This is a genomic window from Acetobacter malorum, from assembly GCF_002153605.1.
Lineage (GTDB): Bacteria > Pseudomonadota > Alphaproteobacteria > Acetobacterales > Acetobacteraceae > Acetobacter > Acetobacter malorum_A.
In genome coordinates this window covers 1-55,834 of sequence record NZ_JOPG01000002.1, presented here as the reverse complement: position 1 = coordinate 55,834, position 55,834 = coordinate 1, and the positions used below count along the sequence as shown (strand labels likewise).

Annotated in this window: 55 protein-coding genes and 3 tRNA genes; 19 read left to right on the top strand and 39 right to left on the bottom strand. The window is 58.0% G+C overall.

Annotated features, from left to right (window positions below):
- Positions 1–148: 148 nt before the first annotated feature.
- The 12 genes from HK23_RS01415 to HK23_RS01360 form a co-directional block, all read right to left on the bottom strand.
- Positions 149–886, bottom strand: a complete 738-nt coding sequence (locus HK23_RS01415; RefSeq protein WP_086652605.1) for a M48 family metallopeptidase — start codon at positions 884–886, stop codon at positions 149–151.
- Between the two features lies 1 nt (position 887).
- On the bottom strand, positions 888–4,184 hold the full coding sequence (locus HK23_RS01410; RefSeq protein ID WP_086652604.1) for a type I restriction endonuclease subunit R: 3,297 nt from the start codon (positions 4,182–4,184) through the stop codon (positions 888–890).
- A gap of 31 nt (positions 4,185–4,215) precedes the next feature.
- Positions 4,216–5,433, bottom strand: a complete 1,218-nt coding sequence (locus HK23_RS01405; protein WP_086652603.1) for a restriction endonuclease subunit S — start codon at positions 5,431–5,433, stop codon at positions 4,216–4,218.
- Positions 5,423–6,949 carry a type I restriction-modification system subunit M gene (locus HK23_RS01400; protein ID WP_086652602.1) on the bottom strand — a complete coding sequence of 509 codons (1,527 nt, stop codon included), beginning with the start codon at positions 6,947–6,949 and terminating at the stop codon, positions 5,423–5,425. Before HK23_RS01400 ends, HK23_RS01405 begins: the two co-directional genes overlap by 11 nt.
- A 20-nt stretch (positions 6,950–6,969) precedes the next feature.
- Positions 6,970–7,566, bottom strand: coding sequence for a restriction endonuclease subunit S domain-containing protein (locus HK23_RS01395; protein ID WP_086652601.1), 597 nt, complete (start codon positions 7,564–7,566; stop codon positions 6,970–6,972).
- Positions 7,567–7,688: 122 nt separating this feature from the next.
- Positions 7,689–9,317 (bottom strand): tyrosine-type recombinase/integrase, encoded by a 1,629-nt coding sequence (locus tag HK23_RS01390; RefSeq protein ID WP_143217462.1) that lies wholly within the window; start codon positions 9,315–9,317, stop codon positions 7,689–7,691.
- 87 nt (positions 9,318–9,404) lie between these two features.
- A tRNA-Leu gene (locus HK23_RS01385) sits at positions 9,405–9,490 on the bottom strand.
- 107 nt (positions 9,491–9,597) lie between these two features.
- The gene (locus HK23_RS01380; RefSeq protein ID WP_086652599.1) at positions 9,598–10,299 is read right to left on the bottom strand and encodes a M48 family metallopeptidase; all 702 of its coding nucleotides are present in this window, start codon (positions 10,297–10,299) and stop codon (positions 9,598–9,600) included.
- 55 nt (positions 10,300–10,354) lie between these two features.
- Positions 10,355–10,879: a YcgN family cysteine cluster protein gene (locus HK23_RS01375; RefSeq protein ID WP_086652598.1), complete on the bottom strand. Its 525-nt coding sequence runs from the start codon at positions 10,877–10,879 to the stop codon at positions 10,355–10,357.
- A gap of 28 nt (positions 10,880–10,907) precedes the next feature.
- A complete protein-coding gene (locus tag HK23_RS01370) occupies positions 10,908–11,369 on the bottom strand; it encodes a hypothetical protein (protein ID WP_143217461.1) in 462 nt (153 codons plus the stop codon).
- On the bottom strand, positions 11,366–12,286 hold the full coding sequence (locus tag HK23_RS01365; RefSeq protein ID WP_179193759.1) for an extracellular solute-binding protein: 921 nt from the start codon (positions 12,284–12,286) through the stop codon (positions 11,366–11,368). The genes HK23_RS01370 and HK23_RS01365 overlap by 4 nt, the downstream gene beginning before the upstream one ends.
- Positions 12,287–12,506: 220 nt before the next feature.
- Complete coding sequence (locus tag HK23_RS01360) at positions 12,507–13,628, bottom strand: ABC transporter ATP-binding protein (protein WP_086652595.1); 1,122 nt, start codon at positions 13,626–13,628, stop codon at positions 12,507–12,509.
- A 67-nt stretch (positions 13,629–13,695) separates the two neighbouring features.
- Here HK23_RS01360 and HK23_RS01355 point away from each other — a divergent pair, with 67 nt between their 5' ends.
- The 7 genes from HK23_RS01355 to HK23_RS01325 all read left to right on the top strand — a co-directional run bounded on the left by HK23_RS01355 (position 13,696) and on the right by HK23_RS01325 (position 18,084).
- Complete coding sequence (locus HK23_RS01355) at positions 13,696–13,998, top strand: hypothetical protein (RefSeq protein ID WP_043551376.1); 303 nt, start codon at positions 13,696–13,698, stop codon at positions 13,996–13,998.
- Between the two features lie 38 nt (positions 13,999–14,036).
- Positions 14,037–14,462, top strand: a complete 426-nt coding sequence (locus HK23_RS01350) for a hypothetical protein (protein WP_043551375.1) — start codon at positions 14,037–14,039, stop codon at positions 14,460–14,462.
- 135 nt (positions 14,463–14,597) lie between these two features.
- Positions 14,598–15,092, top strand: a complete 495-nt coding sequence (locus HK23_RS01345; protein ID WP_063907719.1) for a MarR family winged helix-turn-helix transcriptional regulator — start codon at positions 14,598–14,600, stop codon at positions 15,090–15,092.
- A 22-nt stretch (positions 15,093–15,114) separates the two neighbouring features.
- The gene (locus tag HK23_RS01340; RefSeq protein ID WP_025826372.1) at positions 15,115–15,309 is read left to right on the top strand and encodes a DUF1656 domain-containing protein; all 195 of its coding nucleotides are present in this window, start codon (positions 15,115–15,117) and stop codon (positions 15,307–15,309) included.
- A 28-nt stretch (positions 15,310–15,337) separates the two neighbouring features.
- Entirely contained in the window at positions 15,338–16,249 is a 912-nt protein-coding gene (locus HK23_RS01335; protein WP_025826370.1) for an HlyD family secretion protein, read from the top strand.
- Positions 16,250–16,268: 19 nt separating this feature from the next.
- Positions 16,269–17,783, top strand: coding sequence for an efflux transporter outer membrane subunit (locus tag HK23_RS01330; RefSeq protein ID WP_373270299.1), 1,515 nt, complete (start codon positions 16,269–16,271; stop codon positions 17,781–17,783).
- A gap of 16 nt (positions 17,784–17,799) precedes the next feature.
- Positions 17,800–18,084 (top strand): hypothetical protein, encoded by a 285-nt coding sequence (locus HK23_RS01325; protein WP_043551373.1) that lies wholly within the window; start codon positions 17,800–17,802, stop codon positions 18,082–18,084.
- A 47-nt stretch (positions 18,085–18,131) separates the two neighbouring features.
- On the opposite strand, the gene HK23_RS01320 is transcribed toward HK23_RS01325, so the two are convergent.
- From HK23_RS01320 to HK23_RS01300, 5 genes are all read right to left on the bottom strand, one after another.
- Positions 18,132–18,941, bottom strand: coding sequence for an alpha/beta fold hydrolase (locus HK23_RS01320; protein ID WP_086652593.1), 810 nt, complete (start codon positions 18,939–18,941; stop codon positions 18,132–18,134).
- Between the two features lie 186 nt (positions 18,942–19,127).
- Positions 19,128–19,637, bottom strand: coding sequence for a RidA family protein (locus HK23_RS01315; RefSeq protein WP_086652592.1), 510 nt, complete (start codon positions 19,635–19,637; stop codon positions 19,128–19,130).
- Position 19,638: 1 nt separating this feature from the next.
- A complete protein-coding gene (locus tag HK23_RS01310; RefSeq protein ID WP_086652615.1) occupies positions 19,639–20,073 on the bottom strand; it encodes a c-type cytochrome in 435 nt (144 codons plus the stop codon).
- On the bottom strand, positions 20,073–21,674 hold the full coding sequence (locus HK23_RS01305; RefSeq protein WP_086652614.1) for a flavin monoamine oxidase family protein: 1,602 nt from the start codon (positions 21,672–21,674) through the stop codon (positions 20,073–20,075). The genes HK23_RS01310 and HK23_RS01305 overlap by 1 nt, the downstream gene beginning before the upstream one ends.
- Positions 21,675–21,848: 174 nt before the next feature.
- Complete coding sequence (locus HK23_RS01300; RefSeq protein ID WP_086652591.1) at positions 21,849–24,227, bottom strand: phosphoketolase family protein; 2,379 nt, start codon at positions 24,225–24,227, stop codon at positions 21,849–21,851.
- 372 nt (positions 24,228–24,599) lie between these two features.
- Between HK23_RS01300 and HK23_RS01295 the strand changes: the two genes are divergently transcribed.
- The 3 genes from HK23_RS01295 (at position 24,600) to HK23_RS01285 (ending at position 29,335) form a co-directional block, all read left to right on the top strand.
- A complete protein-coding gene (locus tag HK23_RS01295; protein WP_086652590.1) occupies positions 24,600–27,242 on the top strand; it encodes a TonB-dependent receptor plug domain-containing protein in 2,643 nt (880 codons plus the stop codon).
- A gap of 69 nt (positions 27,243–27,311) precedes the next feature.
- The gene (locus HK23_RS01290; RefSeq protein ID WP_256940005.1) at positions 27,312–28,916 is read left to right on the top strand and encodes a flavin monoamine oxidase family protein; all 1,605 of its coding nucleotides are present in this window, start codon (positions 27,312–27,314) and stop codon (positions 28,914–28,916) included.
- Positions 28,913–29,335 (top strand): c-type cytochrome, encoded by a 423-nt coding sequence (locus tag HK23_RS01285; RefSeq protein WP_179193758.1) that lies wholly within the window; start codon positions 28,913–28,915, stop codon positions 29,333–29,335. The genes HK23_RS01290 and HK23_RS01285 overlap by 4 nt, the downstream gene beginning before the upstream one ends.
- A 91-nt stretch (positions 29,336–29,426) precedes the next feature.
- On the opposite strand, the gene HK23_RS01280 is transcribed toward HK23_RS01285, so the two are convergent.
- From HK23_RS01280 to hpnA, 7 genes are all read right to left on the bottom strand, one after another.
- Positions 29,427–30,131 (bottom strand): phosphorylase family protein, encoded by a 705-nt coding sequence (locus HK23_RS01280; RefSeq protein WP_086652589.1) that lies wholly within the window; start codon positions 30,129–30,131, stop codon positions 29,427–29,429.
- 3 nt (positions 30,132–30,134) lie between these two features.
- The gene (gene shc / locus HK23_RS01275; RefSeq protein ID WP_086652588.1) at positions 30,135–32,105 is read right to left on the bottom strand and encodes a squalene--hopene cyclase; all 1,971 of its coding nucleotides are present in this window, start codon (positions 32,103–32,105) and stop codon (positions 30,135–30,137) included.
- A gap of 33 nt (positions 32,106–32,138) precedes the next feature.
- Positions 32,139–33,434 carry a hydroxysqualene dehydroxylase HpnE gene (hpnE, locus tag HK23_RS01270; protein ID WP_086652587.1) on the bottom strand — a complete coding sequence of 432 codons (1,296 nt, stop codon included), beginning with the start codon at positions 33,432–33,434 and terminating at the stop codon, positions 32,139–32,141.
- Between the two features lie 20 nt (positions 33,435–33,454).
- Entirely contained in the window at positions 33,455–34,348 is an 894-nt protein-coding gene (gene hpnD, locus HK23_RS01265) for a presqualene diphosphate synthase HpnD (RefSeq protein WP_063907714.1), read from the bottom strand.
- 73 nt (positions 34,349–34,421) lie between these two features.
- Positions 34,422–35,282, bottom strand: a complete 861-nt coding sequence (gene hpnC, locus HK23_RS01260; protein WP_086652586.1) for a squalene synthase HpnC — start codon at positions 35,280–35,282, stop codon at positions 34,422–34,424.
- Between the two features lie 123 nt (positions 35,283–35,405).
- On the bottom strand, positions 35,406–36,644 hold the full coding sequence (locus HK23_RS01255; protein ID WP_086652611.1) for a glycosyltransferase: 1,239 nt from the start codon (positions 36,642–36,644) through the stop codon (positions 35,406–35,408).
- 11 nt (positions 36,645–36,655) lie between these two features.
- Entirely contained in the window at positions 36,656–37,651 is a 996-nt protein-coding gene (gene hpnA / locus HK23_RS01250; RefSeq protein ID WP_063907712.1) for a hopanoid-associated sugar epimerase, read from the bottom strand.
- A 213-nt stretch (positions 37,652–37,864) separates the two neighbouring features.
- Here hpnA and HK23_RS01245 point away from each other — a divergent pair, with 213 nt between their 5' ends.
- Positions 37,865–38,920: a lysylphosphatidylglycerol synthase domain-containing protein gene (locus tag HK23_RS01245; protein WP_063907711.1), complete on the top strand. Its 1,056-nt coding sequence runs from the start codon at positions 37,865–37,867 to the stop codon at positions 38,918–38,920.
- A gap of 44 nt (positions 38,921–38,964) precedes the next feature.
- Positions 38,965–39,870 (top strand): prephenate/arogenate dehydrogenase family protein, encoded by a 906-nt coding sequence (locus tag HK23_RS01240; protein WP_086652610.1) that lies wholly within the window; start codon positions 38,965–38,967, stop codon positions 39,868–39,870.
- Between the two features lie 9 nt (positions 39,871–39,879).
- On the opposite strand, the gene HK23_RS01235 is transcribed toward HK23_RS01240, so the two are convergent.
- From HK23_RS01235 to HK23_RS01225, 3 genes are all read right to left on the bottom strand, one after another.
- Positions 39,880–40,626, bottom strand: a complete 747-nt coding sequence (locus tag HK23_RS01235; RefSeq protein WP_086652585.1) for a tetratricopeptide repeat protein — start codon at positions 40,624–40,626, stop codon at positions 39,880–39,882.
- Between the two features lie 3 nt (positions 40,627–40,629).
- Positions 40,630–40,755, bottom strand: a complete 126-nt coding sequence (gene ykgO / locus HK23_RS01230; protein ID WP_003625637.1) for a type B 50S ribosomal protein L36 — start codon at positions 40,753–40,755, stop codon at positions 40,630–40,632.
- A gap of 148 nt (positions 40,756–40,903) precedes the next feature.
- A complete protein-coding gene (locus HK23_RS01225; protein WP_063907709.1) occupies positions 40,904–41,857 on the bottom strand; it encodes a hydrogen peroxide-inducible genes activator in 954 nt (317 codons plus the stop codon).
- A 208-nt stretch (positions 41,858–42,065) separates the two neighbouring features.
- On the opposite strand from HK23_RS01225, the gene HK23_RS01220 reads away from it, so the two are divergent.
- Both HK23_RS01220 and ahpD read left to right on the top strand, forming a co-directional pair.
- A complete protein-coding gene (locus HK23_RS01220) occupies positions 42,066–42,608 on the top strand; it encodes a peroxiredoxin (protein ID WP_063907708.1) in 543 nt (180 codons plus the stop codon).
- Positions 42,609–42,724: 116 nt separating this feature from the next.
- Positions 42,725–43,252, top strand: coding sequence for an alkylhydroperoxidase, AhpD family (gene ahpD, locus HK23_RS01215; RefSeq protein ID WP_063907707.1), 528 nt, complete (start codon positions 42,725–42,727; stop codon positions 43,250–43,252).
- Positions 43,253–43,417: 165 nt separating this feature from the next.
- Here ahpD and HK23_RS01210 read toward each other — a convergent pair.
- The 4 genes from HK23_RS01210 to ppa form a co-directional block, all read right to left on the bottom strand.
- Positions 43,418–43,494: transfer RNA gene (locus HK23_RS01210), tRNA-Asp, on the bottom strand.
- A 255-nt stretch (positions 43,495–43,749) separates the two neighbouring features.
- Positions 43,750–44,358, bottom strand: a complete 609-nt coding sequence (locus HK23_RS01205) for a YceI family protein (RefSeq protein WP_063907706.1) — start codon at positions 44,356–44,358, stop codon at positions 43,750–43,752.
- 97 nt (positions 44,359–44,455) lie between these two features.
- Entirely contained in the window at positions 44,456–45,286 is an 831-nt protein-coding gene (locus HK23_RS01200; RefSeq protein ID WP_086652584.1) for a DODA-type extradiol aromatic ring-opening family dioxygenase, read from the bottom strand.
- A gap of 227 nt (positions 45,287–45,513) precedes the next feature.
- Entirely contained in the window at positions 45,514–46,038 is a 525-nt protein-coding gene (ppa, locus tag HK23_RS01195) for an inorganic diphosphatase (RefSeq protein WP_063907705.1), read from the bottom strand.
- Positions 46,039–46,193: 155 nt separating this feature from the next.
- Between ppa and HK23_RS01190 the strand changes: the two genes are divergently transcribed.
- Together HK23_RS01190 and ettA are read left to right on the top strand one after the other, a co-directional pair.
- A tRNA-Ile gene (locus HK23_RS01190) sits at positions 46,194–46,267 on the top strand.
- Between the two features lie 68 nt (positions 46,268–46,335).
- On the top strand, positions 46,336–48,015 hold the full coding sequence (gene ettA / locus HK23_RS01185; protein WP_063907704.1) for an energy-dependent translational throttle protein EttA: 1,680 nt from the start codon (positions 46,336–46,338) through the stop codon (positions 48,013–48,015).
- Here the strand turns inward: ettA and HK23_RS14470 are convergent, their stop codons facing one another.
- Positions 48,016–48,174: a hypothetical protein gene (locus HK23_RS14470; protein WP_179193757.1), complete on the bottom strand. Its 159-nt coding sequence runs from the start codon at positions 48,172–48,174 to the stop codon at positions 48,016–48,018. It abuts the gene before it with no gap.
- Here HK23_RS14470 and HK23_RS01180 point away from each other — a divergent pair.
- Complete coding sequence (locus tag HK23_RS01180) at positions 48,140–48,637, top strand: GNAT family N-acetyltransferase (RefSeq protein WP_086652609.1); 498 nt, start codon at positions 48,140–48,142, stop codon at positions 48,635–48,637. The two genes, HK23_RS14470 and HK23_RS01180, sit on opposite strands and share 35 nt — an antisense overlap.
- An 80-nt stretch (positions 48,638–48,717) precedes the next feature.
- On the opposite strand, the gene HK23_RS01175 is transcribed toward HK23_RS01180, so the two are convergent.
- From HK23_RS01175 to queA, 7 genes are all read right to left on the bottom strand, one after another.
- A complete protein-coding gene (locus HK23_RS01175) occupies positions 48,718–49,344 on the bottom strand; it encodes an MlaC/ttg2D family ABC transporter substrate-binding protein (protein WP_086652583.1) in 627 nt (208 codons plus the stop codon).
- 22 nt (positions 49,345–49,366) lie between these two features.
- Entirely contained in the window at positions 49,367–50,215 is an 849-nt protein-coding gene (locus HK23_RS01170) for an MlaA family lipoprotein (RefSeq protein ID WP_063907702.1), read from the bottom strand.
- A gap of 220 nt (positions 50,216–50,435) precedes the next feature.
- The gene (locus HK23_RS01165; protein ID WP_086652582.1) at positions 50,436–51,263 is read right to left on the bottom strand and encodes a TerB family tellurite resistance protein; all 828 of its coding nucleotides are present in this window, start codon (positions 51,261–51,263) and stop codon (positions 50,436–50,438) included.
- Positions 51,264–51,466: 203 nt separating this feature from the next.
- Positions 51,467–51,715, bottom strand: a complete 249-nt coding sequence (locus HK23_RS01160; protein WP_063907701.1) for a ribbon-helix-helix domain-containing protein — start codon at positions 51,713–51,715, stop codon at positions 51,467–51,469.
- Complete coding sequence (gene queG / locus HK23_RS01155; RefSeq protein WP_086652581.1) at positions 51,712–52,830, bottom strand: tRNA epoxyqueuosine(34) reductase QueG; 1,119 nt, start codon at positions 52,828–52,830, stop codon at positions 51,712–51,714. The genes HK23_RS01160 and queG overlap by 4 nt, the downstream gene beginning before the upstream one ends.
- An 11-nt stretch (positions 52,831–52,841) precedes the next feature.
- Entirely contained in the window at positions 52,842–54,002 is a 1,161-nt protein-coding gene (tgt, locus tag HK23_RS01150) for a tRNA guanosine(34) transglycosylase Tgt (protein WP_086652580.1), read from the bottom strand.
- Positions 53,999–55,078, bottom strand: a complete 1,080-nt coding sequence (gene queA / locus HK23_RS01145; RefSeq protein ID WP_086652579.1) for a tRNA preQ1(34) S-adenosylmethionine ribosyltransferase-isomerase QueA — start codon at positions 55,076–55,078, stop codon at positions 53,999–54,001. Before queA ends, tgt begins: the two co-directional genes overlap by 4 nt.
- A gap of 186 nt (positions 55,079–55,264) precedes the next feature.
- On the opposite strand from queA, the gene HK23_RS01140 reads away from it, so the two are divergent.
- Positions 55,265–55,483 (top strand): hypothetical protein, encoded by a 219-nt coding sequence (locus HK23_RS01140; protein WP_043551339.1) that lies wholly within the window; start codon positions 55,265–55,267, stop codon positions 55,481–55,483.
- A 13-nt stretch (positions 55,484–55,496) separates the two neighbouring features.
- Positions 55,497–55,834, top strand: a 338-nt coding sequence (locus HK23_RS01135) for a YbhB/YbcL family Raf kinase inhibitor-like protein (protein ID WP_086652608.1), incomplete at its 3' end; no start/stop codon positions are given.

Here is a 55,834-nt window from a genome sequence, read left to right as displayed (position 1 = left end):
GCTGCCGGTCCGCACTTGGGAGCTCACAATTGGACGCTAAACGAATGGGATGGATCGGTAAGCTCCATGAACCTGAGTGCTGCGAATGACTGCTTTCGGCTATTGCTTCCCGATATCAGACATTCCGTTCGCCCCCATAGCTGCCACATCAGCAGGAAAGGACCAGCTCTGCCATCCCGTCCAGTCGAGCCTTATGGCGTTCCCAGTCCGGCATGACACGTTCCATAAGTCCCCAGAATACCGGGCCATGATTGTGCTCCTTCAGGTGGCACAGCTCATGCAGGATGACATAATCAATGCAGTCACGCGGAGCTTTGACCAGATGCGGGTTCAGCGTGATGGTCCCACCCGGTGAGCAGTTGCCCCACTGGATCTGCATCACCTGAAGCTTCAGAGCGGGGGGCTTTGTCACCCACAGTGTTGTGGGGAGAAGGGCGGACAAGCGGTGGCGAAACACCTCCTGCGCCCGCGTAAAATACCAGAGTTCCAGCATCTTTTGGATCCGCAGGGCGTGACGTTCCTGCACGGACACCTCCAGCCGCCCCCGCAGCATCCGCACGGTCTCAGGCGTATCCGGCTGATGGTGCACTTTCAACAAATGCCGCCGCCCCAGATAGAAGTGGCTTTCTCCGCTGACATACGTGCGAGGCGTGGCATGTTCCTGCACCGCCCGGAAGTCCCGCAGCTTCTGCCAGATCCAGCGGGTTTTCTGGTGTAGAGCCTTGTCCAGATCAGCCTCTGTTGTGCCCTTGGGAATAACCACCTGCACAGTCAGGTCAGGATGCACCTTGATACGCAATGTCGTGCTGGGGTGGGGGCGGGGGATCAGGTTCACGCGGATCTGCTCACCCCCATAGGTCAGAATGCGAGAAAGGCTTTCTTCCATTTCAGCCCCGTAGAGTATCAGCAGGACCAGCCCGCATGATCTGGATGACCTGCTCAATGATCTCCTGCGCCTTGTCCACGCCAAAGCCTGCTTTCTGGCCCGTGCTGAACAGCAGCGGCAGCAGTTCTTTCCTGACCGCCTTTTCCATATCCGGGCGGCTGAGCGAGTTCTCCCGTACAGCCTTGTCCACGATGCTGTCGATCTCGAACGCCAGATCAACCCAGCGCTGGTTCTCCTCTTCCGTCTGCTTATGGTTGAAGATAGCCGCGAGCGTTTTCAGGAACACGCCATAATAGGCCTGGGCATGGCGATGGCCGTCAAAAACAGACGGAATATTGTTGAGTTTGCGCTTCGCTACCTGCTCATCAAACTCCTGAAACAGCATGAACTGCTTGAGGGGATGGTCGAACAGGCTCTCGGCTTCCTCAATCACTTTCCGCAACAACGCCGAGAAGGCCTCCTTCGCATACGGATCATCCTGCATCTCATGGTCAATAACCTTTGTAATGCGGGTGCGGATCAGGTCCGTCTCGTTGCGGGTTTTCTCCTCGCTCCAGGTCTCCGGCTGGTTGTCTTCGGGCTTCTGACCCATTTTGCCCACGGCATAGAGCCCCTGGGAGTCATGGACTTTCACCCCCGCCACATGCCGGTCCAGCAGCTTCTTCACCTGCTCGGCATACTGGTCAAAGTCCACGGTTTCACCGGTATCCTGCATGACCATCTGGCGCAGGCTGGTCATCTGCTTCAGCGTCTCCTTGTAGGTGGCGCGGTCTTTTTCCGTAAAGCTGGTATCTTCAAAGAAGGCCACGGATTGCAGGGCCACCTTCAGGCAGGCGGCAAACTTCGTCAGCGCTTCATAGAAATCATCCCGGCGCTTGAGGTTCACGTCCACCATCTGGCCGTGTTCCTCCACCATGCGCGGCATGAGCACGGCGCGAAGCTGCTGGAGGTCACTCCTGTTCTTCACACCCTCAAAAATGGCCCAAAGCGCTTTGTGCAGGGCAGGGAGTTCCCGGTATTCCGTGCTCATCTGGCTATACAGACCGGCAATATCTTTTGGGTCATATCCGCCGACATTCTCGGCGGCCAGCTCGTCATAGCGGGCCAGTGTGGTGTCCAGCTCCGCCAGAATGCCCCGATAATCAATCAGTAGCCCGTGCTTTTTCTGGTCATGCAGGCGGTTCACACGCGCAATGGCCTGCAACAGATTGTGCTGCTTCAGCGGCTTGTCGATATACAGCACCGCATTCTTGGGTTCATCAAAGCCGGTCAGCAGCTTGTCGACCACGATGATCAGCCTGAGGTCCGGGTCTTTCTCAAATCGCTCAATGACGCCGCGTGTGTAATCCTCCTCGCTCTGGCTGCCGACATTGTTCTTCCACCAGTCCTGAATTTCCGGCTGCCTGCGCTCATCCACTTCTGTATGGCCTTCCCGCGTATCGGGCGGACTCATGACAATGGCACTCTCGAACAGACCGACCTCATCCAGATACTGCTTGTAGCGGATGGCAGACAGCTTGCTGTCACAGGCCAGCATGCCTTTGAGGCCGCTGTCGATATTGCTGTCAAAATGTGTTGCCAGATCCATGGCGATCAGCCGGATGCGGTCGTCCGCCTTGTAAACCTGATTGGCGCGGGCAAAGCGCTTCTTGAGGTCCGTGACCTGTTCTTCGGTCAGCCCCTGCGTGATGCGCTCGAACCAGGCGTCAATGGCGCGGTCATTCACATCCAGATCGGGCTTACGTTCTTCATAGAGCAGAGGCGTAACCGTCTTGTCCGCCACGGCCTGCTGCATGGTGTAGGAGTGGATGATCCTGCCGAACCGGCTGGTCGTCTCACTCCCCTTGAGCAGCGGCGTGCCGGTAAAGGCAATGAAGGCGGCATTGGGGAGCGCGTGCTTCATGCGGGCATGGTTCTCACCGCCCTGACTGCGATGGCCTTCATCCACCAGCACGATGATATCCGCGCTGTCGTTATGGCATTCGGGCAGAGTGGTCGCTGTGTGGAACTTGTTGATGAGCGAGAAGATGATGCGCTCCTGCCCATGCCCGATCTGCTGCGCCAGACGGCGACCTGATGTGGCCAGCGCCTCTTCCTTGTCCTTCTTGTCCGCCAGTTCGCCGCCGGTGGAGAAGGTCGTGCTCAACTGGCGTTCCAGATCCTTGCGGTCTGTCACCACCAGAATGCGGCACTGTTTGAGATCCTCATCCAGAATGAGCGCCCGACTGAGAAACACCATCGTAAACGACTTGCCCGACCCGGTGGTGTGCCAGACCACGCCGCCTTCTCGCCCGCCATCGGCGCGGCGGGATTTGATACGCTCCAACAGACGCTTGATCCCAAAGACCTGCTGATAGCGGGCGACGATCTTGCCATTCTTCCTGTCGAACAGCGTGAAGAACCGCGCCATGTCCAGCAGGCGCTCAGGCGAGAGCAGGCCGATCAGCAGACGGTCCTGATCCGTGACATGCAGCGGGCGGGAGGCCCAGTCCTCGAACCATACCCGGTCAGACGGTTTCCGTTCCGCAAACAACGCGTCTTTCTGGGAACCAGAAAGCGGCGTGTTCTTGAGCGCCTCCATCCGGCTTTCGGGAATGTCCTCTTCCTTCCAGCTGGCCCAGAATTTTTTGGGCGTGCCGCAGGTGCCATAGCGCCCGTCATGCCCGGTGATGGAGAGCAGAAGCTGGCTGTAGGCAAAAAGCTGGGGGATTTCATCCTTGTTCTGGTTGCGGATGCTCTGGGAAATCCCGGCCTCTACTGTCGGGCCTTTGCCCGGCTGGCCATCGGGGCGCTTGGCTTCGATCACAGCCAGCGGAATGCCGTTGACGAAACACACAATATCCGGCCTGCGCGTTTGTGTCAGATCCGTGCGGAGGACGCTGAATTCTTCGGTAAAGGTAAAGCTGTTGTTTTCCGGGTTCTGCCAGTCGATGAGGGCGATGGTCGGGTTCGCCTTGCGCCCGTTGATGAACTCGGTAATGGCGATGCCGAACAGCAGATGCGTTGTCATCTTCTCATTGGCGTCACGCAGGCCGGAGACGAAGTCCGGGTGCGTAACGTGAGAGACAAGCCGCTCAATAGCCTGATCGGACAGACTGTGCTCCTGTCCTTCAAACGTAAAACGGCGTTTTTTCAGTTCTGCCCGCAGGAGTGTGTCCAGCACCACGGCACTCTGCTTGCCGCCCCGCAGGGCCAGCGCTTCGGATGGGGGCAGAAACCGCCAGCCGAGGGTGCTGAGCAGGGCCAGTGCGGGCAGTTTGGCGCTGTATTCTTCCTGAAATTTCGGGGCGGGAGCCATAGTTTTCAAATATCCTGCGGACTGAAATAACTTAATCGACCGTCACGCGGCGCTTGCCCGTGAGAAGCTGCTGCATCAGGGCTTTCTTTTCCTGACGCAGGCGGGAAAGGTCGGATTCAAGGGCGGTGATTTCTTCGTCCGCTGTGGTCAGGACGGCAGCGATAGCTTTCTGTTCGGAGAGAGGGGGAATTTGAATCTTCATGCTTCTAATATCATTAAGGCTGATATTAAGTTGCGCTGCACCAGCGGCTTTATCTTCAATTTCCTTTTGTATTTTTTCTGATAAATACAAATAAGATATAAATTCCTGATCTCCTGTTTTTTTCGATCTAATTCGTCCAACGCGCTGATTGAGGTAGCAAGGTAAATTACTTTTCTTTACCCAAGCAAAATTGGAGAGGCTCCCAGACATTCCAAAGATAAAATCTTTTTCTTTCAAAGAGAATTTCTCTAAGCCTGACAGACTGTTTAAATGTAGTCTTTTGCAGTTTTCTAAATGGAGTGTCCCCTCTTTAAGGTCGCTCATTCTGACTATAGGCATATCGTTAGCATTATCAGTGAATTCTGAGCTTTTGAACGCAAATCCTGTGTCAATATGAGCAATCTCTGATAGCGTTCCTATTTTCCACTCCCCCGAGAACCCCGGCAGGCGTTTTTTACCTGTGAGGAGTTGCTGCATGAGGGCTTTTTTCTGCTGCTGGCTGTTGGCCAGAAGCTTCTCAGTCCCCTCAATCGCACGATCCCACGTCGAGAGGATCGCCGCGATCTTCTTCTGTTCGGATAGTGGGGGGACTAACAAAACAATTTGCTCTAGGTGTGAGGGACCAAAATTTGGTTGAGCTCCTCCAGTAATAAGAGTGTCTATTTGTGATTTTAAGAAGGAAGATTTCAGATATTGATTTAAAAACCCATATGATGTCCCAGAATGAGGCTTGAATCTTATGACACTTGTATTCATCACAAGAGGAAGGTCTTCAGATTTGATAATCCCATGCTTGCAATAAGAGTTGCCAGAGCTTGCTATTACAATATCGTTTTCATCACACAAAAAATGCTTGTATTTAGAATCCACTTCTTCCCATGAAATGTATCTGTTTGTCTTTTCTTTGTTTATTTTTCCGTATTCTATATTGGTTATATTTAGGACTTTGCAGCCATGATCTTGGAACTGCCATTTTCTGAGGCCTGGACCTTCTTGGTACCATGCAATTTCAGGAAGTTTTGTTTTTCTCCACCCTTCAGGAAGCATAACCCAGCTCCTTCAGATAAACATCCATCTGGGCTTCCAGCTTGGCCAGTTCCGCCTTGATCTCCGCCCGTTCGGCCCGCACGGCGTTCAGGTCGATTTCCTCTTCTTCCTCAAACGTATCGACATAACGCGGAATGTTCAGGTTGTAGTCATTCTCCCTGATCTCGTCCGGCATGGCGAGATGGGCGTATTTGTCCACATCCTTGCGGGCACGGTAAGTGTCCACAATCTTGGTGATGTTCTCTTCGGTCAGCACGTTCTGGTTCTTGCCCGCCCTGAACTCGCGGCTGGCGTCAATGAAGAGAACGTCTTTTGTCTTGCGGTCCTTGCGGAAGATCAGGATGGCGGCTGGAATTCCTGTGCCGAAGAACAGCTTTTCCGGTAGGCCGATCACGGCATCCAATAAGTTTTCGTCAATCAGCTTCTGGCGGATTTTGCCTTCCGAACTGCCCCGGAACAGCACGCCATGCGGCACCACAACCCCCATGCGGCCCGTGCGGTCTTTCAAGGTGCTGATCATGTGCAGGATAAAGGCGTAATCGCCTTTGGTCTTGGGCGGCACGCCACGGGCGAAGCGGTGATGCACGTCGTCCGCTGCGTCTTCATGCCCCCATTTGTCGAGGCTGAAGGGCGGGTTGGCCGTCACCACGTCAAAGCGCATCAGGTGGTTTTTATCATCCAGCAGCTTGGGGTTGCGGATGGTGTCACCCCATTCAATGCGATGATTGTCCTCGCCATGCAGGAACATGTTCATCTTGGCAAACGACCAGGTGGAGCCAATGGCTTCTTGCCCATACAGGGCGTAATCCCGGCTGCCCTTGTGGTTCTGCGTCACCTGCCGACCGCACTTCATGAGCAGGGATGCCGAGCCACAGGCCGGGTCACAGATGCTCTCGCCCGGCTGCGGATTCAGAATACGGGCCAGCAGCTCACTGACTTCCGGCGGGGTATAGAACTCGCCCGCTTTCTGCCCCCCACTGGCGGCAAAGTTCTTGATCAGAAATTCGTAGCCATTGCCGATCACATCCAGATTGCCCACGCGGGAAGGGCGCAGGTTCAGGTCCGGCTTGTGAAAATCTTCCAGAAGATGCCGCAGAATGGTGTTCTTCTGCTTTTCATCGCCCAGCTTGTCGGAATTGAAGCTGATGTCCTGGAAGACGCTCTTGCCTGCGTCCTTGAGTTTGGTGCCGTTGGCTTCTTCAATGGCGTGCAGGGCTTTATCAATCCGCTCACCGTTTCCGGGGGCGTTGCGCTCTTTATAGAGCGTATAGAAGTCCGCGCCCTTGGGTAGAATAAAGCGTTCCTGCGCCATCATGGCTTCGATCAGGGTGGGGTTGTCACCATACTCTTTTTTGTAGCTGTCATAATGGTCCTGCCACACATCGGAGATGTATTTCAGGAACAGCATGGTCAGCACGTAATCGCGGTAGGTGTCGGGGCTGACGGTGCCACGAAAGGTATCGCAGGCGTTCCACAGCGCCTTGTTGATGGTGTCCTGTGAAATCTGCTCAGTCATCATTGTCGTCCTGTTTCAAGTCAGCGTGCCAGAAGGTCTCTGGCTAGTCCGGTCATAATCTGTTGATTGCTTTGGCGAAGCTGTATCAGAAGGGTTTCTTCTCGGTGCATAGCCAACGCCAGTTCTGCAAGTGTTTGCTGTTGCGTAAGAGAGGGCACAGCGAGTGGCGTAGTTTCCAGCACAGTGCGGGCAATATTCCGCACAAGGGTGGAACTCTGGGCATTCTGTGCCAGATGGCGCTGTGCCGGTTCCTGATTAAGCCACCATGCCAAATATGCAGGGATCAGGTTTGCTGTTTTTATACGAAGGAGAAAGAAGTGCGGGGCGGCAACAGCCTTAAGGGGGCCAATCTGCTCATCAATCAAAACGGCGCGTGACACATTGCCACGAGCGGGGAAGAGAATATCCCCCGGTTGCAACCAGTCTGGCTCACGTCGCCCCGGCACGTTGGTGCGAACGCAAGACGTCCAGTTGACCCCCTCGGGAGAGGTGTCACGCATTTGCACAACCACTGTCTCAACGTCTGCAACGGCTTCAATGCGGCCTCTGAAGGGGTGGCCTGCTATGAGTGTGACGTGTGTTGAAAGGGTTGTTTTTTTCACACCATTGTCTTTCATACGGTATGAGTGCGTGAACAAAGTGTCGTTGTCAATGAATTTTTTTCGGCACCACTCTCTTTGGTGTATTTTGAGGGGGTGAGCTGCTTTCGTCCTATTGGCCCCATGTGTCAGTGTTAAGCTTATTCAGGCAGGGGGATATGGAAGGTCGGGTAGTCCAGAGCCTCCACGACCTGTTGCAGGTTCTGCACGGCAATGCTGCTTGTGTAGGTTGTAGTGCCCTGAGACCGATGGCTGGCCTCATGACCCAGCAAGGTATCAATCCAGAGTTCTCGAATGTTCCCGCCCTGATTCCGCAATTTGGTCGACACTGTGTGTCGGAATGAATGGAAGGTCACAGTTTCCGGTAGCCCAAGCCGTTTTTTGAATTTTGAAAAGGCTTGCGCAAAGTCCGTACCGCGTCCTCGGGCGGAGGGGTTCAGGTCTGGAAAGAGGTAATGCTCTCCCTCCTGCACAAGGTTGAGCACACCCCATTGCAAAAGGTGACTATGAAGAGGAATGAGCCGCGTTCCGGCTGCTGTTTTCGGTGACCAGTTATCCTCAGGGTGAGGGCGGACATGGAAGCAGCGAATACCGTTGACGGTCACAATGTCCTGCGTGCGCAGGTTACAGAGTTCACCAAGGCGCATTCCTGTATACAGGGCGATGGTAATGAGGCCGACATAACTGCGTAAAGAGGTTGTTGTGCTTGTCCACCGGGCAGTGGAAAGCTGGGCCAGTTCGCGGTCTGTCCAGTCGCGACGGTCAATCTTCTGGGTGACATCATACGTCCACCCTGCCCATGGGTTACGGGCCACGATTTCGCGCTGGACAAGATGTCCCCAGAGAGCCGAGAGGCGGGAGAAATGGTTTTTAACCGTCTTGCCGCTCAGTGTTTCCAGCCCTTGCTCCCTGGCACGCAAAATCGCGTCATGAATGCCAGGGGAGTTCTTATGTTTACCGTGCGTAGAGGGCAGGGCAAACAGCATGTCCCGAAATTCCCCAGCCACCCCGCCGGTAATCTGGTCCACAGGCTTGTCGCCAAAGGCTTCAACGAAGAGGCCGATGGTCTTGCCAGTATCACGAATGATGCCGGGGCTTCGGGTTTTATCGCGATAAATGAACTGGTCCGCCATTTCTGTAATGGTCGGAGCTGTTTTTTTCCTGGGGCTTGAAGGGGGCTTTCTGGGTGCTGTGCTCACAGGGGCGTCTTCTGCCTGCACAGGTGTAAAAGCGGCCTGAGTTTCCTGAGCGGCACTTTTGATAGACACCACGATGTTGCTCAGGTTGGCAATCTGTTCCCGCAACATGGCTTTTTCTGTGGCGTTGCGAAGTTGGTCTTTGGTGGCAGTCGCGTGCAGCTTCTTGAAGCCAGCCATTAGCCTGTCCATGCCATCATTGGATATCTTAATGAATTCTTGCAGCTGCTTCAGGCTCTGTATCTTGTCGAAGTAGAACCGTGCCTGCTCGTAGGTTCGTTCGGCCTTCACCCTTTCGTCCTCAATTTTAATCATGCGGTCTGTGTCGCGCATGATGTCTTCATAGAGGGCAATCAGCTTTCTCAGTTCTTCGGGCGAGGCATCTTCGTACATGACTTTGGCTTTACTAAAGAACTGTCCGGTTCTGGCATAAAGCCCGGCTGCGCGTTCGCGTGCAACCCGTTTGCTATTGGTCTGAAGAGAAAGAGAGATTTCCGTGCGGCCCAGCAGGGGGCGAAGCGCGTGGGGAATTGTGCGGCGAAAGTGGTAGTGTGAGCCAAGCAGACGGAGCATGTCGGTTCCCATTATGGGAAGGTGAACGGGACACGGTCCTTTTGTCCAGCTACAGGGACACTTTATTCAATCATTTCAAGTGGTTAGTGGTGCGAACTGCGGGACTCGAACCCGCACGCCCTTACGGGCTGGAGATTTTAAGTCTCCTGCGTCTACCATTCCGCCAAGTTCGCATAAGGTGGGCTGTTTTTGTCAGCCTTACAGGGCGTTTTACTGTGTTATGGCGGGTTTTAGCATGTTGGGGCGTGGCGGCAAGTGTCTGTGTCTGCTGTCTGTGCGTTTAGTGTGCGCCCAACAGCGCTGAGCCGTGTTGTTTCAGCCATGCTTCGGCATGGTGTCGGTGTGGAGTCAGCTGGTCTACTAGAGTCCAAAATGCCGGAGCGTGGTTCATGTGGCGCAAATGGGCCAGTTCATGCGCAATCAGATAATGTCTGACTGGCGCCGGGGCCATCACCAGACGCCAGGACAGCATGATGCGGCCGGAGGAGGAGCAACTGCCCCAGCGGCTGGATGTGTCCCGGATATCAAGGCGTGTGGGGTGCAGGCCGGAAGTCTGGGCCTGTGCGCGGAGTTCCTGCCCTAAAATCTGGCGAGCGCGATTTTTCAAAAAATCTGTAATACGTCGGCTGATAAATTCTTCTGCACCGCTCACAAAAATCTGGTCAGCCTCGATCCAGACGCCACCACGCGCTGTGGGGCGATGCACAATGGTGTGCGGCTTGCCCTCAACGGGAATGGTTCGTCCCGGCAGGAAGGCTGGTGCCTGTTGCAGCGCCGTGAGGCGTTTTGTGATCCAGTGTTTCTGGATTTTGAGAAACTGCACGGCCTGCGCAGTGGAAAGCCCGGACGGGAGTGTGACTGCAACGGCGTGTCTGCGTGGGTCAATGCGGAGGGAGAGCCGTCGGGCTCGGCTGGAGGGTTTCCAGATAACAGGCACGTGGCAATCATGCGCCAGTTCAATCAGATCTGGCGTAGAACTCATAAGATTGGTGCGGGGGGCTATGGTTGCTCCCCGGTCAGAACGTGCAACTGATTTTTTAGGGCGTTTTGGCACGGATGTGGCGGACAGGAGGCCGCTTGTGTGCGCTGGGCTGTTTAGGTTTTCGGGCAGGCTGGCCGGGCCATGCGACGAGATAGTCTTCCAGTGCTCCAGCCTGTCGTTCACTAATGCAACGGCCCGCAGCAGAAGCTCCGGCTTCAATCACGCTTTCCGGGGTTCCGGTAATAAGCGGGTGCCATGCCGGCAGAGAGCGCCCCTCTGATAAGCGACGATAAGCGCAATCGGGCGGAAGCCAGTCCAGCTCGGACACCATCGCCGGGGTCAGGGTGATGCAGTCCTGCACTTTTCTGTGGCGCTGCGGGTAGTCCGTGCAGCGACAGTCGGAGACATCCAGAAGACGGCAGGCGACGGAGGTATAGTGAATTTCGTCCGTGTCTTCGTCACGCAGCTTATGCAGGCAGCAACGGCCACAGCCATCACACAGGGATTCCCACTCAGCGGTGGTCATCTCTTGGAGCGGGGTGGTTTCCCAGAACGGAGCGGTGGATGAGGGGGAAGTCATGCCGCGCAGGATAAACCGGCAGGAGGCCTCAGGAAAGAGGGGCTTTGCTGATTCCCAGAGCGGCGAGCAGGCTGAGTGCAAGTGCCAGACACACGCTGCCAGCCAGTGGCCGACCCAGAAGCGGGAGCCAGAGCAGACGGACACGGGTCATGGTCGTTGCTCCCAGTTCCTGCGCTGTATATCCCCAAGCTGACGGAGCATCTTTCAGACGGTAGAGCGGCGCAAGAGAAATGGCTGGTCCGATCAAAACGCCCTGCAGAAAGGGCAGGAGCAGAGACATGCGGTCAAGCGGCAGTAGCAACGGCAGCGTGAGAGCTGCTGCGGTGGCCGGCAGCAGAACCAGCAGGAGCAGCGTGTAAAGCCGGCCGCCCTGCCGGGTAGACAGTGCTGCGCTGAGCACAAGGGCCGCCAGACAGATGCCCGTTACGGCCGAGGACAGCGTGTGGGTGATGAGAAAAGGCACAAAGCTGGACGTAGTAGGAAGGCTCACCGGTCTTCGGCCCAGCGCTCAAAACGTGCAGACAAGGTAGAGAGATGCGAACTCCAGAACGCGTCATTCACTGCGATGGGGGGCAGGATATGGCGGCTGTCCGGAGAGCCGGCATTGATTTCCGCTAGAGACGGCAGAGACGGCCACGCATTGGCAAAGGCCTGCTTCTGGGTGGGGTGTTCCAGCCATGCTGTCAGAGCCAGCGCCGTATTTTCTTCGGCAGATGTTTTTGGTACGCCCCAGGCGTAATTGACCTGCAGGCGCTGGGGCCAGTAGAGGCCAAAACGATCCCGGTCAGCCTGTGCGGCGCTGAGAATTTCTCCGGTTGGCACGCTGCCCATCAGCGCGCCCCCACTTTTAAGGATGCGCGCAGCTTCCTCCGGCGTGGACCACCAGACAATATAAGGGCGTAACTGGTCGAGCTTGCGGAAAGCCCGTTCCACGCCGTCCTGCGTGTTCAGGACACGGTAGAGGGCGTCAGGCGAGACGCCATCGGCCAGCAGGGCAATTTCCAGCGTGGTGCGGGGGTCGCGGCGCAGGCTGCGGCGACCGGGATGGCGGGCGACGTCCCAGAAGTCGGACCAGTCGGGCGGGGTATCAAAGCGGGAGCGGTCCCACGCCATGGCAAAGTCGATCGAAGCGGAAGACTGACCGCAGCCGTTAGGGGAGGGGTCCGCTGGGTCTCGCACCAGCAGGCCCAGCGAGCAACTGATTTGCAGAGAGCTGGTTTCCATCATCACGGCGGCCCAGCGGTGTGGAGACTGGGCTTCCTGCTTACGAAGAGACTCGATCCCCCCATCCCACGGGGTGGGAGCCAGCGGATGCTTGATAAGCTGCGCATAAGGCGAGAACAGCACTTTCTGCTGAGTGGCTGTAATGGCCCCCCCGAAAGTCAAAATTCGTACCGGTTGCACCACGGTCCGATGAATCCGGCGTATCGAGCGCGCATCAGCCTGCGAAAAAGCAGGCAGCACCATGCTCCCCAGAACGAGCGCCGTCAGCCCATGCCAAAGCAACGCTGGCAGGGGAGAGAGGCGTTGCGCCTTGGGGCGACGGGGCCTTTCGAAGGATGCGTTGCGAAACGAAAGAAGGGACAGGGGTAGCCTCACGCGGTTGCTGCTTAGGTCAGATGCAATTCTAGCCTGATTTCTGGTCCATCGGAAAGGCAGTGGCGTTTGCTGTTTGCCAGGCAAGCAGTGCGACGCGCCCCGGTTCCAGGTCCCGCATGGTATGAACAGGGGGACGGTGGGCAATAATTTCCCCGCCGTCCTGCATGCGAAAGCGCATGTGAATGGCCGTGCCCACATGCCTGGCGGAGACCAGCGTGCAGAGCAACATATCATTTTCTTCAGGCGTCGCGCTGATCTGGCGGGGGAACATGACGGAGAGCCGATCTGGCGCGATGCAGATATTGGCGAGGTCCTGCTCCTCCAGCCCCGGTGCGGCCATGGCCTCCACGGTCTCTCCGGTGGGGAGGCGGAGTTCGGCCATATCGTCTTCGGCATAAAGCACTTTGCCGGTCAGGATATTGGCTTCACCAAACGCAATAGCGACCTGTTCATGCGCAGGGCGTGTGAGCAGCTCAGGCGGTGTGGCAAGCTGGAGCAGGATACCGTTTTCCAGAATGCCGATGGTGTCCCCAGCCATCAGGGCTTCCGTGCGGTCCCGCGTGAGCAGCAGGGAGCTGAGGCCAATGGCGCGTTGCAGCTTTTCCAGCAAAGCCATCATGCGTCTTGTGGCGGTATGGTCCAGAGTGCTGAAGGGGCGATTAAGGACAAGAACTTCAGGCCGCATGACGAGGGCGCGGGCCAGCTGGCCTCGCAGGTTTTGTTCTGGTGTCAGGCTGGCGGGTTTAAGCGCGCGGCGTCCATCCAGCCCGACGAGGGAGAGTGTTTCCGTTGTGCGGCGTTCGCTTTCCGCCGCGGAGACCTGCCCGGAGGCCCTGAGCGGGAACAGAATGTTGTCCGCCAGCGTCAGGTGCGGGAAAAGCGGCGCATGCGCCCCGATGGTGGCCAGACCGCGCTGGCCTGTCGGGCGGTGGGTGACATCCTCTCCGCCCACCAGGATCTGCCCGCCATAGCTGGGGGCATGTCCGGCCAGAACGTCCGTCAGGCGGGACAGGTCATCATGCTCGATGCCGATTCCCAGCAGGGCCACGCACTGGCCTTTCTCCACGCTCAGGCTGAGGCCGGGGAGCGGAGGGAGGAAAGCGAGATTGTGAAGGGCTAGCGGCGGGGGCGAGCTATGCGCCGTATGCATGCAACCTTATCCTTAGCGATCAGTTAAAAGGGTGTTGTCAATAAATCTAACGCGAATAGGGTGTTCCATGTCTTCTGATAAACTCAAGGATGTAAAGGCTGCTGGTGAGTCTGCTGCTGAGACAGCCCGTGATGAAATTGAAGCCGTAAAGGCGCATCTGGAACGGCTGATCACCAAGCATGTGGTGCCCGCGCTGACGAATGCTGGCGGCAAAGCCAGTGATTTGACTGAAGAAGCAGTTGCCAATGCGCGTGAACTGGCCAATCATGCGCGCAGCGATATTTCCAAGCAGACGCGTGCGCAGTCGTCATGGGTGTCCATCGCCATTTCCGGCGTTGTGGGCTTTATCCTCGGTCGGATGTCACGCTGAAGCCTCACGTGATCTGAACGAAGGTAGTCCCTGAGTCCATGCGTATTTTTGAACTTGGCAGGTCCGCCCTGCATGCACAGTCCCATCTCATGCAGCAGATGGCGGTCCGGTTAGGAAAACAGGCAGCATTTCTTGTTGCCGCCGCGGTATTCGGGTTCTTTGCCCTGATATCCGGCCATGGACTCCTGTGGGCCCTGTTCCTGTTTACCTTCCACTGGGGTCCGGTGACGGCAGCGTTCGGCGTCTTTGCGCTGGATGTGATTTTTGCCCTGATCTGCGTTCTGTTTGGCCGCCGTTCCTACCTGACGACAGCTGAAGTGGAAGCTCGCATTGCCCGTAACCGCTGTGCGACACAGATGAGAGAATCCGTCACTCTGGCCGCAGTCACGGCCACGGTGGCAGGTTCTCTTGGCCGCAGCGGCACCCGCAAGGTGTGGGACGTGGTGCGCCGCAAGAAGAACTAATTTCTTTCCATCCGCCTTTGCCCATAGGTTCCATTCCAATTTTGCATTGGCAGGGGCGGATTTTTTCTGGGAATGATTGCCCTACGATTTTGTGAGCGTGCGAACAGTTTGTATGCTTGCTAGTATGGGCACATAATGGAACCTCCGCGTTATCCTGATAAAAGCATCGAAACCCGCCGGTCCTTCGGGCACCGGCTGGCGCGCCTTGCGGCCATCTGGCGGCGCGAGATTGATGCGGATCTGCGCCGGTTCAGCCTGACGGACGCAACCTGGCGGCCCATCTATTATCTCAATTTTTCTGAGCAGCCTGTCAGACAGACAGATCTTGCCCGTTCTCTTTCCCTGGAGGCGCCGTCTCTCGTGCGGCTGCTGGATGTGCTGGAAAAGCGCGGCTTTATTGTCCGGGAAATTGATGAGGAAGACCGCCGTTCCAAGCTTGTCAGCATTACGGAAGAAGGCCGGAAAATCGCTGCACTTGTCAGCCATGCGGCAGACGATGTGGCAACGCGCCTGACCGAACATGTAACCCCGCAGGAACTGGAGCAGTGCTGCGGGATTCTTGACCGGGTCGAACAGGCCGCGTCCGGACAGAAAGATCTGGCCGGATCAGAGCGGGCACACGCACGATGAGAGTTGCTACGAGAATGGCGTCATGCTGACGGAATTCAATCTCTTTGGTGTCTTCATGGCGCCAATCGTCGTTTACGCACTGGCGGCGCTGCCCCTTACCATGTGTGTTCGTTTTGTGTTGTGGTGGAGCGGCCTGCTTGGCTGGTTCTGGCACATCGCTCTGTTCGAAGTTTCGCTCTACGTTTGTATCCTCTGCCTGCTCATTTTGTACGTCTGATCCCTGAAAAGGCTTTTGAGTCTCCGCAATGCCCCTTCTGCGCACCCTGATACGAGTTATTCTGACCCTGGCGGTTGTCTCTCTGGCCATTGTGCTGGGGGTGACCCTCTGGAACGTCTACATGATCGCCCCATGGACCCGTGATGGCCGCGTGCGCGTGTATGTTGTGGACGTCGCTCCTGAAGTCTCGGGCACGGTGGTGCAGATCCCCGTGGTGGATAACCAGTTTGTGCATAAGGGAGACCCGCTGTTTGTGCTGGACCCCGTGCGTTTCCGTCTGGCGATCCGTGAGGCACAGGCCCGGCTGGACGGCGCGCTGGAAGATTTGAAGCTCAAGCGCAATGATGCCCGCCGCCGTATGGGGCTGGGTGGCATTGTCTCGGCGGAAGAACAGGAAGTCTTCAACTCCAATGTGGCAACCCAGATTGCCGCCGTGGATGCTGCTCGCGCCGCGCTGGACGTGGCCAAGCTGAACCTTCAGCGTTCCGTGCTGTATTCGCCGGTTAATGGGTACGTGACTAACCTTAATCTGCGGGTGGGGGATTATGCCTCCTCCGGGCAGGCGCGTCTGGCCGTGATTGATGCCGATTCCTACTGGGTTTACGGCTATTTTGAAGAAACCAAGATGTGGGGCGTCCATGTGGGTGATGAAGCCCGCGTCAAACTTATGGGCTACAAGCCAATTTTGACTGGCCATGTGGTGAGCATTGCCCGCGGTATTAACGATACCAACGGCACGCCGGACAAGCTGGGCCTGCAGGATGTGAACCCGATCTTTACCTGGGTGCGTCTGGCCCAGCGTATTCCGGTGCGTATCCATCTTGACCATGTGCCGGACAGCGTAACCCTGGCCGCGGGCATGACTGCGACTGTCAGCGTCGGGCCGGAACCGCGTGGCCGACGGGGCAAGATGACCACCTGGCTGCAAGATCACCTCTGAGAGCGGCATGGAACATAAGATGAAGGTTCATCGTCGCCTCGGCCTGTTCATGGCGTCCTCCCTGATGCTTTCGGCCTGCACAGTCGGGCCGAACTATCAGGCAGAGCACATGAAGGTGCCGGCCCAGTTCAAGGAAGCAGCGGAAGAGCACCCTGCTACCCAGGAAGAAATTGACCGCACCAATAAGGAAATGACCGAGTGGTGGGCGGCGTTTAAGGACCCGGTGCTGACCAGTCTGGTCGAGCAGGCGATTAAGGGGAACTATGATCTCCAGATCGCCGGGCAGCGGATTCTGGCCGAACGTGCTATTCGTGACCGGTCAGCCTCGCAGTGGTATCCGCAAATGGATGCCAATATCGGGGGCGGGGATGTTCGCTATTCCCTGAACATTGATAACTGGCCTATCCGCCCCGGGAACCCGCAGAACCGGCCGGAAGCTTCCATGCTGACCTATGGCGCAATGGCGACGTGGGAAGTGGACGTATTCGGGCGTATCCGCCGTGATGTGGAAGCGCATGAGCGCGCTGTGGAGGCCTCAATTGAAGGCCGCCGCGCACTGCTGATGACCATGCTGTCCGAACTGGCGTCAGACTATATGCTGCTTCGGGTCACGCAGTTGCAGATCAAAATTGCGACGGACAATATCCGTGTTGCCAAGAACGCGGTGGATCTGACCAACAAACTGTATCTGGAAGGTGTGGGGAACACCCTGCAAATTGCGCAGGCTCAGGCTGAGCTTGATACGCAGATTGCAGCGCGTGAACCGCTGAAAACCCGTGTCTCTCAGGTAACGCATGCTATTGCAGTACTGCTGGGACAGATGCCGGGTTCTCTGGAAGACGAGCTGAAGGTGCCGCGGCCTCTGCCGACTGTGCCAGAATTTCCTGCCACCCTGCCGTCTGTCGTGATTGCCAACCGCCCGGATATTCGTATGGCGGAACGGCAGTATGCGCTGGCGACGGCGCAGATTGGCGTGGCTGTGGCTAACCTCTACCCGCACTTTGTCATTCCGCTGACCTTCAACCCGAATGCATCGGCCATGTATCAGCTGTTCCAGGTGAATGCCATGAGCTGGCAGTTCCTGATGATGGCCAGCCTGCCGCTGATGCATGGTGGCAAGATGACGTCTGAAGTGCGGGCGGCTCAGGCCTCTGCAGAAGCAGCGCGTCTGACCTATCGGCAGTCCGTGCTGAACGGCTTCAAGGAAGTTGAAGACGCCATGGCGGCCTGGCACGATGATATTGAATATGCCGAGCAGCTGCATAAAGCCGCAGAAGATAGCGCCACAGCCAGTGAGCGGGCGCGGCGTCTGTATGGTGCGGGTCTGGTCGGCTTCCTTGAAGTTCTGACAACTGAGCGCACCACCCTGAATGCGCAGAACATGGAAGCACTGGCCCGTCTGGAACGTCTGCGTGATGCTGTGAACCTTTACACGGCATTGGGCGCAGGCTGGAAAGGTGTGGCGCTGACCAATTCGACCCTGCCAGTTTCCCTCGAAACACAAAACGTGCTAGCGCGGGCCTTCAAGCAATGATCTGAAAGGTCACATCATGAGCAAGTCTTCGTCTCCTTATGTGCGTCGGCTGCTCTGGATTGTGGCCTGTTTTGTGGGTGGTTTTGCGCTGCTCTGCGTGAGTGGCTGGGCGCTTGTCGTCAATGGAAGCACGCAGGATTCTGCGATGGTGACCGCCCTGCGCTGGTTGCCCGTTGCGACGGGGGCGATCACGGTGGCGGCAGGGTTTTTCCTGCTGTCTCTCCCCGTGCCGGAAGACCCGGAAGATTTCTTTCTGCCGGATGATGCCGATGGCGAACTTGAGAGAACGGACGGCAAATAAAAAGAGGTTCAGCCCATAATCAGAGCTGAACCGTTCTCATCCTGACGTCAGGCTTTGACGGACAGGAAATCGGCCAGAGCCTCATTAAACAGAAGCGGTGCCTGCAGGAAGGCAAAGTGGCTGGTATCGGGCAGGATCATGTAAGAACTGCCCGGAATATGCGCCACCAGATATTCCAGATGCGGGCGATGAATCATCTCGTCGCGGTCCCCGTCCACTATCCATGCCGGACAGCGGATGGCGTTCAGGCGGTCTTCCGTAAATTCGGCATCATGTTCCCATTTCCACAGCCCCCAGACCGTTTTTGAAAAGGTCTCAAATTCGTCAGGGGTAGGGGAAAGGCGGCGGTAGTCTTCTGTCGCCCGCTTTACAAAAGCGTTGACCACCTTGTCCCCGCTACAGGCCAGATTGAGGCCCGAGGCGGACATATGTGGCCCATAAGCAAAGATGCGTTTGATGCGGTCCGGGTGTTCAGACGCCAGAATAATGCTCTGCACACCCCCATCACTCCAGCCAACAAGACTGGCGTTTGGGATTTCCAGATGGTTCATCAAGTGAATGATATCGTCCGCCATCTGGGCGTAGCTGAGGGGCTTATCCCCTAACGTGCTGCGGCCATGTCCGCGACTGTCGACGACGATGACACGGTGCGTTTTGGCAAGGCAGGCGGCCTGTGTGCCCCAATAATCCGAGTTCGCCATGCCGCCATGCAGCATGATGATGACATCATCCCCCGTGCCCCCTTCCGCATAATAGAGCGAGCATCCGTTAATGGGGGCGTGCTGTCCTTTGAAGGACGCCAGAGGGGCGGGAGTGGCAGGAAGAGTCTGCCAGCGTTTTGTTAAATGCTCAGTCATATCGTCAGGCCTCGTAAAAGCGCGTAGTAGCGAATCTTGTTATAACAAGATCCCGTGCGCCTTTAGATGGCCGTGTACGATAAGACTTACAAATGTGTGAGGCGGGATGCTGTTTCCCCGGATCCACCGCTTGTCTTTTTGCTGGAAAAGCGATGGACTGGGGAATTCGTTGCCCGGCAATAAGCCTTATTTTTTAGGCGTCCGAACAGCCGTGACCTCAATTTCAATCAGCCAGCCGGGGTTGGCGAGCTGTGTCACGGCAAAGGCAGAACGCACCGGCAGGTTGGGCTGCTTTTCCGTACCGAAATACTGGGTGTAGGCTTTCATCATGCCATCAAAATCCAGCTGCTTTGTGCGCGGGTCCGCCACCATATAGATGTGCATCTGCACAACATCACCCATGGTCAGGTTCAGCTTTTTCAGTTCGCCTTCAATGCGCTGGAGCGAGGCGAGGGTCTGGGTGCGAGTGTCGCCATAGGCTTCAAGGCTTTTGGGTGGTGCAGTTTTGTCCTGCACCGGAGCGCCCATGCCGCTCAGATAAATGGTGGTGGCCCCGGCGGGGACTTCCACAGCGGTGGAGATGGGGAACTTGCCATCGCCATGACGGATCACGCCGCCTTCAGCATGCGCCAGAGCAGGGAAAGCAGCCAGAGCCGTCAGGGCTGCGGCGGGGATCAGGCTTTTAAAAAGGCGCACGTTATTCTTCCTCTACTGACAGGTGGGGACGCATTTCAGAAACGTCTTCCGGTTTCAGGGCATCAGTATAATGGTTCCCGAAATGTGTGCGAACGTAATTGACGACATTAGCGACCTGCTGGTCATTCAGTAGTCCGGCAAACCAGGGCATGCCGCCAAAGCCGTTCAGCACCACATAGGCCGGATACTCCGCACTTTTCAGTTTGGGGTTGCCGGCCAGAGCGGGGAACTGCGCCCCGGCTCCCACAGCGCCTTTGCCGTCTGGCATGTGGCAGCTCTGGCAGACGTGACGATAAATGGCTTCACCATCGGGGAGGACCTGCATTTTACCGGCCACAGCACTGGCGCTGTCCGCATGGGCAGCGCTCGGGGCAAGGCCGGGGGTGACAAGGCCAGCGGTGATAAAAAGAGATGTCACAAGAAGAAGTTTCTGCATCATGCTGCTCCCAGCGCGCGTTTGTGCAGACGGGTCACGGCATCAAGTGCTGAGAGAATGGCCCCCTCCTGCCAGCAGCCGACGTAAGAGGCGTGTTCTCCGGCCAGAACGAGGCGGTTGTCCACGGCACACAGCGTTTTGTAATGGGTTTTCCGGGCTTCTTCCGTCCACATGGAGCAGCAACCGAGTGTCCACGGCACACGGCTCCATGCAAAACTAACGCCGTTTGAAAACTCTTTGCGGTATTGAGGATGAATGGCCATGCCCTGATCCAGAGCTCGTTGAATACGCTCTTCCGGTGTCATCCCCGCAAAGTCATAAGCGGCGGGACCGAACATGTAGCCGCCCAGCAAGACCGCAGGCCCTTTTGAGAAAATGCCGTTGCTGGGGTAGGAAATCTGACTGATCTGCTGGTCGGTAAAGCTGATGCCGCCGTAAATCTGGTCATCTTCCTCCCAGAAGCGGCGCTTGAACTCCATCCCCATTTTGACGGATGAGGCATAAGGCACGGCGGCAATAGCGGCCTTCATCCCGGCTGTGACCTGCACATCCAGCTGCGACAGCACGGAGAGCGGAATGGTGCAGACACAATAGTCTGCCTGTGCCTGCCGCACGGCATCGCCATGGGCTGTGTCTGTGTAGGTGACAGTCACGCCGCGGTCATCCTGATGGATGGAGGAGACCTTGCAGTTCAGTGTGATGAGGTCTTTCACCTGACGGGTGAAGCCCTTGCCGATCTGATCCATCCCGCCAACGGGCTGGAACATCGTGGTCTGCATGTCCAGCCGTTCGTGAAAGGCCATCCAGTTCCACAGGCCCGACTGCATGACATCCTTACGGGCGAACAGATCGGAGGGGACGGGCGCGCCATCAATCCCGCCGCCCTGCGGTTTTTCAAAACCCCGGCGCAAAGAGCTGGTGTTGCCTTTGGTGTAGGCCATATCCTTGTTCAGGGCGCCCCAGGAGTGCATGGCCTCACGGAGATGAGCGCGTTCCTCTTCCGGGACCAGCTCATCCAGCTTGTGCTGGTCAATGGCTTTGGCCAGCAGTTCTGCTGTAAAGCCGTTGAAGTCAGAGGCCAGTTCCCGATAGCGTACGGCCTTGCCGCCAAAGGCTCCTGTGGAGTGCAGCCAGCTGTTATGGTTCAGCTCAATAAAGGGTTCGAGCTGTACGCCAAATTCACGGCAATAATGCAGTAGTCCCTGATGATGGTACGGGATACGCCACGGGCCGGGGTTGATATAGTTGCCGGCCGCAAAACCAACTTTCTGGGTCGCACCGCCCAGTTCCTTTACGGTGTCACCGCCCCGCAGGCTGATATTGCGTCCGCCGCTGCGGCTCTGGAATTCCAGAATCTGGACCTTGTAGCCGGCTTTCCGCAGTTCATAAGCCGAGAGCATCCCGGCCAGACCAGCACCCAGCACCAGCACGCGGGTGCCGGGTTTGGCACCGGAGAGCTGGGGTGGCCCACGGAAATCTGTGCCCATAGCGTGGCCCAGAGTTGTCATGGCCTGATACAGCGCGGCGCTGCCAGCCAGAGTGCCGATGCGGGTCAGAAGCTGCCGGCGCGTCGGTGCGGTGGGCGGATGGGCGTGTGGCATCAGGTAATCCCGAGATGATGTCAAGAATAGTCAGGCCGCATGGAATGACCGGCATTTCCTCACAACCGATCATGACGGAATCAGATCGTTTGTGTATCGTAATGCTAAGACATCTGTTACGGCATGACAACATCTCAGATGCGCCAAATCGTGCAAAATAGTGCGCAGGGATATTTACTGAGGCCAGGTCCAGTTCCGGATTTCGGGCATGTCCTCCCCATACTCACACACATACCGTTCGTGTTCTGCCAGTTTGTCGCGCACGGCCTGATGCGTATAGGCCGCCTGACTGGCCAGCCGGGGTACCCGCCGGATGACGTTGGCCACCAAATGGAAACGGTCCAGATGGTTGCGCACGGTCATATCAAACGGGGTTGTGGTGGTGCCTTCCTCCCGGAAACCATGCACGTGGAAATTGGGGGCGTTTTTCCGTTTGTAGATGAGCTGATGCACCAGTGCCGGGTAACCATGGAAAGCAAAAATTACCGGCTTATCTGGTGTGAAGAGCGCATCGAACGTCTCATCCGGCAGGCCGTGCGGGTGCTGCTCCGGTGTTTGCAGCGTCATCAGATCCACCACGTTTACAAAACGGATTTTTACATCAGGCAGGTATTCATTTAGCAGGCTGACAGCGGCGAGGGCTTCCAGCGTCGGCACATCGCCTGCGCTGGCGATAACGACGTCCGGCTCGCTCCCTTTGTCATTACTGGCCCATTCCCACATGCCAATGCCCTGCTGGCAGTGGGTGATGGCGTCATCCATGCTGAGCCACTGCAATTCCGGCTGCTTGCCCGCGACAATCACATTGATGCGGTCCCGGCTGCGCAGGCAGTGGTCGGCCACGCAAAGCAGCGTATTGGCATCCGGCGGCAGGTAGATGCGCACGGTCTCTGCTTTTTTGTTGACCATATGGTTCAGGAAGCCGGGGTCCTGATGGCTGAACCCGTTATGGTCCTGCCGCCAGACATGGGACGTGAGCAGATAGTTCAGGGACGCAATGGGCCGCCGCCAGTCGGTTTCCCGCGAGGTTTTCAGCCACTTGGCGTGCTGGTTCACCATGGAATCAATAATATGGATGAAGGCCTCATAGCAGGACAGAAAGCCGTGGCGGCCTGTCAGCAGATAACCTTCCAGCCAGCCCTGACAGGTGTGTTCGCTAAGGATTTCCATGACATGGCCGTCTTTAGCCAGATGATCATCATACGGTTCTGTCTCCGCGTTCCAGGCGCGGTTGGTAACATCCAGAACGGCATTCAGGCGGTTGGAATTGTTTTCATCCGGGGCCAGCACACGGAAATTCCGTTTGTCCAGATTGGCCGCCATAACATCTTTCAGCCACTCACCCAGAACACGGGTGGATTCCGCCACGGTCTTGCCGGGGGCTGTTATGGCAACAGCATGGGTGCGGAAGTCCGGCAGGCGGAGGGGGCGGAGCAGCGCGCCGCCATTGGCGTAAGGACTGGCGCTCATGCGTTTGTCAGAAGGCGGGGTAAGGGCAGCAATCTCGGCTTTCAGACTGCCATTTTCATCAAAAAGCTCTTCCGGCCTGTAGGACTTCATCCATTCTTCAAGAATAGCGAGGTGGCCGGGTTTTTCCATATGATCGACCGGCACCTGATGCGCCCGCCAGAATCCTTCCGTGCGCAGACCATCCACCGTTTTGGGGCCGGTCCAGCCTTTGGGGCTGCGCAGGACAATCATGGGCCAGGTGGGGCGCGGGGTGTCACCCTTGCCGTTACGGGCAGCAGTCTGAATGTCAGTAATGCGGGCAAAGGCCTCATCCATGGCTTTTGCCATAGCCTGATGCATGGGGGCCGGATCATGCCCCTCCACAAAAATAGGCTCGTAGCCACAGCCTTTCAGGAAATCACGTAGCTCATGCTTGGGGATGCGTGCCAGAATGGTGGGGTTGGCAATCTTGTAGCCATTCAGATGCAGGATGGGGAGCACGGCCCCGTCTGTTTTGGGGTCGAGAAACTTATTGGAATGCCATGAGGTGGCGAGTGGCCCGGTTTCTGCCTCGCCATCGCCCACCACGCAGGCCACGACAAGGTCCGGGTGGTCAAACACCGCACCAAAGGCATGCGAGAGGGAATAGCCCAGTTCACCCCCTTCATGAATGGAGCCCGGTGTGGTGGCAGCCGCATGGCTGGGGATGCCACCGGGGAAGGAGAACTGGCGGAAGAGGCGCGTCATGCCTTCTTCATCCTGCGTCACATCCGGGAAGTATTCCGTGTAGGTGCCTTCCATCCATGTGGAGGCAATCAGCCCCGGTGCCCCGTGGCCGGGACCGGCGACAAACAGAATATCTCGCCCCTGTGCCCGAATAATACGGTTGAGGTGCAGCCAGATAAAATTCAGTCCCGGCGTGGTGCCCCAATGGCCCAGAAGGCGCTTTTTGATGTGCTCCAGCTTGAGCGGTTCCCGCAGTAGCGCATTACGCAACAGATAAATCTGGCCAATGGAAAGGTAATTGGCGGCGTGCCACCATTTATTGAACAGATCCAGCTCTTCGGCTGAAAGCGGGCCGGGGTTTGGGGCGGTGCTGGTCATGGTGGTCCTTCCGGGGAAAAGGGGCAGAGACAAAGCATAAACCAGAAACGTTCAGACTGGTGTACGGTTCGGGTATGGCTGAGGTCGAGTGGCGACATAAAATGGGGGTATATAATACCGCTGGTCATAAGGTGTTCGCACTGAGCTCCCATCTTCATTGGTTACATGGAGAGGAGGGTGACGGTGGCTCTTACTCTTGAAGGGCGTCATCGGCTGGATGCGTACAGAATGTTGCAATACAGCAACTATCCCACCAAAACATTCCGGAATCGATTCATATTGATGGCAGTTTCCTGAGCGCCTGATCATACTGCGGAAATGACTTGGGTCGTGGTGTCCTAAAGTACTTTTTCAGAAAGTATCGGGTGAGGCATGATGATAAGAAACAAAATTTTCTTGATGACGACGACGCTGTGTGTCGTAACGCCTTATGTTACCGCAATGGCCGCAACATCTGAAAAATATAAGACTTCTACGCAAAAACGTCCTGCTTCTCAGGAATATTCTCAAAAAAATAAAGTAAGTTCTGCAAAATCCTCTTCATCTCGTGTTGCGCCCGTACGCCATAAAGATACGGGTCCCATAATGGCGGGAGAAGCGGAAACAATTAACGTAACAACCGGAACACATTCGACCAATCGCAAGGCGCGTCAAAGCACATCTCCCGTTACGGTTGTTTCTGCCGCTACTTTGGCGCGATCAGGGCAAATGAACCTCGCAGATGCGCTTACGCGCACTTATGCATCCATTAACGTTGTTGCAATGGGAGCTGATTCCGCCGCCTTGACCTCCTCCATTCAGATGCGTGGGTTGGGGCCGAATGAAGTTCTTGTTCTGGTTGATGGTAAACGGCGGCATAATACTGCAAATATTGTTGCGGATTCTGGCCCGCAGTTTGGTTCTACAGGTGCCGATATTAATAGTATCCCGGCCAATATGATTGATCATATTGAAGTGCTGGAAGATGGAGCCGCCGCGATGTACGGCTCTGACGCCATTGCCGGGGTGGTCAATATTATCACCAAAAAAAGAGATCATGGCGTAAGTATGAGCGCGCAAACGGGCGCTAATGCGTATAATGGGGATGGGTGGCAGTACCAATTAAATGCCGATGGCGGTCTGAAATGGGGCAATAATGGTTTTCTCCATCTCAGCGGGCAAATGTATCATACTGATCATATGACTGTAGGTGCCAAGGACCACCGCCTTCTGGGATATTGGCCGGAAGGTGCTTCTACAAACGGTTACTATACCGGATCTGTAAAAGTTCCTCTTGATTCAAACAAAATTCTTGGCCGGCCTGAAGAAACCCGGGAAAATTTCGGGATGGATTGGGGCAAGGATATTGTGGATGATCGTCTTCAGTTTTACGGTAACCTGACATACATGCATCGGCATGGCGAGGCTTACGAAAACTATCGCATTCCCAGCAGTGCGCCGAGTATTTATCCCTGGGGTTATTCTCCTTTAGAAACTAACGAAGAAAACGATTACGCCGTCACAATGGGCCTGAAAGGGAACAGGCTTTTTGGAGACTGGGATTGGGACGCAAGTTCAACCTATGGTGCTGACGGAACCAAAATTGGCAACAAGAATACCGTCAATACAGGGATGCTTGCCTCAACATGTTCTACTAATCCTTCCAGCGCATATTATTCCACTGACGGTTGTGGTTGGTCACCAACGTCTACCCGGGCTGAAACTTACCGGATGGCCCAGTGGACCAATAATCTGGATTTCCGTCATCGCTTTAATATTGCCCACACTGTACCGATGACACTGGCCATAGGTGGAGAGCACCGGCTTGAAACCTATCAAATTATAGCGGGCAACCCGAATTCCTATGAGTTAGGCGGCACGCAGGGGTATGCCGGTCTTGGCCCGCAGAGTGCTGGGAACTGGCACCGTGATATTTTTGCGGCCTATATTGATGGTGATTTCCATCCTTTGAAAAACTGGGATCTGGATTTTGCTGGTCGTTTTGAACATTATACGGATGTGGGCAATACCCAGACGGGAAAAATCTCAACCCGCTATGATGCGACAAAATGGCTCGCTTTTCGTGCAACAATCAGCACCGGTTTTCGTGCGCCCACCCTTGCAGAGCAGCATTACAGCGCAATGAACGTTGGTCCTACCAGCGCTTCTGGCATGCTTGCTGCGTCATCGGAGGCAGCACGCGCTTTAGGGGCTTCAAAGCTAAAGCCGGAGCAGTCTGTTAGTGAGAGTGGCGGCGTTGTTATTGAACCAGTAAAAGGTTTTCATATTGAAGCCGATGTTTATCAGATCAATCTGCGTGACCGTATCGTAGGAGGCGGGACGGTCAATGGTCAGGCAGCAGTCAACGCTATTCAGGCAATGGGGTATACGCTTGCCGGACCAGCTTTGTCTGATCCTTCTCAGGATAGCGCTTACTATCTGACCAACGGTGCGAGTACCCGGACGCAGGGCTTAGATATTAAAGCAGATTATGCTTTTCACATGGAGCGTTATGGGACTCTGAATTTGTCAATGGCGCTTGATCTTAACCGGACGCGCCTCCACCATAACGGTTTGGATTCCAATGGGAACGAAGTTCTCAACGCACAAAATATTGGCTATATCACGACGGCCTATCCTCGTAGCAAAATCATTCTCAATGCATTTTACACGGTGGATAAATGGGACATTAATATTCGCCAAACCCGTTATGGCGAAACAACAAATATGCTGGAATATCAGGACTGGACAAATGGTGCTCTGACATGTCCCGCAGATGGACAGGCTCTCCGCTATTCCAATACCTGCTTTGCTCAATTTAAAAATTCTCCCCGGTGGCTGACTGATCTGGAAGTTGGTTATCGTTTCAATAAAAATTTTCATCTTGCTATTGGGGCAAACAATATTTTCAATGTTCGTCCACGCAGAATTCCGCACGTGAATCAGGCTTATGGGAGCCAGATTTATGACCAGTTCTCGCTCCAGGTTCCTATTACCGGAGGATATTATTACGGGCGGTTGAACGTCACATTCTGAAAACGGAATAGAATAACGGTAAAAAATAATGAGAGTTTCTGTTTTTCTGTTTTGATGTAAGGATAGTTCATGACTATCAATTGCGGAATCTTGCCTCCGACACGCCGGCAGTTTCTCACCAGAGTTGGTATTCTGGCCGGAAGTGCTGGTCTTTATCAGGCTATGACCAGTTTGGGTCATGCCATGAAAAGTGATTTTAAAGGGCCACCAAAGCTTTCCGGAGCTAAAGCCGGGACTACGGTTCTTGTGTTGGGGGCTGGGCTCTCTGGTATGCTCGCAGCTTATGAGCTTCGGAAAGCCGGTTATTCTGTAAGGGTTCTTGAGTTTCAGGGGCGTGCGGGTGGTCGTAATATTACTTTGCGTGGGGGGGATACTCTGACGGAGCTGGGTGGGGCAACACAAAAAGTTTCTTTTTCAAAAGGGAATTATATTAACCCTGGTCCGTGGCGTATCCCTTATCATCATCAAGGTCTGCTCCATTACTGTCGTGAATTTGGCATCGCATTGGAGCCATTTGTCCAGCTTAATCATAATGCATGGCTTCATTCGTCTTCAGCATTTGACGGTAAACCTGTCAGATACCGTGAATTTGCATCTGACCTGAATGGCTATACGGGTGAATTGCTTTCCAAGGCCATCAATCAACATAGACTTGATGATATTATCACGCGGGAAGAGCAGGAGCATGTTCTTACAACCATGCGCGGCTGGTCGGGATTGAGTGATAAAAACACATGGGAGGCAGGGGCGCGTTCTTCACTGCGGCGTGGTTACGATAAAATGCCATCGGCAGGAGCAGATGGCGCTCCGACATATTCAAAACCTTTTCCGCAAGCCGAGGTAATGAAATCTGGTCTCTGGCGTTGGATGGCTTTTCCTGAGGCGCTTGATATGCAGACGACCATGTTCCAGCCCGTAGGAGGAATGGACCAGATTGGGAAAGGCTTTGCCAGTAAAGTGAAGGACCTGATCACTCTTGGGTGTGCCGTCACGGCTATTCATCAGGATGAGCGTATGGTGAGGGTGGCTTATAAGGATAGCCAGAATGGGAATGTCTTGCGGGAAGCTACGGCAGAATATTGTGTCTGTACCATTCCCCTGCCTGTCCTGTCCCAGCTCGATATTCAGGTGAGTGGTCCTTTAAAAGCGGCTATAGCGGCGGTACCCTATGCGTCATCTGTCAAACTTGCCTTTGAGTTCAAGCGCCGCTTTTGGGAAGAGGATGAACAGATTTACGGCGGTATCAGTTTTACTGATCAGCCTATCAGTCAGATATCCTATCCAAGTCATGGAGCCCTTTCAAAAGGCCCTGCAGTTTTACTGGCGGGTTATATGTTTGGGCCGGCAGCCTATGATTTTGCGGGCATGACCCCAGAGCAAAGGGTTGAAGAAGGACTGCGGCAGGGCTCGGTCTTTCATCCCAAATCCTACCGCAGTGAGTTTCTCAACGGGATAGGTGTTGCGTGGAGCCGTATGCCCTGGACGTTGGGATGTTGCAGTATGTGGTCTGAACAGGCACGTAAGACCCATTATAAAACACTGGTTTCGATGGATAACCGCATTGTGCTGGCAGGTGAGCACGCATCTTATGTCGGGTGTTGGCAGGAAGGGGCAATTCTTTCGTCGCTTTCTGCAATTACTCAATTACATAAGCGTGCAACGGGGGCGGCATGATGCGTTTTGTTTTCTTGTCTCCCGCAACGCTGCTCGCTCTTACCCTCATGTCGCAAGCGGCACATGCCGATACGGCGAGCGGAGAAACGGGTAAAGTCCAGGTTATGGACACAGGTGAGGCTGTCTATCACCATGTCTGCCAGTCGTGTCACATGCCGGATGGTAAGGGGGCACGAAATACGGCTGGCGCAGGTTTCCCCGCGCTTGCCAATAATGGAAGGCTTCAGGATTCAGGTTATCCTGTCTATATGATTCTTAACGGGCGTGGTGGGATGCCCTGGTTTTCTGGTATTTTGACCGATAAACAGGTTGCCGATGTTGCGAATTATGTCCGGAGCCATTTTGGAAACCATTGGACGGACGCAGTCTCACCGCAAGCTGTTGAAGAGTTAAGGCCCACAGTCAAACTTGAAGAATAAACATGCCGTTCTCTGATGGTCGGATTGACATGCTTATGGCGAGGCTTCTGTGCTGTATGATGCAGATGGATAATCGTGTTCTTAAGTATCGTCAGCCCGCAAACCGCGCAAAAGCCGGGCGGGTGCGCTGCTGCTCCAGAAAGGTCAGCATGGCGGTGCGGGCGCGGCCGGCGTCTTTGCCAAGGCCGATCAGGCCGGAAATCTGGCCGGGGTTGCGCAGAAGAGAACCGAGTAGTGCCTTGATGTTCAGGCCGCCATCCGGAGAAAGAACGGTGCCTGCAACCGGGGGCAGGGAGCGGCTGGCCGGGTCACACACCACGCGCAGCACGGCAAAGGGTAGTCCGGCTTCTTCCGCAGCGCGGGCCAGAAAGCCGCTTTCCATATCCAGAGAAGCGCACTGGCTTGTTGCGAATAGGCGCGCTTTTTCCGCAGCATCCAGAACAACGGTGTCACTATGCAGTAGGGCGTTGCCTAGCACACCCGGCTGGCCTGCCCCCAGAATGTGGCGCAGCGTCGGGTCACACGTATAAGACGCGCCCCATGCCATGACGCGTTCCGGCAAAATCAGCGTGCCGGGGGGAAGTGCCGGGTCCAGCCCGGCAGCCAGACCGAAGGAGAGGAGGCAGTCTGCCCCACAGGCGGCCAGTCGCGCGGCTTCCCGCTGTGCGCCGGTGCGGGTGGCCCCGCTGGCGGCAATGGCGGCATGCGGGAACACGTGCCGGATCAGCTTTGCTTCGGCTTTCAGGCCGACAAGAATGCCAGGGCGGCTGGGGGAAGGCTGTGTGGTGTTCGTCATGTTTCAGAACCCGAAGGCTACGCGGCGTGTATTGCTGCTTTCCAGATTGCGGTAGCGCGCTACAGCCATCAGCGGGAAGAACTGCTTGTAACCGTGGTAGCGGAGGTAAAATACTTTTGGGAAACCGACCGCGTTATACGGGTCTTCCTGCCATTCACCGTTTTCATCCTGCTGAGATGCCAGCCAGCTGATGCCGCTTGTGACGGCCGGATCATCCCGTCGGCCTGCGGCCATCAGGCCCAGAACAGCCCATGCGGTTTGAGAGGGCAGGCTTTCCCCGTAGGTGCCATGGCTGCCACCTTCGTAAGACTCGCAGCCCTCGCCCCAGCCACCATCCGGGCGCTGGACGGAGCGCAGCCATTCCACAGCTTTCACTACAGCCGGGTCATCATGCGAGACACCGGCAGCATTGAAGGCGCACAGAGCGGACCATGTGCCGTAAATGTAGTTTGTGCCCCAGCGGCCAAACCATGAGCCATCCTCTTCCTGCTCCTTGCGCAGGTAGGTCAGGGCGCGTTCCAGCACGGGGCGATCTTCCCCATGGCCAAGCTGGGCAAGGAAGGAAATGCAGCGGGCCGTCACATCAGCAGTCGGCGGGTCCAGCAGAGCGCCGTGGTCCGAAAACGGAATGTGGTTCAGCAGTTCTTTGTTATTATCAATATCAAAAGCACCCCAGCCGCCATCGCGGCTCTGCATGCCAAGGATCCACTGGCGGGCGCGTTCGATGGACTCCGCGTTGGCCGGGTCACCCTCACGGTGCAGCAGCATGCCAACCACGGCGGTATCATCCACGTCCGGGTAATAGTCATTCCCATACTGGAAGGCCCAGCCTCCGGGGGCGACGTTCGGGTTATTGATGGCCCAGTCGCCTTTAACGTCCAGAATCTGCTTGTCCCGCAGCCATTTGCTGGCCTTGCGCAGCTCGGTCAGCGTTTCTTCCGGGGCAATGCCTTTGGGGCCGGAGGCAGCCTCGAGCATGGCATGGCCGGACAGCCCGGTGTCCCAGATAGGAGAGACGCAAGGCTGGCAATAAACTTCATCATCTTTATGGACCAGCAGTCCCTGCACGGCTTCCCATGCGGTGACGGCGCGTGGGTCCGTGTCCGGCACGCCAAGGGCGCGATACATCATGACCACATTGGCCATGGCCGGATAAATAGCTCCCAGACCATCCTTGCCGTTCAGGCGGGGCTCAATGAAATCAATCGCCGCCTTGATCGCTTTCTCATGCGTTTTGGACGGAATCAGGCCAAGGGTAGGCCGCAGCACACTATCCAGTCCCTTGAACACGCGGCCCCACACGGAGCGGTACGGGCCACGAATCCAGTCCGTCACGCGCTCTGGCGGCGTGACGAACAGTTCCCGAATATGGATCTGGCGCGGATTGATAGCGATGGGCCGCAGGGCTGCCAGCACCAGCAGCGGCGCAATCACCGCACGAGACCAGTAGGACATGTTCCAGATGGAGAAGAAGGCCTTGCGCGGCAGGAGCATCAGTTCCACGGGCATGACCGGCGTGGCTCGCCAGGGCACATCCCCAAACAGGGCGAGCTGGATGCGGGTGAACACGTTGGTGAGCTCGGCGCCGCCGTGGTCCAGAATAGCGTCGCGCGCACGGCGCATGTGGGGGGCGTTGATATCCTCCCCGGTGGCTTTCAGGGCAAAATAGGCTTTAACGGAGGAGGAGAGGTTGAAGCCGCCGTTATGATACAGCGCCCAGCCCCCATGCTCCGTGCTTTGCGTCCGGCGCAGATAGACCGCAATCTTCTGCTCCAGCGCATCATCAATCCGGTTCAGATAATGTTCCAGCAGGATATATTCCGCCGGAATGCTGGCGTCGGCTTCCAGCTCATACACCCAGTGTCCGTCCGCCTGCTGGCGTTGCCCCAGAGCGGCATGAGCATTTTGAACCACACGATCCAGATCCTCACCGGAAAGCGGGGTCTTGGGATGTGCGCTGCCGTCAGCGGCCATGGGGTGTTCCTTGTTTCTGGCGTCTTGTTTTTATTAAGGACGACGCAGGCCGAGTGTGTGCACGGCCTTCACGCCTGATCTCATTGCGCCTTCAAGTGTGGCGGGGAGTCCGGTTGCCGTCCAGTCCCCGGCCAGAGCGAGGTTGACCAGCTGCGTGGCAGAACCGGGGCGCAGGCGGTTTTGCTCCGGTGTTGCGGCAAAGGTGGCACGTTTTTCCCACACCACGCGCTGGTGCGGCGGGGTGGCGGGCAGCGGCTCTTTCAGAACCGGGTCACACGCGCGGCGCACATCGTGCCAGATGGCGCGGGCCAGATCATCCGGGTCCTGTTCGGCAAAGCGGTTGGCAGCGCTGACGGTGACGGAGAGAATATCACCCCGCAGGAACACCCATTCCGCAATGCTGCCGACCAGCCCCATAAACCGCGCACGGGCGAAGGAGCCCAGCGCCTGCGGGGCGGCGTCCAGACGGAAATGCAGGTTCAGAATGCTTTCAAACGCATTGGGAGCCTGAAAGCCGGGCAGATGCGGGGCGAGCAGGCTTTCCGCCACCGGGGCAGGGACGGCCAGAATGACGGTGTCGTCCTCCGTCAGCGGGATCACGCCGTCCGGGCTGTGCAGAGCGGTCACGCGGCCCCGGCTGACATCCAGTGCGCTGATGCGGCTCTGGGTACGGACCTCGGCCTGCAAAATGGCCAGATGCGCCAGCGCCGGGTCCACCAGCGATTCAGAGAGGCCTTCCTTGGGGAACCACGGCACGCAGGCCTTGCCACCGAGGGAGAGCGATTCCTTCACCACAGCGCCAAGCAGGGCGGCGCTGCCGGTCTCACAGGACGTGTTGAGAGCAGAAATGGCGAAAGGTTCCAGCAGGCGGCGGCTGAGCGCACCGGGCAGAAGGCAGTCGGAGACGTGCTCATCTTCCCCGGCCTGCATCAGTTTTTGCAGACTGCGCAGTTCCACCACCCGCATGTCCGGCACACGCCGATGCGGCTGGAACACCCACCAGGGCATGCGCCCGCGGGAGAGGTCCAGCGTCCAGCGCGCGCCTTCTGCCAGATCGACAAAGGGGAAGATGGGGATACCGGGGCCGGTCAGTGTATCGGTCCCACCCGTCATGGCCAGATAGCGGAAGACAGTTTTGTTGGCCGAGAGCAGCAGATGGTTGCCGTTATCAATCCGGCAGCCCAGCTGCTTGTCTTCGTACGACCGGGCACGGCCCCCACAGGCGCGGCCTGCTTCATGCACAATCACGCGGCGGCCTGAGCCAGCCACTTCCACCGCGGCGGCCAGACCAGCCACGCCGCCGCCAATAATGTGCACACAGGATGCCATGCTGTTGGTCTCTTTCTGGATCAGGGGCGGTAGGAGCGGGTCAGCCAGAACATCTTGTTCAGGGCTGAGGTTTCCGGCCGCTCATGCAGGGCTTCGGCAGACCAGCCGCGCTTGCGCAGGGCGACCAGAATAGCCTCGTAGCTGGCACCCATAATCCGTGCGGGAAGCATGGCTTTGGCGCGGCAGGACTGCATGGTGATGAAGGCTTTCCGGAAATGGTCCAGCGCCCGCACGGAGAGGATGTTGGCTACACCCTGCAGGCCGGGGGCGGAAAGCGCTTTAATGGGGTCATGCGGGACATGGAAGCGGTCCAGCAGGTCACCCGGCAGGTAGAGCCGGCCACGGGCGGCATCTTCCGCAATGTCGCGCAGGATGTTCGTCAGCTGCAGGGCGCGGCCCAGATGGTAGGCCACTTTGTCCGCCTCTTCTGTGCTGTCACCAAAAATCCGCACGGACAGGCGGCCCACGGCGGAGGCTACGCGGTCACAATACAGGTCCAGCGTTTTTTCGTCCGGGGCGACGATGGTGTTTTCCGCATCCATCATCATGCCGTCGATAATGGCGTGGAAATCGTCCTGCCGCAGGGCAAAGAAATGGATGCAGGCCAGCAGCACACGGTCCAGCGGGTCCTGCGTGGTGCCGTGGTCATACAGGGCCACAATGCGCTGGTGCCAGGCATCAAGAGCGGCCTTGCGCTCGGCCATGGGTTCATACCCGTCGGCAATATCATCCACCACACGGCAGAAGGCATAAATGGCATACATGCCGTAGCGGCGCATGGGGGGGAGGATGCGCATGCCAGCGGCAAAGGACGTGGCGGCCTGCTTTACCGTGCTTTCCACCCATGCCAGATCCGCGGGGTCACACCCGAGGGGAGTTGGCTCGTCATGCGTCTGGATGTCTTGAGCTGTCACGCGCTTTTCACCTGTTTGTTCATTAAATCGTCATATCCGGCTCTTTTTACAGACCTGCGGACATTCTGAAAGCTCAGGACCATGCCCGCAGGGCCGCACCTGCTGCATACATGATATCTGTGCGTTTCAGAGCAACGCGTCCGGCCAGCGGATCTTCCCGCCGCAGGCGCTGCGTGAGCCGGTGCGCCAGACTGACAATGGCGGCACATTCCATCCGGAAGCGCCGGTCCCGCACCAGACCGGGCAGAGCGGAGGCCTCCCGGTTCAGGGCGTCCACACCGTCCAGCAGGGTGTTGAACACCCGGCGCAGATTGGGCGTGGCGCGGCCTGCCAGCAGGTCATCCTGCGTGGCGCCAGCCTGTGCCATCAGGTCTGCTGGCATATAGCATCGGTGCAGGCGCTGGAGGTCACCCTGACAGTCCTGCAAATGGTTGAGAATCTGGAGTGATGTGCAGAGCGCGTCCGAGGCGGCAAAAGTGTGCGGCACTTCCCCGTGCAGGTGCAGCAGAAACCGCCCGACCGGATTGGCGGAATAGCGGCAATAGTGCCGCAGATCATCCCACGAGGTGCATGGCGTGCCGCGGGAATCGTCCCGGAAGGCAATCAGCAGGTCGGTCGCGGTTTCAAACGGGACACCTGTTTTTAGGAAAGAGGCGCGTAGTTTGGCGGCACTCAGAGCGTCCGCGCGGGGAATGGGGTCGCGCTTGCCCAGAAGCACGTCTTCCATTGCGTCCAGACGGGCAATTTTCTCATCCGCGCTCAGCGTTTCGCAGTCTGCGATATCGTCAATGACGCGCGCATAATCGTAATACGCATGCACGTGCGGGCGCAGGGCCTTGCTGAGCAGAAGGGAGCCAACGGGAAAATTCTCGTCAGATGCACCTTTGCCGGAAGAAACATCGTCTCTTCCCCAGACGGAGGCGGTATCAGTCATGTCAGGCTCTGCGATGAGAAAGAAGGAAGCATAGCCGGAGCTTTACACGCTCTCTCCCGGTGTGCCTACTCCCCTCATGGGCAGAGAGGGTGTGGCACACAGGGCTGGCGGAGGGCTGCGTTTTCACGCTCGGCCGCCGGGCATCCGGGCCGCTTTGGCCTGTTCCGGTGCGGGAGAGGATGCTGTTGCCGTTGTGCGGCCATCATTGGGGATGGCCTCCGTATAGGCCCGGTTTTTCCAGACAACGCCGCGCCCCCGATAGTGGTTGATGGCAGAACCGATGGTCGCTGCTGTGTAAAAAACGGCCACAAATGGCAGCGTTAGCGCCCAGAGTGGGGAGATGCGGAAGCGCCGGAGGGTGGGCACAAAGGAGCCGATGGAGACTAGCCAGGTTGCCAGCCCGACCCAGCGTGTCAGCCCGTGGCCGAACAGGGCGAGCAGCCCCGGCGCAATCCAGACCACGCCCATGGCCAGCACTGTCAGCACCAGAAAAAGGGGGGAGTAGCGCAGTTGCACAAACGCTGTGCGGGCAATCATCCGCCAGACATCAATGGCGTGCGGGTAGGGGCGAATGGAGCGGGCCAGACAGGAATGGCCCAGATAGAGGCGACCCCCGGCCTGCTTGACGCACGTGGCCAGTGTGCAGTCATCAATCAGTGCCCCCTTCAGGGCTTCAATCCAGCCGATTTCTGCCAGCATGTCCCGCCGGATCAGAATCGTGCCGCCTGCCGCCCCGGCGGTGCGGCTTTTGGGATTGTTGACCTGCGCGAAGGGGTAGAGCAGCGCAAAGAAGAACACAAAGGCTGGCACCAGAGCGCGTTCGGCCAGACTTTCACACTGGAGCTCCACCATTTCGGACACCATGTGCAAGGTGTCCGTCTGGGCTTTGGCAACCAGTGTGGAAATGTGTTGCGGGGCGTGCACAATGTCCGCATCGGTGAACAGGATATAACCGCTGTTAGCGTCCTGCTGGCGGCGAGCTTCCGCCACGCCTTGCGCCACGGCCCAGAGTTTGCCGCTCCATCCCGGTTCCGGGTCGGCGCCGTCCAGCACAGTCAGGCGACCTTTGGGGTCAGGCAGGGCGCGGGCCAGAGCGCCGGTATCATCCTCGCTCCGGTCATTCACCAGAATAAGAGAAAGGCGACCGGCATAGTCCTGCGTCAGGAGGGAAGAGAGGGCGACTTCAATGGACTCGGCCTCATCCCGCGCGGGGATGACAACCGTGACATTCGGCATGATATCCGCCGGAGCCTTGCTGGCGCAGGCCGGGCGGAGGATGGGACCAGCCTGCCAGAACCGCCCGTGGAAAAAAATAAGACCAAACCAGATGAGTGCTGAGAGAACAGCCAGACCAAACAGCATCATCCCGCCCCTTACTTCAGCATGCCGTTGTTACGGAACCATGTGATGGCGTCCTCAACGGCCTGCCGGGCGGGGCGGGGGCTGTAGCCCAGTTCCCGGATGGCTTTGTCCGAGGAGAAGAACATCTTCTTGCGGGACATGGCCAGCATCTCCCGCGTGACACGCGGTGAGAAGCCAAAGGAACGGGAGAGCCATTCCGATGCCACAGCGACCGGCCAGATGACTTCCTGCGGCAGGCTGATGCGCGGCGGGGGCACATGGGCAATTTCAGACACCATGGCGAACAGGTCGCGCAGCAGGTAGTTTTCGCCGCCCAGAATATATTTTTCGCCAATGGTGCCGCGTTCCAGTGCCAGCGCGTGGCCTTCCGCCACGTCATCCACATGCACAATGTTCACGCCCGTATCCACATAGGCAGGCATGCGGCCAGCGGCACAGTCCAGAATCATCTGCCCGGTGGGGGTGGGTTTGATGTCCCGCGGGCCAACCGGCGTGGACGGGTTGACGATCACGGCGGGGAGGCCCTGCGTCTTCACTAGATCAAGCACTTCCTGCTCAGCCCGATATTTGGAGCGCTTGTAGATGCCGATGACGCCGTGTTCGTGCACCGGAGTCGCTTCATCAGACTCCGTGCCATCACCAATCAGGCCGAGCGCTGCGACGGAGGAACAATACACAATGCGTTCCACTCCGGCCTTCTGGGCAGCCAGCATCAGCAGGCGGGTGCCTTCCACGTTGGCCGTCATCATCGGGGCGGGGTCTGGCACCCACAGCCGGTAGTCCGCAGCAACATGAAAGACGTAGCGGCAGCCTTCCACAGCGCGGGCAAAGGTATCGGGGCGGGAGAGGTCCCCTTCCACCAGTTCTGCTGGAATATCCGCAATATTGCGCCGGTCACTGCCCTCGCGCACCATGAGTCTCAGCGTGTGTCCGCGTTCAAGCAGCGTGCGGGCAACGGCAGACCCGACAAAACCTGTCGCGCCGGTGACGAGCGTATGGGCGGTCATATGAAGTGCGCTCCCATAATGGGTAGAAGAAGTGGAAGGGTGTGAAACCCGAACGGCTGGTTTGTTTCTTTATCCTGCCCCCCAAGGTGGCGCCAGACCCCGGGCTGGTGTAAGTGGTCTGATCACTCATGAATGCAGCCCCTCTGGTCAGGTGTTTTACGCCAGGGAGCAGGGAGGCCCAGGGGGGCATCTCGGGCGGGTAGAGCTTAGGCCTTGAAGAAGCTTACGATTTTTCTGACTTTGCTGGGTCTGGTTGCCATTACGGCGGCAGTGGCGTGGAGTGGCGTTGGCTCCGTGGTGCACGCTGTCATGCGTATTGGTCTGGGCGGCTTCCTTCTCATGGTATGCTGCCAGCTTGCCGTAAACGGCATGCTGGGGCTGGCCTGGCACGCGGCTCTGCCGGAAATCGGGTATTTGCGCCTTCTGGGGGCGCGCATGGTGCGGGACGCTGCGGCAACCTGCCTGCCGTTCTCCCAGCTGGGCGGGATTGTCATCGGCATTCGTGCCACTTGTTCGGGCCACGGTTTGCACGGGCGGGAGGCGCGCCAGATTGACTGGCCGGAAGCTGCCAGTGCCAATCTGGTTGATATCACCACAGAAGTGATGGGGCAGGTGGCGTTTGTGCTGCTGGGTGTGGCCTTTCTGGTGGCTCATCAGCGTTCCAGCCCGTTTGTGGTCCCGGTTATTATTGGCGCGGTCTTCCTGATGCTCGGCACGGCCGGGTTCATCTGGACGCAGCGGCATGGCGGCAGCATTTTCCGCAAGTTTGGCGGCATGTTTACCCGCAGTCTGGCGTCTCAGTGGCATGACAGCATGCTGAGTGGGGCGGACACGCTCCAGGAGCGGATGGAAGCCATCTGGAGCCGCCCGGGCCGGATCTGCCTGTCCGCCGCATACCATCTGCTTGGCTGGCTGGGCAGTGCGGCCATGCTTTGGATGACCGCCAATATGCTGGGGGCTCCCCTGACCTTGCCAAACGCTATCGCCATCGAGGGCGTGACCTGTGCCGTTATGTCACTTGGCTTTCTGGTGCCCGGCAGTCTGGGTGTGCAGGAAGGGGCGTATATGGCGCTGGGCCACGCGTTCGGGATTGATTCTTCCGTGTCTCTGGGCTTGTCCCTGCTGCGTCGCGGGCGTGAGCTGGCCATTGGCATTCCGGTCCTGCTGCTATGGCAGGTGATGGAAATGCGCGGGCTGCGTCAGCCTGTGACCAAGAAAACGGCCGACGTCAGCTACGGCCCCGCTCCGACTGTGGTGAAGGATTCCTGAGAGTGTCTTCAACTGTTTCTGACGCCTCTGGTCCGGATGCCGTGATGGCATCGGCTCATGAAGCTGCAACGCCCGTATTTGACACGCTTGTCGTTGTTGGTCCCGGCCTGATCGGCTCCTCCGTGCTGCGCCGGGCGCAGCAGAAAGGCACACTCGCCCGCCAGTTGATTGCGGTTGATGTCTCGCCAGAGGTGCGGGCGCGGGTGGAAGAGCTGGGGATTGCGGACCGTGTGATGGCTGACGCCGCTGAGGCCGCTGCGCTGGCGGACTGCGTCATGCTGTGTGTGCCGGTGGGAGCTATGGGGCCTGTGGCTGCAAAGGTGCTGCCCGCCATGCGGCCCGGCTCTGTTCTGACCGAAGTTGGCTCCACCAAGGTGTCTGTCATTGAGGCGATCAGTCCGTTTTTACGACCGGACGTGGCCTATGTTCCCGCACACCCCATGGCGGGCACCGAATATTCCGGGCCGGATGCCGGGTTTGCGACCCTGTTTGAAGACCGCTGGTGCCTGTTGACCCCGCTGGACGGCACGCCGCCGGAAGCCCTGAGTGCGATCCGCACATTGTGGGAGCGCTGTGGTGCGCGCCTGCGGGAAATGACGCCTGCGCACCATGACCGCGTGTGTGCCATTGTGAGCCATCTGCCGCATCTTCTGGCCTTTACCATTTGCGGCACCGCGGATGATCTGGCGGATGAAACCCGGTCTGAAGTGCTTGATTTTGCAGCGTCAGGGTTCCGGGATTTTACCCGTATTGCGGCATCAGACCCTGTGATGTGGCGGGATGTGTTCCTGTCCAACCGCGAGGCTTTGCTGGAAATGCTGGCGCGCTTTATGGAAGACGCACAGGCTATGGCGCGTGCGATCCGCTGGGGTGATGAAGACTATATTGTGGACCGCATCCAGCGTGGCCGCGCTATTCGCAAAAGCCTGATTGAAAACCGGCAGGCCTGAGGGGCCCCTTTAAGTCGGTTGACCGAAGGCCTTGATGTGCAGGGCGTCCAGATGCTTGTGGTTTTTGTCAGCCATTGGGTTGAGCTCCAGCACTTTCTGCCAGGCTTTGAGGGCGGCGGGGCCGTCCTTACGCTGCTCTTCCACCGTGGACAGAAGACCCCAGCTTTTGGCGTCCCGTCCATCCCGTTGCAGGGCTTCCCCCAGATCAGTAATGGCCGCGTTAAAATCGCCTGCGGCAAGGCGCATCTGGGCGCGGCTGCGCCACAGGATGGCGCTGTCTGGCTGAAGGGCCAGAGCGTCACTCAGATCCTCCACAGCCTCATCCGGCTTTTCTGCCTGACTATCCTTTTGCGCCCGCCGCAGCAGGAGCTGCGTGGTGGGGGAAAGACCTGCGGCGCGGAGGGCTTCCAGACGCGCTTCCAGCATCTGGGCATCTTCCGGCGTTTTAGCCTGAGCCAGCTGGTCGGCAAGGGCAGCAATCTGCTGCGGGCGGGTCAGCTTTTTACGCGGAGTAGTGGAGGATACTTTTCCTGCGGAGGGGCCTGAAGAGGATGTGCCGGGTGTAGGAGACTCCGCTGGCGCTGCGGCGGGCTGCGCGGTTTGTGCCGCAGCGAGTCCGGCAGTGCTCAGGCTGGCCAGAAGGCACGGGGCAATCAGAGTGCCAGAACGCAAAAACCCGCTTCTCCGAAAACCGGAAAAGCGGGTTGCACGCATGTCATGCGCCAGAAGCCAGCCGGGAAAGGCCGGACCCTGCATAATTCAGCCCTGACGAGCCTTCATGCGGGGGTTCTTCTTGTTGATGACATAAACCCGGCCGCGACGCCGTACGACACGGCAATCTTTATCGCGCACCTTGGCCGATTTCAGGCTGTTTCTGATTTTCATGGCCCGCTTTTCTCCGCCGATGCTCAAGAATTGAAATAAGGTGTGTCGGCACATACCGGCCCCGCCAGTACGAGTCAATGTTTTCCACGGAAAAGGGCCATAAATTGTTTATGGAAGTGTATTTTTTACCGGGAATTTGTCTGGCTCTTCAAACAAAGTCCTGACTTTGGATCTGCGTTGGGTGAGGTGCCAGACTGGAAAAGGCAGTTGCCAGTGTTCTGAAATCTTCCGAGCGTGGGGAGCGGGGGCGCCAGCCCAGACCGATGGTACGCCACACTGGCCCACCGGAAAGCGGGCGGCTGATAACAGGGTGCCCGCGCAGAATACCGCCTTCCAGCGCCAGTAATGGCACGACGCCGATGCCCAGCCCCAGCCCGACCATTTCCGCCATGGTATGGAGGGATGTGGCGGAGAAGGTGGAGTCGCTCTCACCCTCTGTGCCGTGCCATTCCCGGCCCTGTCGGCAAACCGCCAGCGTTTGCTCCCGCAGGCAGTGGCCATCTTCCATCATGATCATACGCTGATCTGCCAGCCGCTCTACCGGCACATGGCTCAGCCGGGCCAGCGGATGGTCTTCGGGCATGATGACGTGAAACGGGTCGCGCCACAGGGGCAGAGTTTCTGCCGTGTCACACAGGCAGGGCATAGCCAGAACCAGCATGTCCAGCCGCCCGATACCGAGTTTTTCCAGCAGATGTTCCGTTGTGTCTTCCGCAATGGACAGGGTGAGCTGCGGGAAGCGGGTGCGGATAGTTTTGACGAGTGGCTCAATCAGAAACGGACCGATGGTGGGAATCACGCCCAGCCGCAACGGGCCTGTCAGCGGCGTGCGGGCGGCGACGGCAAGCTGCGGCACGGCTTCCAGCGCTTCCAGCGCCTGCCGGCCTTTAAGCGCAATTTCATGCCCCAGCGGGGTGAAGACGACCTTTTTGCCGACCGTGCGGTCCAGTAGCTGGGAATCGAGCTGACGTTCCAGCGCCATGATGCCTGCGGAAAGGGTGGATTGCGTGACCGCGCAGGCCGCCGCTGCCCGTCCGAAATGGCGCAGTTCAGAGAGGGCGATCAGATAACGTAACTGCTGGGCAGAGGGGAGGGGAAGCACGGTCGGACCTCGGTCTTTTCAAGGGCTGAAAACGCATATCTGGGGCGATCTTATTTTTGAAGCGCCTTTGTCAGGTCAATCGATCATTTCAATGGTTTTGATATAAAATATTCATTGGCATGAATGGACGCACCGCGCCATAGATAATGCCCGACGACGGTATTGTGTGCCGTCGGAGCTTTTAAGCAACCCAAGAAGGAGCAAGCTTATGCTGACCGTTGGCGATAAGTTTCCGAGCTTTGATCTGACCGCCGTCCCCGGTGGTCCGGAAGGCCTGAAGGGCGATTTCGTCCAGATTTCCGACAAATCCGACGCTGGTAAGTGGAAGGTTGTCTTCTTCTGGCCGAAAGACTTCACGTTTGTCTGCCCGACCGAAATCGTGGCTTTTGGCAAGCTGGCCAAAGACTTTGCTGACCGTGATGCCGTTGTTTACGGCGTGTCCATCGACAGCGAATTCGTGCACCTCAACTGGCGTCTGCACAATGCCGATCTGAAAGATCTGCCGATTGCAATGCTGGCTGACATCAAGCGCGAGCTGACCGAAGGCACAGGCGTGATGCACAAGGAAGCTGGTGTTGCTCTGCGCGCCACCTTTGTTGTCGACCCGCAGGGCGTGATTCGTCACGTGTCTGTCAACGATCTGTCCGTTGGCCGTAACCCGCAGGAAATCGTGCGTATTCTGGACGGGCTGCAGAGCGATGAGCTGTGCCCCTGTAACTGGAAAAAAGGCGACGACTTTATCAAAGTCTGAGCCTGACGCTTCCCGTCTGGCCCCACGGGGTCAGACGGTTTTCTTCCAGACCGGGTTCAGCCCGTCTGCGGCGCAGATAGCTGCGCCATTCCTCCCCTTTTCATACGGATTATCTGATGTCGATCGACGCTCTGAAGGATCGTATTCCCGACTATGCGAAGGATCTGAGGCTGAATCTCGGGTCTCTCGCCAATGATGTGACCCTCACACCCCAGCAGCTGGCCGGTACGTTTGTGGCCTCTGCCATTGCTTCTCGCAATGATGTGGTGACGAAGGCCATCGTGGCTGAATTTGCCGACAAGCTGACGCCTGAAGCCCTGAACGCTGCCAAGTCTGCCGCGGCCATTATGGGCATGAACAATATCTACTACCGCTTTGTGCATATGGCGGGTGGGGATTACGGCAAGATGCCTGCGCAGCTGCGCATGAGCGTTATTGGCCGCCCCGGTGTGGAAAAAACGGATTTCGAGCTGTGGTCTCTGGCTGTTTCCGCAATCAATGGCTGTGGTCTGTGCGTGACCAGCCATGAAAAGATTGTGCGTGAAGAGCTGGGAGCGGAAGCTGTGCAGACTGCCGTGCGGATTGCTTCCACGGTGCATGCTGTAGCCGTCACTCTGGAAGCCGCTGCGGCTCTGGGCGACTGACGCTGGCAGATCAGGCTGGCCGCATGCCTTGAATGCGGCGCTTCGGGTCCGGGGTCTGTGTGGTAGAAAACCAGCAGGGCCCGGGCTTTTTTTATGAGAAAAATCGCTAGTGGCCCCGAGGGCAACACGCGCCACTTTCTTACTGAATTATTTTTTGAAGAAAAGTGGCGCGAGTGACGGGGCTCGAACCCGCGACCTCCGGCGTGACAGGCCGGCGCTCTAACCAACTGAGCTACACCCGCAGTCCAGACGCTCACCAGAAGTGTGCGTCGGTATGTCGCGTCTTATAGCGATGTTTTCAGCTTTGACAACCGGGGTTGGCGAAAAAAATAACGCATTATGAAATTTTTTTCGCAGAGCGCGGTTGGGCCTGATGAGAAAGGGGCGGCCATCCCTTAACGCATTGGAGGCTCTGCACTTTATAGAGCCACGCAGGACGGAGAACCCCTTCCGGGGCCTCCTTATGTTGCGGCCGCAGACGTGCCGGAGAGTGGGGCTTAGTTCTGCTTCTCGAATGCCCCGGCGATAGAGAGGGTGACGTCATCCCCCACCATCGGCACGTAGGTTTTTACCCCAAAATCGCTCCGTTTGAGGGTGCCGGTGGCCTGAAAGCCAAGCGTGTAGGCTTTATCCATCGGGTTGATGCCAGCCCCTACGTAACGCACCTGCAACGTGAGGGGCTTTGTGACCCCATGCAGCGTGAAATTCCCGGTGACAGCAGCCGAACCAGCACCAGTTGGGACCACTTTGGTGGAGACAAAAGTGGCTGTTGGATAACGGGCAGCGTCAAACCAGTCTGCGCCGTGCAGTTCGTCCGTCAGCTTTGCGCTGGTGGTCTGCACACTTGCAACCGGAATGGAAACACTCAGCTTTGAGGTTGCCGGATGGGCCGGGTCGAAGGTCAGGGAGCCAGTCGCGCCGGAAAAGAGGCCGGAATATTGGGTAAAGCCGAAATGGAGCAGAGAAAAAGTGACCTGTGTGTGGCTGGTTTCCACCTGATACGTGCCGGCCTGCACATCCTGCGGCGCCGTGGCGGCCTGTGCGGTGGACAATGTGGCGACGAGGCCAAGTGCAGCAAGAGCGGGAGCGAAAGACAGAGAAGTCATGAAAAGATGATCCTGTTGTGAGGGGGAATGAGAGTTGGAAAGAAACGTGGCGTAGGGGTGATGGGTTTTGTGAAAATTCAGCACGGTCAACGCACGCTTAACCGAACCGAAAGCCGGAGAGCGCCTTACCCATCACGGTATCCCGGTAGATCTGTATACCCCTGTCTGGGCCTGCGGCCCCGGCAGCGACCATAAGGGGAAGCAGATGTTCTTCTCTGGGGTGGCAGATGCGGGCTCCCGGGGCGGCTTCCCACTGTTGGAGGGCTGCATTCCGCTGGGTTTCCGGCGCACGCACGGCGGCAACCAGCCAGGCGTCAAACTCATGAGAGAGCGCATTGGAAGCCGGGTTTTCGCCCATAAAGTGCCGTAGGTTGTGGTAGGTCAGGCCGGTGCCCACAATCAGCACATTCTGGTCGCGTAGCGGGGTGAACGTCTGCCCGATGCGCAGATGTACTCCGGGGTCCAGAGTCTGCTGGAGTGAGAGTTCCACTACCGGAATATCAGCTTCTTCAAACGCCAGCATGAAGGGGATGAAAACGCCGTGGTCCAGTCCGCGCTCGGGGTCTGCGGCGTTGGGGATGCCAGCTTTGGTGAGCAGAGCCTGTACCTGCTCAGCCAGTGCCGGAGAACCGGGGGCTGGGTAGCGCAAATGATAGGTGTGCGGCGGGAAGCCGTAATAATCATAAATCAGCGGCGGCCGGGCTGCGGCTGTGACCGTCGGGATCTCGGTTTCCCAATGGCCGGAGACAACCAGAATGGCGTCAGGCTTTTGCGGTAAAGTGTGACTGACGCCGCGCAGAAAGGCCGCCATGTTGTCCCACGTGTCTGGCCAGTCCATGAAAAAGCACGGACCACCGCCGTGCGGCAGAAACAGTACCGGCTGCCGGGGCAGGGGCGTATGGGGCGTCTGATCTGGGAGGGACGTCATGCTGTGAGCTGTGTCTCTTCAGGGAGTGGAATGCCTGAAGAGTCGCCTCATAAGCGCAGTTTGATAAGCCTGTATTTTGGGAAGAGATTTCACACCTTGAGTATGAAATCAGGCCCGCGCTTTACGCATAAAAAAACCGGAGGCCGCATTCCTGCTGCCCCCGGTCTGAAACATCCTGGCTTTTCTGCTTCGGGCCTTGTGGCCCTGTCAGGCAGAAAGGCGCAGGATTATTTGCTGCCCGCTGTCAGAGCGCTGCGAATGAAATCGCCAGCTTCTTCCTTCGTGCCCCAGCCTGTGACCTTCACCCACTTGCCGGGTTCCAGATCCTTGTAGCGGGTGAAGAAGTGCTCAATGGCCTTCACGGTGATTTCCGGCAGGTCTTCCACCGTCTGCACCTTGCTGTACTGCGGGTGGATCTTGTCGTGCGGGACGCAGATGATCTTTTCGTCCTGACCAGATTCGTCTTCCATTTTCAGCACGCCGATGGGGCGGGCGCGGATTACGGAGCCGGGGACAACATCGGTCGGTGTCAGCACCAGAGCATCGGTCGGGTCACCATCGGCAGCCAGCGTGCCGGGAATGAAGCCGTATGCCGTGGGATACGCCATGGGCGTGAACAGGAAGCGGTCCACAAACAGGGCACCGCTTTCTTTGTCGATCTCGTATTTAACGGAAGATCCCTGCGGAATTTCAATCACAACGTTGATGTCGAACGGCACGTCTTTGCCGGGGGAAAGTTTTGAGACGTCCATAAGGGCTGCTCCAGCACTAAAAATACGGATGGGCAGACCCTATCTGTCACATAGCAACTTGCCAAGTCGTAACAGGATAAGGACTGTTCTGGTGGTTTTTCCGGCTCTGTACCCTTGCCAAATGTGTCTGATTGCGTAATCAGGAAGCCGCCTGCGCGCCCGTAGCTCAATTGGTTAGAGCGGGCCGCTCATAACGGCTTGGTTGCGGGTTCAAGTCCTGCCGGGCGCAGGCGGTTTACGCCTCAATCGCGTCCATCCGACGGTTCCTGTCCATTTCCACTTCACGGAGGTCATCTCATGGCATCTTATCAATACGTCTATGTGATGAAGGACCTTACCAAGTCCTATCCGGGTGGGCGTGAAGTCTTCAAAGGCATTACGCTGTCCTTCCTGCCGGGTGTGAAAATCGGCGTGCTTGGTGTGAACGGCGCGGGTAAATCCACGCTGCTCAAGATCATGGCCGGGATCGACAAGGAATATGGCGGGGAAGCCTGGGCCGCTGAAGGCGTGCGCGTTGGCTATCTGGAGCAGGAACCCCAGCTGGACCCCAAGCTGACGGTTGGCGAGAACGTGGCTCTGGGCTTTGGCGATCTGAAAAAAGCCGTGGATCGTTTCAACGAAATTTCCATGCGCTTTGCCGAGCCGATGAGCGACGAGGAAATGAACGCCCTGCTGGCCGAACAGGCTGACCTGCAGGAAAAAATTGATGCAGGCGATGGCTGGGAGCTGGACCGCAAGCTGGAAATCGCGCTGGACGCCCTGCGCTGCCCGCCTGCTGACAGCCCTGTGGACAAGCTCTCCGGGGGTGAACGCCGCCGTGTGGCCCTGTGCCGCCTGCTGATTGAAAAGCCTGATATCCTGCTGCTGGATGAACCGACCAACCATCTGGACGCAGAAAGCGTGGCATGGCTGGAAAAGACGCTGCACGATTATCAGGGCACTGTGATGGTCATTACCCATGACCGTTACTTCCTGGACAACGTGACCAACTGGATTCTGGAAATCGAGCGCGGTCGCGGCATTCCGTTTGAAGGCAACTATTCCTCCTGGCTGGAACAGAAGCGCAAGCGGCTGGCTCAGGAAGAAAAAGAAGAAAGTGCCCGCCAGCGTGCGCTGGCTGCCGAGCAGGAGTGGATTGGTTCCAGCCCCAAGGCGCGTCAGGCCAAAAGCAAGTCCCGTATTGCACGGTATGAAGAAATGCTGGCCCAGAGCGCTGAAAAGCAGAATGGCGTGGCGGACATTGTTATTGCTCCTGGCCCGCGTCTGGGTGGTACGGTTATTGAAGCCGACCATCTCAGCAAAGGCTTTGGTGAGCGCCTGCTGATTGATGACCTCAGCTTCAAGCTGCCGCCGGGTGGCATTGTGGGCGTTATCGGGCCGAACGGTGCGGGTAAATCCACTCTGTTCAAGATGATTGTGGGGCAGGAAAAGCCGGATGCGGGTGAGCTGAAAATCGGTGATACCGTGAAGCTCGGCTATGTTGACCAGTCCCGTGATGATCTGGACCCCAACAAGACGGTGTGGGAAGAAATTTCCGGCGGCACGGATGTCATCTATCTGGGCAAACGCGCTGTGCCGTCCCGTGCTTATGTGGGGGCGTTCAACTTCAAAGGGTCCGACCAGCAGAAAAAGGTTGGCATTCTTTCCGGTGGTGAGCGTAACCGCGTGCATCTGGCTAAAATGCTGCGGCAGGAAAGCAACGTGCTGCTGCTGGATGAACCGACCAACGATCTGGACGTCGATACCCTGCGTGCGCTGGAAGAGGCTCTGGGCGAATTCCCGGGCTGCGCCGTGGTCATCACCCATGACCGTTGGTTCCTTGACCGTCTGGCAACCCATATTCTGGCGTTTGAAGGGGATTCTCACGTCGAATGGTTTGAAGGGAACTTCCAGGCTTATGAGGAAGACAAGCGCCGTCGCCTTGGCCCGGATGCCACGGAACCTGGCCGCATTCGTTATCGGCCAATCTCCCGCTGATCAGGCTGGGTGGATGTCTGATGCGGCATCCATCATCTGAAGCCCTTTCGAGACACGACAACAGGACACGCTGCCGGGGACTGCTCCGGCGGCGTTTCTGCGTTCTGGCGGGGGTGTTGTCATGCTGACGGCGCGTTCAGTCAGAACAGGGCGGCTCATGCTGCAACCCGTCACATGGCGCGATATGGAGGATATGGCGTCGTTGAAGGCCGATGGCGGGGCGTTTGGCCAGATGCTGGGGGGCGTGTGTACCCGCCAGCAGGCCGAACGGGAAATGGCGGATGATATTGCCTTCTGGGCCTGCCACAGGGTCGGCATTTTCACTATTCGTGAGAATGACCGGTTTGTGGGCATGACTGGTATCCATGACCGTCCAGACGGGCGCGGCTTCGGGCTACGGTTTGCCTTGTATCCATGGGCCAGTGGGCGTGGCATTGCGCGGGAAGCGGCCAATGCGGCGCTAAACTTTACCCATGATGCCGGAGTGAAGCGGGTTATTGCTGTTGCCAAGGAAAGCAATCTGGCGTCCCGCACCATTCTGGGGGGGATCGGCATGCATGTGTACGAGACCTTCCCGCGGGATGGCCAGACCATGCTGGTTTATGAGAGTGTGCGCGGCTGAAGGCGGATCTGAGTGTGTGTGATGCATAAAAAAAGGGCACCCCGGGAGGTGCCCTTTTTAGAAACAATTTTTCAGACCGCTTAGTTGGTAGCCGGTGCGGAATGATGCTCAATCTGGCGTTTCAGGGCGCTCAGCAGGGCATCAATGTTGCCACCATTGCGAGCGATGTAGGAGGAGTAATCCTGACGCTGCGTCAGACGCAGGCTGGCGCCTTCCCCAACGACGTCCACCACTTTCGGGCTGCCGCCGGCATGGCCGACAATCCACTGCATGGAAGCAGGGGGCTGCTGCGGGCGGATCAGCGTGGCTTCGACAGAGTCGTCCTCACCAGATTTGGAGATAGCACCAATGGTGAAGCTGACGCCGCGATAATCGCCCAGCTTGTCGGTAATGGCGTTGACCAGCACTTCATGGAACAGTCCGAGATACTGCTTCTGCTGTTCCGGCGTGGCCAGTTTCCAGTAACGGCCAAGGCAGTAGCGGCCAATGGCGTCAATATCCACATCCTGCTGGATCAGCGGCAGAACACGGGCCTTTTTTTCCGACAGAGAAACCTGGCTGTTCACGATGGCGACCAGCTTGGAGCCGAAGGATTCGATAAACTGACGGGTGCCTTCAGCGGCACGGGCAGGCAGAACAGAAAGACTGCCAGCACAAAGGAGCGCGAGGGCGCCTGTCACAAGGCGACGGCTGGAAAGAAATTTCATGTCGGCGCTATCCTTGTTGTTTTTAGTGGTACCAGGCCGGCACGGTGGCGCGGTTATCGTTTTTGATAGCCTCAGCCTGTGCCTTCCGCTGCTGCTGATAGGCACTGCGGATTGTTGCGTAGGGGTCCAGTGCATCCCGCTGCAGGGCATCCAGCTCATCCAGATGCGTGGAGCGGCCATGCACAACGCCCATCATGTTATAGGCCCAGTTAAAGCTGATAAGCCCATAGCCACGCGGGACATAGTTCCAGGGGGAAAGCCCCTGATCAATCCCGTAGCCGATCCCATCACGGATGGAAGAGGGGCCCATGGGCAGGAACAGATACGGGCCGGAGGGAATGCCCCAGTTGGCCAGTGTCATGCCTGCATCGTTATCATGATGCGGATACCCGGCCATTTTAGCGACATCAATCAGCCCGCCAATCCCGACGGACATGTTGATGCACCAGCGCACGAAGGAATCGCCCGCACGGCGGGGTTTGCCTGCGCCCACATCGTTAAAGAACACGGAGGGCTCGTTCATGGTGGTGATCATGTTGCCCAGAGAATTCCGGACAGGGCGCGGCACGGCCCATACGTAGGCCTTGGCAACCGGGCGGAGTGCCCAGTGGTCGAACGTCATGGTCAGGTTGTAGACCTTGCGGTTCAGCGGCTCGTACGGGTCATTCGCCTGCTTGTATTCCTCAAGGGCGTCCGGATCTTTGGGAACCGGAGCCTTGATGGCGCTACACCCCGTCAGGGCAACCAGTGTCGCGATCAGTACAGAACTGCGTGAGGAAAAACGGCGCTGGGCCGAGGAGCCTTCCCGAGTCTGACCCGATTGTGTCTGACCGCGAGGGCGGAGCCGTGCACCGTTCCGTCCTGAATTCATTGCCGCGTTTACCTTCACCCTGTGACGCACCACTAAAACCTGACCCATCAGGGCAGGAGTCTTCTGCTGCCTTCTCTACCACGAGAAACGTTCTGCGCAATGCAGGTCATCCCTGCATGAAAGGCAGGTGAGCAGAAAAGAAGCGCTGTTTAGGCCCTTCAGTTTAATGAATGTGTCAATTTTTCCAATAATGTTGCGCGAATGCCGCACCGATGGCCCGTTACAGGCCCCGATCCCGTTTGATCATATCCCATGCGGCGTTGATGCGGGAAATTTTGGCGGAGGCTTCGGCAATTTCCGCAGGAGAAGCTTGGCGAGAGGCCATCACATCCGGGTGATATTGCCGTACCAGCACCTTCCAGCGGGCGCGAAGTTCCTCATTGGAGAGGGAGGCGTCCACACCCATCACCACATAGGCATCTTCTTCCGCCATGGCAGGGCGGGAGCGGCCTTGCTCCGCCCGTTCCCACGCACCCCGGCTTAGACCGAACAGCGCATGGACGCGTTGCAGGAACACCGTTTCCTCTTTGGTCAGCGGTTCATCCGCCGCCAGATCCGCACGGGCAATGCCAAAGAGCACGCCCATCAGGTCTTCCAGCGGCTGCTTGTCCTGCGCGTAGGCCGTGCCGAGTTCCCGAGCGAAGGATTCGTAATCGTCCGTTCTCTGGCGGGCGAGGTCAAACAGGCGGCCAACTTCCCGCATGTTCTCATCCGGCACCCGGAAGCGCATTTTGAAGGCGTTGATTTCCCGACGGTTTACCGGCGCATCGCACTTGGCCAGCTTGGCGCAGAGGATGATGCTCGTCAGGCCGTAGAGCTGTTCTTTTTTGCCCAGTGCCGCCGCCAGCTTGGCGGCCATAAAGGTCGCCGCACCATTGGGGTCGGGGTTTGCACGGGCTGCCCAGCGGTCACTCCATCCCCCGGTGGGGGGCTGAAGCAGGGTGCCTTTATCTGCGGCATGCCCTAATGCTGTGCCCAAAGCTGCGCCAACAGGTCCGCCCATGGCAAAACCTGCGACACCACCAAAAATCTTACCCCATATCGCCATGTTGCCTGCTTAGCATTGTCTGGGCTGCGGCCCAAATCCGACCCGCATGTGCGCCGTGTGTTCAGCATAGCAGGGCGGGACAGGATGCGAGAAGATGAAGGCGGGGCAATCCAGCCGTGAGGCTTTTGAGGAGAAGGAGGCTGATGGGGGAACAGCAAGGCGGATTAGCGCACAGTCTGGCACCAGATCGACGTGCAAAATTCTCAGACTGATAAATCCGAGGCCTGTGCAGCGCTCTGTTTTTGCAACCAGAGCAACGCCTGCACCCGCAGGAAAGAGGCCAGAGACTGAATGGGGCGGCGTTCCGTATCCAGTTGGGCGACCAGCACGGGCAAAGGCTGGTTGTGGGCGCGGGCCATGTCTTCCAGCACCTGCCAGAACTCCGGTTCCAGCGCCACGCTGGTATCATGGCCGGAGAGAATCAGGCTGCGTTTGCGTAAATGAGCACTCATTCGGGAACGCCTTCCAGACGGGCAAGGGCCCACCGGGCGGCCTCGGCAACCACGCTGTCCGTGTCCTGCGTCAGACGCTGCGCATGCGGGCGTAATTCGGCCAGTCCGGAATTACCTATGGCGATCAGCACATTGCGCACAAAGCGGTTGCGCCCGATGCGTTTGATGGGAGAGCCGGAAAATTTCTGGCGGAAGGCGGCATCATCCAGCTGGCTCAGGCTGGCCAGATCCGGGGCCATCAGGTCTGGCCTTGGTTGCAGCTTGATCTGGCGGGAGGTCTGCGCAAAGCGATTCCACGGGCAGACCGCCAGACAATCATCGCATCCGTAAATATGGGTGCCGATGGCCGGACGCAATTCCAAAGGAATCGGGCCTGCATATTCAATGGTCAGATAGGAAATGCAGCGCCGGGCATCCATGCTGTAGGGGGCGGGGAAAGCCTGCGTGGGGCAGGCGGTTAGGCAGCGTGTGCAACTGCCGCACCCCCCACCGGACGGTGGGGAGGCGGGCAGAGCCAGCGTGGTGTAGATTTCACCCAGAAACAGCCAGCTTCCCTGGCTGCGGGAGACCAGATTGGTGTGTTTACCCTGCCAGCCGAGTCCGGCCTGAGCGGCCAGCGGTTTTTCCGCAACCGGCGCAGTATCAACAAAGACTTTGACGCCGGGGGCTTCGGGTTCGGGATTCGCATTTTCATGCCCCCGTGCAGCAGCACGTTCGGCCTCCAGCCGACCTTCTCTGACCACAAACTGCGCCAGATGTTTCAGCATGCCTTTGATGAGGTCATGATAGTCGCGGTGTCGGGCGTAAACGGAAATATTGCCACGGTCAGGCTGGCTGAGGGTCGCGAGCGGATCGCCCTCGGGCGCGTAGGACAGGCCCAGCGCAATTACCGTGCGCGCTTCTGACCAGAGTGTGGTGGGCTGGGTCCGCTGGTTGGCTCTGTCGGCCAGCCAGCCCATCTCGCCATGATAGCCATTGGCCAGAAAGTCCGTCAGACGCTCTCGCACCTCCGGGCCGAGATGAGCGGGGCAGAAGCCGATGGCATCAAACCCCAGTGCCAGAGCTTTTTCCCTGATCCGGGCCGCCAGTTTTTCTGCTCCGGGCTGGGAGGGCATGTGGACTGCTTTCAGGGGACCGGGGGAATGGCTGGCTGGGGCATTTCATCTTCCGTCCAGTCTTCCGCTGCCCAGTTGGCGCGCAGGGTGGTGGCGAGTTCGTCCAGACGGCCTTCCACAATGGCTTCCCGGATCTGGCGCATCAGGCGCTGATAATAGGCAATGTTATGCCATGTCAGCAGCATGGGGCCGAGAATTTCATTGGCCCGGAACAGATGGTGCAGATAGGCGCGGCTATGGCGGGAGCAGGCCAGACAGTCGCAGTTGGGTGAAATGGGGCGTGCGTCCGTTGCGTGGCGGGCATTGCGCAGGTTGAGCGTGCCACGTTCTGTATAGGCGCGGGCAGTACGTCCGGCTCGGGTAGGCATTACGCAGTCAAACATATCCACGCCGCGCTGCACGCTGCCCAGCAGGTCATCCGGTGTGCCAACGCCCATCAGGTAGCGTGGCGCATTTTGCGGCATGACGGGCACTGTGGTGTCCAGCGTGGCGAACATCAGTTCCTGCCCTTCGCCCACTGCCAGACCGCCAATGGCGTAGCCTTCAAACCCGATATCCGTCAGCGCCTTGACGCTTTCCGCCCGCAGTTCCGGCTCCGTGCCGCCCTGCACAATGCCAAACTGGCCATAGCCGGTACGCTGCACAAAAGCTTCGCGGGAGCGGGCGGCCCAGCGCATGGACATCCGCATGGAGGCCGCAATAGTTTCCGGCGGGGCAGGCAGGGCCGGGCATTCGTCAAAACACATGGTGATGGTGGCATCCAGCGCGTGCTGAATGTCGGTCGAGCTTTCCGGGGTCAGTCGGTGATACGAGCCATCAATGTGGGAACGAAAGGTGACGCCATCCTGATCGAGCTTGCGCAGCGCGCCGAGAGACATGACCTGAAAACCGCCGGAATCAGTCAGGATCGGGCCGGACCAGTCCATAAAGCGATGCAGGCCGCCCAGCGCACGCACACGCTCGGCACCGGGCCGCAGCATGAGGTGGTAGGTGTTGCCCAGCACAATGCCAGCCCCGGTGGAGCGCACGGCATCCATCGTCATGGCTTTGACGGTGCCAACGGTGCCCACCGGCATAAAGGTCGGGGTGGCGACGGGACCGTGGGCGGTGTGCAGCATCCCCGCACGGGCAGCACCATCCGTGCTCTCACAGGTCCAGTGGAAACGGCTCATGCGGACTCTCCCGTGCGGTGGGCCTCAATAAGGTTGGCGCAGCGCAGCAGGCAGGCGTCCCCGTAGGAATAAAAGCGATACCCTGTCTGGATGGCGTGGGCATAAGCCGCACGCATCCGCTCCTCCCCCGCAAAAGCGCAGACCAGCATGAACAGGGTCGAGCGCGGCAGGTGGAAGTTGGTCATCAGCATATCCACGGCCCGGAAGCGATAACCGGGCCGGATGAAAATGGAGGTGACATCATCAAACGGATGCACAATGCCGTTTTCATCTGCCGCACTTTCCAACAGGCGCAGGCTGGTGGTGCCGACGGCAATAATGCGCCCTCCCGCCTTGCGCACGGCATTGATGCGCGCTGCAGTCTCCGGCGTGATGATGCCGCGCTCGGCGTGCATATGGTGTTTGGAAATGTCGTTTTCACGCACAGGCAGGAAGGTGCCAGCGCCCACATGCAGCGTCAGGGTGCAGCGTTCCGCACCGATAGCGTCTACGGCCTCCAGCAGGGCCGGGGTGAAGTGCAGGCCAGCCGTGGGTGCGGCAACGGCGCCCTTATGTTCCGCAAAAATGGTCGCGTAATCTTTCGCGTCCTGTGCAGTGGGGCCATCCGGGCGGTGGATATACGGAGGGAGTGCCAGCGCGCCGACATCCTGCAGGAACGTATCAAACGCCGAGCCTTCGGCAGAAAAACGCAGGATTGCGCCGCCGCCTTCTTCCCGCGCCAGAACGGTGGCGGTGTGGGGGCTGCCGGTAAAGGTCAGCGTATCGCCCACCTTCAGGCGGCGGGCGTTGCGTACCAGCACGTGCCATGAGGTATCCGGCAGGATCCGGTCCAGCGTAATGCCGATATGGGCCTCGCCCCGCAGGCCATGCAACTGGGCGCGGATGACGGCGGTATCGTTCGCCACCAGCAGGTCCCCGGCTTTCAGCAGGCTGGGCAGATCGCTCACATGGCGGTCCATAAAGGGGCCGTGTGCGGGGACATCCAGCAGACGCGCGGCTTCACGCGGTCGGGCTGGTTCCTGCGCAATCAGGGTTTCGGGCAGGTGGAAATCAAAATCTTCGGTGCGGTCGCTCATGTTGAAACGGGTTTACGCAATAGGCTGCGGTGACGCCAGAGGGGAGTGGCGTCCCGGTTGAGCAGAAAGCCGGAGAACGCACGTTTTTTCCGGCTGACATGGGTGCTGCGTTCTCTCGCGGGGTTGAAGAAGGCGCTCCGTAGGGCCAGATTTCGCTTTGCAAACAAACCCATATGGAGACCCACTATGTCTTATGCCCTGCTGGATGCTGCCCGTGTTGCCAAAGCGGCCAAGGTTTCTCTTGATGTTCTGAAGACAAATCCGGAAACCACGGAAGCGCACCAGCGTAAAGTGATCATGATTGAACGGATTGAAGCGCTGGCCGCTGCGGCTGCGGATTCTGACGCAGGTAAGGCTGTGACGCTGACATCTGAAGAATTCTGGCTCATCAGCCGCAACTGGTAAGAAAGGCGCACCCATGGCTTTTGTTCTGACAAGCCCCGCTTTTACGGACGGGGCCACTCTGCCGCAGGCTCAGGTTTATAACGGCATGGGGCAGACGGGGCAGAATTTGTCCCCGGCTCTGGAGTGGAAAAATGCCCCTCCGGGCACAAAAAGCTTTGTGGTGACGACGTATGACCCGGATGCCCCCACCGGTTCCGGCTGGTGGCATTGGGTTGTGGCCAATATTCCTGCCAGCGTGACGGCGCTGCCCGAAGGTGCGGGCTCAGGGAAGGGCGGCCTGCCGGAGGGTGCCGTGCAGGTGCGCACCGATTTTGGCGCTCCCGGCTATGGCGGGGCAGCACCCCCCCCGGG

What these genes read in the sequence shown, in the direction of transcription:
- HK23_RS01415 (WP_086652605.1), bottom strand. Translation starts at nt 886, where the DNA reads ATGGAAGAAAGCCTTTCTCGCATTCTGACCTATGGGGGTGAGCAGATC.
- HK23_RS01410 (WP_086652604.1), bottom strand. Translation starts at nt 4,184, where the DNA reads ATGGCTCCCGCCCCGAAATTTCAGGAAGAATACAGCGCCAAACTGCCC.
- HK23_RS01405 (WP_086652603.1), bottom strand. Translation starts at nt 5,433, where the DNA reads ATGCTTCCTGAAGGGTGGAGAAAAACAAAACTTCCTGAAATTGCATGG.
- HK23_RS01400 (WP_086652602.1), bottom strand. Translation starts at nt 6,949, where the DNA reads ATGACTGAGCAGATTTCACAGGACACCATCAACAAGGCGCTGTGGAAC.
- HK23_RS01395 (WP_086652601.1), bottom strand. Translation starts at nt 7,566, where the DNA reads ATGAAAGACAATGGTGTGAAAAAAACAACCCTTTCAACACACGTCACA.
- HK23_RS01390 (WP_143217462.1), bottom strand. Translation starts at nt 9,317, where the DNA reads ATGCTCCGTCTGCTTGGCTCACACTACCACTTTCGCCGCACAATTCCC.
- HK23_RS01380 (WP_086652599.1), bottom strand. Translation starts at nt 10,299, where the DNA reads ATGAGTTCTACGCCAGATCTGATTGAACTGGCGCATGATTGCCACGTG.
- HK23_RS01375 (WP_086652598.1), bottom strand. Translation starts at nt 10,879, where the DNA reads ATGACTTCCCCCTCATCCACCGCTCCGTTCTGGGAAACCACCCCGCTC.
- HK23_RS01360 (WP_086652595.1), bottom strand. Translation starts at nt 13,628, where the DNA reads ATGCATACGGCGCATAGCTCGCCCCCGCCGCTAGCCCTTCACAATCTC.
- HK23_RS01355 (WP_043551376.1), top strand. Translation starts at nt 13,696, where the DNA reads ATGTCTTCTGATAAACTCAAGGATGTAAAGGCTGCTGGTGAGTCTGCT.
- HK23_RS01350 (WP_043551375.1), top strand. Translation starts at nt 14,037, where the DNA reads ATGCGTATTTTTGAACTTGGCAGGTCCGCCCTGCATGCACAGTCCCAT.
- HK23_RS01345 (WP_063907719.1), top strand. Translation starts at nt 14,598, where the DNA reads ATGGAACCTCCGCGTTATCCTGATAAAAGCATCGAAACCCGCCGGTCC.
- HK23_RS01340 (WP_025826372.1), top strand. Translation starts at nt 15,115, where the DNA reads ATGCTGACGGAATTCAATCTCTTTGGTGTCTTCATGGCGCCAATCGTC.
- HK23_RS01335 (WP_025826370.1), top strand. Translation starts at nt 15,338, where the DNA reads ATGCCCCTTCTGCGCACCCTGATACGAGTTATTCTGACCCTGGCGGTT.
- HK23_RS01330 (WP_373270299.1), top strand. Translation starts at nt 16,269, where the DNA reads ATGAAGGTTCATCGTCGCCTCGGCCTGTTCATGGCGTCCTCCCTGATG.
- HK23_RS01325 (WP_043551373.1), top strand. Translation starts at nt 17,800, where the DNA reads ATGAGCAAGTCTTCGTCTCCTTATGTGCGTCGGCTGCTCTGGATTGTG.
- HK23_RS01320 (WP_086652593.1), bottom strand. Translation starts at nt 18,941, where the DNA reads ATGACTGAGCATTTAACAAAACGCTGGCAGACTCTTCCTGCCACTCCC.
- HK23_RS01310 (WP_086652615.1), bottom strand. Translation starts at nt 20,073, where the DNA reads ATGCAGAAACTTCTTCTTGTGACATCTCTTTTTATCACCGCTGGCCTT.
- HK23_RS01305 (WP_086652614.1), bottom strand. Translation starts at nt 21,674, where the DNA reads ATGCCACACGCCCATCCGCCCACCGCACCGACGCGCCGGCAGCTTCTG.
- HK23_RS01300 (WP_086652591.1), bottom strand. Translation starts at nt 24,227, where the DNA reads ATGACCAGCACCGCCCCAAACCCCGGCCCGCTTTCAGCCGAAGAGCTG.
- HK23_RS01295 (WP_086652590.1), top strand. Translation starts at nt 24,600, where the DNA reads ATGATGATAAGAAACAAAATTTTCTTGATGACGACGACGCTGTGTGTC.
- HK23_RS01290 (WP_256940005.1), top strand. Translation starts at nt 27,312, where the DNA reads ATGACTATCAATTGCGGAATCTTGCCTCCGACACGCCGGCAGTTTCTC.
- HK23_RS01285 (WP_179193758.1), top strand. Translation starts at nt 28,913, where the DNA reads ATGATGCGTTTTGTTTTCTTGTCTCCCGCAACGCTGCTCGCTCTTACC.
- HK23_RS01280 (WP_086652589.1), bottom strand. Translation starts at nt 30,131, where the DNA reads ATGACGAACACCACACAGCCTTCCCCCAGCCGCCCTGGCATTCTTGTC.
- shc (WP_086652588.1), bottom strand. Translation starts at nt 32,105, where the DNA reads ATGGCCGCTGACGGCAGCGCACATCCCAAGACCCCGCTTTCCGGTGAG.
- hpnE (WP_086652587.1), bottom strand. Translation starts at nt 33,434, where the DNA reads ATGGCATCCTGTGTGCACATTATTGGCGGCGGCGTGGCTGGTCTGGCC.
- hpnC (WP_086652586.1), bottom strand. Translation starts at nt 35,282, where the DNA reads ATGACTGATACCGCCTCCGTCTGGGGAAGAGACGATGTTTCTTCCGGC.
- HK23_RS01255 (WP_086652611.1), bottom strand. Translation starts at nt 36,644, where the DNA reads ATGCTGTTTGGTCTGGCTGTTCTCTCAGCACTCATCTGGTTTGGTCTT.
- hpnA (WP_063907712.1), bottom strand. Translation starts at nt 37,651, where the DNA reads ATGACCGCCCATACGCTCGTCACCGGCGCGACAGGTTTTGTCGGGTCT.
- HK23_RS01240 (WP_086652610.1), top strand. Translation starts at nt 38,965, where the DNA reads ATGGCATCGGCTCATGAAGCTGCAACGCCCGTATTTGACACGCTTGTC.
- HK23_RS01235 (WP_086652585.1), bottom strand. Translation starts at nt 40,626, where the DNA reads ATGCAGGGTCCGGCCTTTCCCGGCTGGCTTCTGGCGCATGACATGCGT.
- ykgO (WP_003625637.1), bottom strand. Translation starts at nt 40,755, where the DNA reads ATGAAAATCAGAAACAGCCTGAAATCGGCCAAGGTGCGCGATAAAGAT.
- HK23_RS01220 (WP_063907708.1), top strand. Translation starts at nt 42,066, where the DNA reads ATGCTGACCGTTGGCGATAAGTTTCCGAGCTTTGATCTGACCGCCGTC.
- ahpD (WP_063907707.1), top strand. Translation starts at nt 42,725, where the DNA reads ATGTCGATCGACGCTCTGAAGGATCGTATTCCCGACTATGCGAAGGAT.
- HK23_RS01205 (WP_063907706.1), bottom strand. Translation starts at nt 44,358, where the DNA reads ATGACTTCTCTGTCTTTCGCTCCCGCTCTTGCTGCACTTGGCCTCGTC.
- HK23_RS01200 (WP_086652584.1), bottom strand. Translation starts at nt 45,286, where the DNA reads ATGACGTCCCTCCCAGATCAGACGCCCCATACGCCCCTGCCCCGGCAG.
- ppa (WP_063907705.1), bottom strand. Translation starts at nt 46,038, where the DNA reads ATGGACGTCTCAAAACTTTCCCCCGGCAAAGACGTGCCGTTCGACATC.
- ettA (WP_063907704.1), top strand. Translation starts at nt 46,336, where the DNA reads ATGGCATCTTATCAATACGTCTATGTGATGAAGGACCTTACCAAGTCC.
- HK23_RS14470 (WP_179193757.1), bottom strand. Translation starts at nt 48,174, where the DNA reads ATGAGCCGCCCTGTTCTGACTGAACGCGCCGTCAGCATGACAACACCC.
- HK23_RS01175 (WP_086652583.1), bottom strand. Translation starts at nt 49,344, where the DNA reads ATGAAATTTCTTTCCAGCCGTCGCCTTGTGACAGGCGCCCTCGCGCTC.
- HK23_RS01170 (WP_063907702.1), bottom strand. Translation starts at nt 50,215, where the DNA reads ATGAATTCAGGACGGAACGGTGCACGGCTCCGCCCTCGCGGTCAGACA.
- HK23_RS01165 (WP_086652582.1), bottom strand. Translation starts at nt 51,263, where the DNA reads ATGGCGATATGGGGTAAGATTTTTGGTGGTGTCGCAGGTTTTGCCATG.
- HK23_RS01160 (WP_063907701.1), bottom strand. Translation starts at nt 51,715, where the DNA reads ATGAGTGCTCATTTACGCAAACGCAGCCTGATTCTCTCCGGCCATGAT.
- queG (WP_086652581.1), bottom strand. Translation starts at nt 52,830, where the DNA reads ATGCCCTCCCAGCCCGGAGCAGAAAAACTGGCGGCCCGGATCAGGGAA.
- tgt (WP_086652580.1), bottom strand. Translation starts at nt 54,002, where the DNA reads ATGAGCCGTTTCCACTGGACCTGTGAGAGCACGGATGGTGCTGCCCGT.
- queA (WP_086652579.1), bottom strand. Translation starts at nt 55,078, where the DNA reads ATGAGCGACCGCACCGAAGATTTTGATTTCCACCTGCCCGAAACCCTG.
- HK23_RS01140 (WP_043551339.1), top strand. Translation starts at nt 55,265, where the DNA reads ATGTCTTATGCCCTGCTGGATGCTGCCCGTGTTGCCAAAGCGGCCAAG.